The organism is Methylobacterium pseudosasicola (assembly GCF_900114535.1).
GTDB lineage: Bacteria > Pseudomonadota > Alphaproteobacteria > Rhizobiales > Beijerinckiaceae > Methylobacterium > Methylobacterium pseudosasicola.
The window spans coordinates 110,482-167,170 of sequence record NZ_FOTK01000001.1; the positions used below are offsets into that span (position 1 = coordinate 110,482).

At 69.0% G+C, this 56,689-nt stretch carries 51 protein-coding genes (2 of these 51 running past the window's edge); 29 read left to right on the top strand and 22 right to left on the bottom strand.

Features of this window, described 5'->3' with window-relative positions; genetic code table 11:
* Both BM228_RS00580 and BM228_RS00585 read left to right on the top strand, forming a co-directional pair.
* Window positions 1-886 carry the 3' portion of a TRAP transporter substrate-binding protein gene (locus BM228_RS00580; RefSeq protein WP_244536976.1) on the top strand. 242 nt of this gene lie to the left of the window's left edge, so only the last 886 of its 1,128 coding nucleotides appear in the window; the start codon falls outside the window, past its left edge; its stop codon occupies window positions 884-886.
* A gap of 169 nt (window positions 887-1,055) precedes the next feature.
* The gene (locus tag BM228_RS00585) at window positions 1,056-2,468 is read left to right on the top strand and encodes a phosphatase PAP2 family protein (RefSeq protein WP_092036193.1); all 1,413 of its coding nucleotides are present in this window, start codon (window positions 1,056-1,058) and stop codon (window positions 2,466-2,468) included.
* Window positions 2,469-2,486: 18 nt separating this feature from the next.
* On the opposite strand, the gene BM228_RS00590 is transcribed toward BM228_RS00585, so the two are convergent.
* Both BM228_RS00590 and BM228_RS00595 read right to left on the bottom strand, forming a co-directional pair.
* Entirely contained in the window at window positions 2,487-3,491 is a 1,005-nt protein-coding gene (locus tag BM228_RS00590; protein WP_092036194.1) for an NAD(P)H-binding protein, read from the bottom strand.
* Window positions 3,488-4,603 carry an NHL repeat-containing protein gene (locus BM228_RS00595; protein WP_092036197.1) on the bottom strand — a complete coding sequence of 372 codons (1,116 nt, stop codon included), beginning with the start codon at window positions 4,601-4,603 and terminating at the stop codon, window positions 3,488-3,490. Before BM228_RS00595 ends, BM228_RS00590 begins: the two co-directional genes overlap by 4 nt.
* Before the next feature lie 530 nt (window positions 4,604-5,133).
* Here BM228_RS00595 and BM228_RS00600 point away from each other — a divergent pair.
* The 6 genes from BM228_RS00600 (at window position 5,134) to BM228_RS00625 (ending at window position 9,987) form a co-directional block, all read left to right on the top strand.
* On the top strand, window positions 5,134-6,522 hold the full coding sequence (locus BM228_RS00600; RefSeq protein WP_092036199.1) for a deoxyribodipyrimidine photo-lyase: 1,389 nt from the start codon (window positions 5,134-5,136) through the stop codon (window positions 6,520-6,522).
* A 137-nt stretch (window positions 6,523-6,659) separates the two neighbouring features.
* Window positions 6,660-6,866: a hypothetical protein gene (locus BM228_RS00605; protein ID WP_092036201.1), complete on the top strand. Its 207-nt coding sequence runs from the start codon at window positions 6,660-6,662 to the stop codon at window positions 6,864-6,866.
* 54 nt (window positions 6,867-6,920) lie between these two features.
* Complete coding sequence (locus tag BM228_RS00610; protein ID WP_092036203.1) at window positions 6,921-7,364, top strand: type II toxin-antitoxin system HicB family antitoxin; 444 nt, start codon at window positions 6,921-6,923, stop codon at window positions 7,362-7,364.
* Between the two features lie 90 nt (window positions 7,365-7,454).
* Window positions 7,455-8,828 (top strand): chloride channel protein, encoded by a 1,374-nt coding sequence (locus tag BM228_RS00615; RefSeq protein WP_092036706.1) that lies wholly within the window; start codon window positions 7,455-7,457, stop codon window positions 8,826-8,828.
* Window positions 8,829-8,935: 107 nt separating this feature from the next.
* Window positions 8,936-9,115 carry a DUF1328 domain-containing protein gene (locus BM228_RS00620; RefSeq protein WP_007566531.1) on the top strand — a complete coding sequence of 60 codons (180 nt, stop codon included), beginning with the start codon at window positions 8,936-8,938 and terminating at the stop codon, window positions 9,113-9,115.
* Window positions 9,116-9,132: 17 nt separating this feature from the next.
* Window positions 9,133-9,987: an SDR family oxidoreductase gene (locus tag BM228_RS00625; RefSeq protein ID WP_092036708.1), complete on the top strand. Its 855-nt coding sequence runs from the start codon at window positions 9,133-9,135 to the stop codon at window positions 9,985-9,987.
* Window positions 9,988-10,548: 561 nt separating this feature from the next.
* Here the strand turns inward: BM228_RS00625 and BM228_RS00630 are convergent.
* Both BM228_RS00630 and BM228_RS00635 read right to left on the bottom strand, forming a co-directional pair.
* Complete coding sequence (locus BM228_RS00630; RefSeq protein WP_092036205.1) at window positions 10,549-11,478, bottom strand: alpha/beta fold hydrolase; 930 nt, start codon at window positions 11,476-11,478, stop codon at window positions 10,549-10,551.
* Complete coding sequence (locus BM228_RS00635) at window positions 11,475-11,810, bottom strand: GIY-YIG nuclease family protein (RefSeq protein WP_092036207.1); 336 nt, start codon at window positions 11,808-11,810, stop codon at window positions 11,475-11,477. The genes BM228_RS00630 and BM228_RS00635 overlap by 4 nt, the downstream gene beginning before the upstream one ends.
* An 81-nt stretch (window positions 11,811-11,891) precedes the next feature.
* Here BM228_RS00635 and BM228_RS00640 point away from each other — a divergent pair, with 81 nt between their 5' ends.
* The gene (locus BM228_RS00640) at window positions 11,892-12,497 is read left to right on the top strand and encodes a DUF2239 family protein (RefSeq protein ID WP_092036710.1); all 606 of its coding nucleotides are present in this window, start codon (window positions 11,892-11,894) and stop codon (window positions 12,495-12,497) included.
* 179 nt (window positions 12,498-12,676) lie between these two features.
* On the opposite strand, the gene BM228_RS00645 is transcribed toward BM228_RS00640, so the two are convergent.
* Complete coding sequence (locus BM228_RS00645; protein WP_092036209.1) at window positions 12,677-13,636, bottom strand: cation diffusion facilitator family transporter; 960 nt, start codon at window positions 13,634-13,636, stop codon at window positions 12,677-12,679.
* Between the two features lie 114 nt (window positions 13,637-13,750).
* Here BM228_RS00645 and BM228_RS00650 point away from each other — a divergent pair, with 114 nt between their 5' ends.
* Window positions 13,751-14,188 carry an HIT family protein gene (locus BM228_RS00650; protein WP_092036211.1) on the top strand — a complete coding sequence of 146 codons (438 nt, stop codon included), beginning with the start codon at window positions 13,751-13,753 and terminating at the stop codon, window positions 14,186-14,188.
* 68 nt (window positions 14,189-14,256) lie between these two features.
* On the opposite strand, the gene BM228_RS00655 is transcribed toward BM228_RS00650, so the two are convergent.
* The 3 genes from BM228_RS00655 to BM228_RS00665 form a co-directional block, all read right to left on the bottom strand.
* Window positions 14,257-14,616, bottom strand: a complete 360-nt coding sequence (locus BM228_RS00655) for a PilZ domain-containing protein (protein ID WP_092036213.1) — start codon at window positions 14,614-14,616, stop codon at window positions 14,257-14,259.
* A 62-nt stretch (window positions 14,617-14,678) separates the two neighbouring features.
* Window positions 14,679-14,909, bottom strand: coding sequence for a hypothetical protein (locus BM228_RS00660; RefSeq protein ID WP_092036215.1), 231 nt, complete (start codon window positions 14,907-14,909; stop codon window positions 14,679-14,681).
* 115 nt (window positions 14,910-15,024) lie between these two features.
* The gene (locus BM228_RS00665) at window positions 15,025-17,100 is read right to left on the bottom strand and encodes an NAD(+) synthase (protein WP_425284882.1); all 2,076 of its coding nucleotides are present in this window, start codon (window positions 17,098-17,100) and stop codon (window positions 15,025-15,027) included.
* Window positions 17,101-17,432: 332 nt separating this feature from the next.
* Between BM228_RS00665 and BM228_RS00670 the strand changes: the two genes are divergently transcribed.
* The 4 genes from BM228_RS00670 to BM228_RS00685 all read left to right on the top strand — a co-directional run bounded on the left by BM228_RS00670 (window position 17,433) and on the right by BM228_RS00685 (window position 24,122).
* Window positions 17,433-20,855, top strand: a complete 3,423-nt coding sequence (locus BM228_RS00670; RefSeq protein WP_092036217.1) for a DNA translocase FtsK — start codon at window positions 17,433-17,435, stop codon at window positions 20,853-20,855.
* A gap of 145 nt (window positions 20,856-21,000) precedes the next feature.
* A complete protein-coding gene (locus BM228_RS00675) occupies window positions 21,001-21,927 on the top strand; it encodes a LolA family protein (RefSeq protein WP_092036219.1) in 927 nt (308 codons plus the stop codon).
* A 241-nt stretch (window positions 21,928-22,168) separates the two neighbouring features.
* On the top strand, window positions 22,169-22,978 hold the full coding sequence (gene xth / locus BM228_RS00680; protein ID WP_092036221.1) for an exodeoxyribonuclease III: 810 nt from the start codon (window positions 22,169-22,171) through the stop codon (window positions 22,976-22,978).
* Window positions 22,979-23,243: 265 nt separating this feature from the next.
* Window positions 23,244-24,122, top strand: coding sequence for an SDR family oxidoreductase (locus BM228_RS00685; protein WP_092036223.1), 879 nt, complete (start codon window positions 23,244-23,246; stop codon window positions 24,120-24,122).
* 10 nt (window positions 24,123-24,132) lie between these two features.
* Here the strand turns inward: BM228_RS00685 and BM228_RS00690 are convergent, their stop codons facing one another.
* The 3 genes from BM228_RS00690 to BM228_RS00700 form a co-directional block, all read right to left on the bottom strand.
* Window positions 24,133-24,624 (bottom strand): cache domain-containing protein, encoded by a 492-nt coding sequence (locus BM228_RS00690; protein WP_092036224.1) that lies wholly within the window; start codon window positions 24,622-24,624, stop codon window positions 24,133-24,135.
* A gap of 48 nt (window positions 24,625-24,672) precedes the next feature.
* A complete protein-coding gene (locus BM228_RS00695) occupies window positions 24,673-24,975 on the bottom strand; it encodes a hypothetical protein (RefSeq protein WP_092036226.1) in 303 nt (100 codons plus the stop codon).
* Window positions 24,976-25,339: 364 nt separating this feature from the next.
* Window positions 25,340-27,346 carry a M23 family metallopeptidase gene (locus BM228_RS00700; protein WP_092036227.1) on the bottom strand — a complete coding sequence of 669 codons (2,007 nt, stop codon included), beginning with the start codon at window positions 27,344-27,346 and terminating at the stop codon, window positions 25,340-25,342.
* 762 nt (window positions 27,347-28,108) lie between these two features.
* Between BM228_RS00700 and BM228_RS00705 the strand changes: the two genes are divergently transcribed.
* On the top strand, window positions 28,109-28,351 hold the full coding sequence (locus tag BM228_RS00705) for a hypothetical protein (RefSeq protein ID WP_092036229.1): 243 nt from the start codon (window positions 28,109-28,111) through the stop codon (window positions 28,349-28,351).
* 429 nt (window positions 28,352-28,780) lie between these two features.
* On the opposite strand, the gene ssb is transcribed toward BM228_RS00705, so the two are convergent.
* On the bottom strand, window positions 28,781-29,350 hold the full coding sequence (gene ssb, locus BM228_RS00710; RefSeq protein WP_092036230.1) for a single-stranded DNA-binding protein: 570 nt from the start codon (window positions 29,348-29,350) through the stop codon (window positions 28,781-28,783).
* Between the two features lie 168 nt (window positions 29,351-29,518).
* On the bottom strand, window positions 29,519-30,535 hold the full coding sequence (locus tag BM228_RS00715; protein WP_092036232.1) for an NADP-dependent oxidoreductase: 1,017 nt from the start codon (window positions 30,533-30,535) through the stop codon (window positions 29,519-29,521).
* A gap of 109 nt (window positions 30,536-30,644) precedes the next feature.
* On the opposite strand from BM228_RS00715, the gene BM228_RS00720 reads away from it, so the two are divergent.
* Window positions 30,645-31,043, top strand: coding sequence for a DUF4174 domain-containing protein (locus tag BM228_RS00720; RefSeq protein WP_092036234.1), 399 nt, complete (start codon window positions 30,645-30,647; stop codon window positions 31,041-31,043).
* 135 nt (window positions 31,044-31,178) lie between these two features.
* Entirely contained in the window at window positions 31,179-31,355 is a 177-nt protein-coding gene (locus BM228_RS34440) for a hypothetical protein (RefSeq protein WP_167367624.1), read from the top strand.
* Window positions 31,356-31,366: 11 nt separating this feature from the next.
* On the opposite strand, the gene BM228_RS00725 is transcribed toward BM228_RS34440, so the two are convergent.
* From BM228_RS00725 to BM228_RS00735, 3 genes are all read right to left on the bottom strand, one after another.
* Window positions 31,367-31,729, bottom strand: coding sequence for a hypothetical protein (locus tag BM228_RS00725; protein ID WP_092036236.1), 363 nt, complete (start codon window positions 31,727-31,729; stop codon window positions 31,367-31,369).
* A 111-nt stretch (window positions 31,730-31,840) separates the two neighbouring features.
* On the bottom strand, window positions 31,841-32,215 hold the full coding sequence (locus BM228_RS00730; protein WP_092036238.1) for a hypothetical protein: 375 nt from the start codon (window positions 32,213-32,215) through the stop codon (window positions 31,841-31,843).
* A 54-nt stretch (window positions 32,216-32,269) separates the two neighbouring features.
* Complete coding sequence (locus tag BM228_RS00735; RefSeq protein ID WP_092036240.1) at window positions 32,270-33,202, bottom strand: protein-methionine-sulfoxide reductase heme-binding subunit MsrQ; 933 nt, start codon at window positions 33,200-33,202, stop codon at window positions 32,270-32,272.
* 197 nt (window positions 33,203-33,399) lie between these two features.
* Here BM228_RS00735 and BM228_RS00740 point away from each other — a divergent pair, with 197 nt between their 5' ends.
* Window positions 33,400-34,410, top strand: coding sequence for an aldo/keto reductase (locus BM228_RS00740; RefSeq protein ID WP_092036242.1), 1,011 nt, complete (start codon window positions 33,400-33,402; stop codon window positions 34,408-34,410).
* Window positions 34,411-34,902: 492 nt separating this feature from the next.
* Here the strand turns inward: BM228_RS00740 and BM228_RS00745 are convergent, their stop codons facing one another.
* Window positions 34,903-36,324, bottom strand: coding sequence for a DUF2254 family protein (locus BM228_RS00745; RefSeq protein ID WP_092036244.1), 1,422 nt, complete (start codon window positions 36,322-36,324; stop codon window positions 34,903-34,905).
* 42 nt (window positions 36,325-36,366) lie between these two features.
* Window positions 36,367-36,687, bottom strand: a complete 321-nt coding sequence (locus tag BM228_RS00750; protein ID WP_244536977.1) for a hypothetical protein — start codon at window positions 36,685-36,687, stop codon at window positions 36,367-36,369.
* Between the two features lie 550 nt (window positions 36,688-37,237).
* Between BM228_RS00750 and rimP the strand changes: the two genes are divergently transcribed.
* The 8 genes from rimP to BM228_RS00790 all read left to right on the top strand — a co-directional run bounded on the left by rimP (window position 37,238) and on the right by BM228_RS00790 (window position 49,724).
* Complete coding sequence (rimP, locus tag BM228_RS00755; RefSeq protein WP_092036245.1) at window positions 37,238-38,026, top strand: ribosome maturation factor RimP; 789 nt, start codon at window positions 37,238-37,240, stop codon at window positions 38,024-38,026.
* Window positions 38,027-38,102: 76 nt separating this feature from the next.
* Window positions 38,103-39,725, top strand: a complete 1,623-nt coding sequence (gene nusA, locus BM228_RS00760; protein WP_092036247.1) for a transcription termination factor NusA — start codon at window positions 38,103-38,105, stop codon at window positions 39,723-39,725.
* Between the two features lie 25 nt (window positions 39,726-39,750).
* Window positions 39,751-40,485 (top strand): RNA-binding protein, encoded by a 735-nt coding sequence (locus tag BM228_RS00765; protein WP_092036249.1) that lies wholly within the window; start codon window positions 39,751-39,753, stop codon window positions 40,483-40,485.
* 79 nt (window positions 40,486-40,564) lie between these two features.
* Window positions 40,565-43,519 carry a translation initiation factor IF-2 gene (infB, locus tag BM228_RS00770; RefSeq protein ID WP_092036250.1) on the top strand — a complete coding sequence of 985 codons (2,955 nt, stop codon included), beginning with the start codon at window positions 40,565-40,567 and terminating at the stop codon, window positions 43,517-43,519.
* A gap of 121 nt (window positions 43,520-43,640) precedes the next feature.
* The gene (gene rbfA / locus BM228_RS00775; RefSeq protein WP_092036252.1) at window positions 43,641-44,081 is read left to right on the top strand and encodes a 30S ribosome-binding factor RbfA; all 441 of its coding nucleotides are present in this window, start codon (window positions 43,641-43,643) and stop codon (window positions 44,079-44,081) included.
* A gap of 54 nt (window positions 44,082-44,135) precedes the next feature.
* On the top strand, window positions 44,136-45,164 hold the full coding sequence (gene truB / locus BM228_RS00780; protein ID WP_092036253.1) for a tRNA pseudouridine(55) synthase TruB: 1,029 nt from the start codon (window positions 44,136-44,138) through the stop codon (window positions 45,162-45,164).
* Window positions 45,165-45,598: 434 nt separating this feature from the next.
* On the top strand, window positions 45,599-46,999 hold the full coding sequence (locus tag BM228_RS00785; protein WP_092036255.1) for a dihydrolipoyl dehydrogenase: 1,401 nt from the start codon (window positions 45,599-45,601) through the stop codon (window positions 46,997-46,999).
* A gap of 109 nt (window positions 47,000-47,108) precedes the next feature.
* Window positions 47,109-49,724, top strand: a complete 2,616-nt coding sequence (locus BM228_RS00790; protein ID WP_092036257.1) for a histidine kinase dimerization/phosphoacceptor domain -containing protein — start codon at window positions 47,109-47,111, stop codon at window positions 49,722-49,724.
* A 107-nt stretch (window positions 49,725-49,831) separates the two neighbouring features.
* Here BM228_RS00790 and gmk read toward each other — a convergent pair whose 3' ends face one another.
* Together gmk and BM228_RS00800 are read right to left on the bottom strand one after the other, a co-directional pair.
* On the bottom strand, window positions 49,832-50,497 hold the full coding sequence (gmk, locus tag BM228_RS00795; RefSeq protein ID WP_092036259.1) for a guanylate kinase: 666 nt from the start codon (window positions 50,495-50,497) through the stop codon (window positions 49,832-49,834).
* A 49-nt stretch (window positions 50,498-50,546) separates the two neighbouring features.
* On the bottom strand, window positions 50,547-51,425 hold the full coding sequence (locus BM228_RS00800) for a YicC/YloC family endoribonuclease (protein ID WP_092036261.1): 879 nt from the start codon (window positions 51,423-51,425) through the stop codon (window positions 50,547-50,549).
* Between the two features lie 419 nt (window positions 51,426-51,844).
* Here BM228_RS00800 and BM228_RS00805 point away from each other — a divergent pair, with 419 nt between their 5' ends.
* From BM228_RS00805 to BM228_RS00815, 3 genes are read left to right on the top strand one after another with little or no spacing between them, the layout of a single operon-like run.
* Window positions 51,845-52,702, top strand: a complete 858-nt coding sequence (locus tag BM228_RS00805) for an ABC transporter substrate-binding protein (RefSeq protein ID WP_342030163.1) — start codon at window positions 51,845-51,847, stop codon at window positions 52,700-52,702.
* 14 nt (window positions 52,703-52,716) lie between these two features.
* On the top strand, window positions 52,717-53,856 hold the full coding sequence (locus tag BM228_RS00810; protein WP_092036263.1) for an LLM class flavin-dependent oxidoreductase: 1,140 nt from the start codon (window positions 52,717-52,719) through the stop codon (window positions 53,854-53,856).
* A gap of 19 nt (window positions 53,857-53,875) precedes the next feature.
* Window positions 53,876-54,829 (top strand): ABC transporter substrate-binding protein, encoded by a 954-nt coding sequence (locus BM228_RS00815; RefSeq protein ID WP_092036718.1) that lies wholly within the window; start codon window positions 53,876-53,878, stop codon window positions 54,827-54,829.
* Window positions 54,830-55,026: 197 nt separating this feature from the next.
* Here the strand turns inward: BM228_RS00815 and mltG are convergent, their stop codons facing one another.
* Complete coding sequence (mltG, locus tag BM228_RS00820) at window positions 55,027-56,463, bottom strand: endolytic transglycosylase MltG (protein ID WP_092036264.1); 1,437 nt, start codon at window positions 56,461-56,463, stop codon at window positions 55,027-55,029.
* Window positions 56,464-56,661: 198 nt separating this feature from the next.
* Window positions 56,662-56,689 carry the end of a bifunctional DNA-formamidopyrimidine glycosylase/DNA-(apurinic or apyrimidinic site) lyase gene (gene mutM / locus BM228_RS00825; RefSeq protein ID WP_092036266.1) on the bottom strand. It continues 863 nt past the right edge of the window, so the window shows 28 of its 891 coding nt (coding positions 864-891); its start codon lies beyond the right edge, outside the window — the gene reads right to left on this strand; it ends in the stop codon at window positions 56,662-56,664.

Consider the following 56,689-nt stretch of genomic DNA (forward strand, 5'->3'; position numbering starts at 1 on the left):
GGTTCTCGGCCCCGGCGAGCCGGTCCCGGCTGAGACCCTGCTCGATGCCGTGTCGGCCGGCACTGTGGAGATGGGCCACGGCCCGGCGACCCTCGGCCAGGCCAAGGATCCGACCTTCGCGCTGGCCACCGCGATCCCGTTCGGCCTCAACGCCCGGGGCGCCGCCGCCTGGTGGCAGGCGGGGGGCGCGTCGGAGCTGTTCGCCGAGGTCTTCGCCAAATCCGGGCTGGTCTGCCTGCCGGGCGGCAACACCGGCGCGCAGATGGGCGGCTGGTTCCGGCGCGAGATCAAGAGCGTCGCCGATCTCCAAGGCCTGAAGTTCCGCATCGGCGGCATGGGTGGCCAGGTGCTCGCCAAGTTCGGCGTCCAGCCGCAGGCGACCCCCGGCCCCGAGATCTACCAGGCGCTGGAATCGAAGAAGCTCGACGCGGCCGAGTGGATCGGCCCCTACGACGACGAGCGGCTCGGATTGCAGAAGGTCGCGCCGGTCTACCACTATCCCGGCTTCTGGGAGGGCGGCGCGATGCTGCACTTCTGGTTCAACGCCGAGAAGTGGAAGGCGCTGCCCAAAACCTACCAGGCGATCCTGCGCGCGGCGGCTGCCGAGGTCGGGGCCGAGGTCCAGGCCAAGTACGATGCCCGCAACCCGCAGGCCCTGCGCCGGCTGGTCGCCGGCGGCGCCCAGCTCCGGCCGTTCCCGCAGGATGTGATGGAGGGCGCGCTCAAGAACGCCAACGACGTCTACGCCGAGATCGCCGCCAAGAACGCGGATTTCCGCCGGGTCTACGAGGCGATGCGCACCTTCCGGAACGAGGAATATCTCTGGTTCCAAGTGGCCGAGTACACGTACGATAACTTCATGATTCGGGCCCGGGCGCGAGGCTAGCGAGGTCGAGAAATCCTGGTTTCAAAAGGTCTTCGACCTTTTGCGGGTCCAGGGCGGAGCCCTGGTATCTCGTGGGCTCCGCCCCCGAACCCCGCCAAAGGGCTGAGCCCTTTGGGAACCCGGTCTTTGGGGCTGCTATCCAGGCGCGCCGAACAGGGAAGGAGACGGCATGATCGGGACGCTGAGACTCGGCCTGGCGCTACTCGGGGTGGCGCTGCCGCTCCAGGCGCTGGCGCAATCGCCCGTCAACCTCACGGCCCTGCGCGGCCTGGCGCCGGTCGCCCGGCTGCAGGGGAGCCCGGAGGGCAAGGCCGCGCTCGACGCCAACCTGCGGGTGACCGGCGACATCCAGGGCGGCACCCTCAAGCAGCCGACCCTGCTGCCCTTCCCGGAGCAGCAGCAACTGGCGCTGCGGGATTGCTTCATCACCGACGGCAACGCCACCGGCCTCGCCGACGGCCTCGGCACGACGCTCGCCGCCGCCTATCAGGGCCGGGCGCGCTACAGCGACTACAAGGCCTTCACCAGCATCGCGCCGACGGTGGCCGACCTGATCGGCTACACCAACAACGTCACCAAGTCGGATTCGAATGCGGGCAAGTACTTCTTCGCCAACGGCACCACCAACGGCAAGCACCCGGTCTCGGCCGAAGCCGCTGCCCTGCTGACGGACGGCACCGTCACCGACGTGTTCGGCAAGGCCTATGGCCGGCCAGCCGGCAGCCCGGGGGCCGACCGGTTCGGCAATTCCCGGCCGTTCCAGACCCTGCCGGCGCTCCTGGCCTATCGGGGCGAGGATTATTTCGGCGAGGCGTCCCACTCCCTCGATTGGCTGCGCGGCCCGAAGCAGGATCTCGTCGACAGCCCATCCTATCCGAGCGGACACACGACCTACGGCTACACCGAGTCGCTGATCCTCGCGCTGCTGGTGCCGGAGCGCTACCAGCAGATGATCGCCCGGGCCGCCGAATACGGCAACGACCGGATCATCGTCGGGGCGCATTACGCCATGGACGTGATCGGCGGGCGGGCGACCTCGCTCCACGCGGTGGCGCATCTGCTCGCCAACGATCCGGCCTATGTCGGCCAGATCCGGAAGAACCCCGCGGTGATCGACGCGAACGCGACCGATGCGGACAAGCGCGTCGGCGTGACCGATTACCAAGCGCTCCTGAAGGAGGCCCGGGCGGCGATGACCGACGCGCTCAAGGCCGGCTGCGGCGACACGGTGGCGGCCTGCGCGGCGCGGGATACCGGCCGGTTCAAGGACGCAGCCGCCAATGCGGCCTTCTACGAGGCGACCCAGACCTACGGGTTGCCTGTCGTGCACGACGCCACCGCCAAGGCCCGGGAGGATGTCGGCAAGATCGCCCCGGAGGCGGGCCACCTGCTGACCGCGGCCTTCCCGGCGCTGACGCTGGCCGAGGCCAACGCCATCCTGACCGAGACGCAGGGCGCCGGCGGCGGCTTCCTCGACAACGGTTCGGAATTCGGGGTGTATTCCCGGATCAACCTCTACGCGGCGGCCGGCAAGGCAGCGGCGCTGGCGGCGAGCCGATCCGGGGCGAGCGCGGCGCGCTGACGGGGACCTCTCGGGGCCTCAGAACACGGCGTGGTCGCCGCGCTCAGCGACGGCCTCGCCCCGGACGACCCGGGCGTGATAGGCGAACAGCGTGTCCGACCCCGTCGAGGGCGTGGCGTTCGCATCGTAGCGGCCCGTGGCCGGATCCAGCACGAGCATCGACTCCGTGGCGTAGTAGCGCCCGATGCGGGCCAACTCGGCCTTGGCGGCCAGGGCCGGGACCCATCGCCCGAGCGTGGCCAGGACGGCAATGATCCCGTCCAGCAGCGCCACCGGCACGTGCCGGAAGCGCGGCTCGCGCCCGAGCAGCGCGAACAGGTTCTCGCCCTGCGCCTTCGGGGTGATCGCGTCACCCGGTCCACCGATCGGGAGAACGCGATTGCGCCGGTCCTCGTTGTCGATGCAGTCCGCGAGGTAGCGGCCCAGATCATCGTCGCTGATCGGCTTGCAGGCGGTCAGCATCCCGTCGCCGAAGACCAGGAACGGCTTGCCGCGCCTCACGCGGTCGATTTGCCCCGAGAGCGATTTGAAGAACGCGGTCGGCCGCACGATCGTGTAGGCGAGGCCCGAGTCCATCAGCACCCGCTCGAACGCCAGCTTGGCGTGCTGGAAGGCGAGGACCGGCTTCTGGACGCAGATCGCCGAGAGCAGGACGACCTGCGTGACGCCGGCTGCCTTTGCGGCCTCCAGTGCGTTCAGTTGCGCCTGATAGTCGATCGCCCAGGCATCGTCGGGCAACCCGGTGCGCGAGGCGAGACACGAGACCAAGACGTCGAACGGCTCGCCTCGGATGCCGTCACGGGCGAGGGAGGCCGGATCGGTCACGTCCGCGACCCGCGCGGTGACCCCCGTGGGCAACGGGACGGGATCCGCCGGCCCTGATGGGTCGCGGCGTCTGACGAGGCAGACGACCGCGTGACCGCGCGCCGCCAGCGCCCGCACCGTCGCGCGGCCGATCGTGCCGGTGCCGCCCAGGACGAGGACGCGCCGGGGGCCAGGGCTCTCCGGCCGATCCGCCCTCACGGCACCCGCTTGCGCAGCACGAAACTCCCCACCGCCAAAAACTTCTGCGCCCGCTTGCCGGTGTCGACCTCGGTGGTGAACACGTTACCCTGGGAATCGACCGCGAGGTTGTGGACCCAGTGGAACTGGCCGGCCATGCGACCGTTGCGGCCGAAGGCGCCGACTGTCGCGCCGGTGGCCCGCTCGAGGGTGCGGACTTCGTTGTTGGCTCCGTCGGCGTTGAGCAGGTAGGTCTCATCGGCGTCGGGCCACAGGGCCAGCTCCCAGACCGAGCCGTTGGCCCGGGTGTTCGGCTCGACGAAAAACTCCTTCACGAAGCTGCCGTCCTTCCGGAACACCTGGATCCGGTTGTTGGTGCGGTCGCAGACATAGACCAGCCCGTCCTGGGCGATGCGCACGCAATGGACCGGGTTGGCGAATTGCTGGCGCGGGGCGGCGGCCGGGTCGTAGGGGCCGAGCTTGTCGTCGGTGGGCGGCTTGCCGTAGGCCCCCCACATCCGCTTGAACGCCCCGGTGTCCCGGTCAAACACGATGATGCGGTGGTTGTAGTAGCCGTCCGCCACGTAGACCTCGTTGGCCGCCCCGTCGAAATCGACATTGGCGGGCTTGCCCAGGCGGCTGGTGTCGCGGCTGTCGGTCTGCGGGCCGGACTTGCCGATCTGCAGGACGAACGTGCCGTCGGCCGTGAACTTCAGGAGCTGGCCGTCCTGGTCGCCGTTGCCGGCGATCCAGACGAAGCCTTTCTCGTCGATCTGGATACCGTGCTCGTTGGTCGGCCAGTCGTAGCCCTCGCCGGGGCCGCCCCAGCTGCGCAGCAGGGTGCCGTCCTGGGCGAATTCGAGCACCGGCGGGGCGGGCTTGCAGCATTTGCTGCGCGGTGGGTCGAGGCTCGCGGCCTTCTCGTCGTCGGTGAGCGTGCGCGGCCGCTGGACCACCCAGACATGGTCCTGCGCATCCACGGCGACGCCGGAGGCCTGGCCCAGGATCCAGTCGTTCGGCAGCGGTTTCGGCCAGGACGGGTCGACCTGGAAGCGCGGCGCCTCCGCGGCGGCGGGGCCCGCGAGGGCGAGCAGGCAGGCCAAAGCCGGCAGCGAAGCGGAAAGAATCCTCATGGCGTGTCCTCCCGGCGCCTGTCCCGGCGCTCGACGCCAGCATGGCGTCCCGCGCGGTCCGCGACCAGCCGGTCGACCGCGCCCGGGTGACAGAAGGAGCCCTGAAAAGAAAAAAGGCCACTCCCGAAGGAGCGGCCCGAAGTCTAGGGAGGAAACGCCCAAGAAGGGCAGCGGGACCGCGACGCCATCGCCATCCCGCGCTGCACAATCTGCGCGCATCGCAGAAAATTGCAAGACCACCAGGACAGAAAGGCTGTCCTTTTTTGCGACGTCAGAGGGATCGGCGAGGCGTTGTGTCGAAAATGCCGCAGCGGTACCGGTGCCTCGGAGAACAGATCTCGTGCGCGATCGACCGACAAAATCGACCCTAAACCCTTGGAAATCCTGATTTCACCGTACCGCATCCGCTGCCGGCCGACGATTTCACTGCGGCATTTCATAACGGGACGATGAACGGACGAATTCGATAGCCGCTCTAGCTCTCTGGCGAAGTTACTCTTGATCCAAGTGAAGAAAGCGTGCGTGCGAATATGGCGATTCAGGGTGAGCGGATCCGGGTTCTCAACGATGTCGAGCCGCGGGCGGACGGGCGTTACGTCCTGTATCTCCTGCAGCAGGCTAACCGGGCCCGGTTCAACCCGGCCCTCGAGCTCGCCATCGAGGAGGCGAACCGCCTCGACTTGCCGGTGATCGCCTGTTTCGGCCTGCTCGACGGCAAGAGCGGATTCCCCGAGGCCAATGCCCGGCACTACGCTTTCCTGCTCCAGGGGCTCGCGGATGCGAAGGCGGGGCTGGAAAAGCGCGGAATCGGCTTCGTGATGCGCAAGTGCTCGCCCGCGAAGATCGCCATCGACCTCGCTAAGGAAGCGGCCCTGCTGGTGCTCGACCGGGGCTACCTGGCCATTCAGAAGGGCTGGTACCGGGAGATCACCAAGGCGGTGAAGACCCGGATCGTCCAGGTCGAGGGCGACGTGGTCGTGCCGGTGGAGACCGCCTCGAACAAGCACGAATTCGCCGCCCGGACGCTCCGGCCGAAGCTGAACCGGCTCTGGGATCCGTTCATCGCCGACCTGCGCCCGCCCAAGCTCAAGCATGCCGCGAAGGACGTGACGCCCAAGGGCGAGATCGACGTCTCCGATCCCGAGGCGGTGCTCGCCGGCATGAGCCTCGACCGGGTGGTCGGGCCGGTGAAGCGCTTCATCGGCGGCGAGACCGAGGCTCGCAAGCGACTGAAGGCGTTCCTGAAGGACGGGTTCGAGGGCTACGGCAACGGCCGCAACAGGCCGGAGGCGTCGGCCGCCTCGCACATGAGCCCGTTCCTGCATTTCGGCCAGATCTCGCCCGTGGAGATCGCCCTGGCGGTGCGGGAGGCCAAGGCCGGCGACGACGACGATCGCGGCGCCTATCTGGAGGAGCTGATCGTCCGGCGCGAGCTCGCCATGAACCACGTCTTCTACACGGAGGGCTACGACGATTACGACAAGGCCGTGCCGGATTGGGCGCGCAAGACGCTGGCCGAGCAGGCCGAGGACAAGCGCCCGCACGCATACTCGGAAGAGCAGCTCGCGGCCGGCGAGACCCACGACCTCTACTGGAACGCCGCGATGCGCGAGATGCGCGAGACCGGCTACATGCACAACCAGCTGCGGATGTACTGGGGCAAGAAGATCCTGGAATGGTCGCCCTCGCCCAAGGAGGGCTTCGCCCGGACGCTCCGGCTCAACAACCGCTACTTCCTGGACGGGCGCGACCCCAATTCCTTCACCAACGTCGCCTGGGTCTACGGCCTCCACGACCGCCCCTGGCAGCGCCGCCCGATCTTCGGCACGGTCCGCTACCAGAGCGAGAACTCGCTGAAGAAGTTCGATGCGAAGGGGTATGTGAAGGCGGTGGAGCGGTTGTGCGCGGCAGAGGGGTGAGGGGCTACGTCCAGGCAGGTCCTGCTCGAGGCACCGCTGGAAAACGTGTCGCCGAAAAATCGGACACGGATGTCCGCTCCGGCTTGATGTTCGGACAAGGATGTCCGATGCTGCCCCCGTCGAAACGGAGATGGGGCATGAAGCGAGAGGATCTCATCCGGGATCTGCGGCGCTTCGCCAGGAAGAACGGACTCGCCTTCGACCTGCTGAAGGATAAGGGAAAGGAGTCGCACTACACGGTCAAGGTCGGCGACAGGACCACCACTGTGCAGAGCGGCGAGCTCAAGCCTCTCTGGTTCAAGCGGATCCTGAAGCAGCTGGAGATCGACCCCGATGCCTTCTAGGCACGCGTGTCGCCCCGTCTCACTTCGGCCCCTCGCACGGACGGAGGTCCGACCATGGATTTTCATTGGACTTACGCGGTCGCGCTCAAGCGCGAGGAGGACGGCTCGGTCGGGGCCTATGCGGCGGCGATGCCCGACGCCGTCGCGTTCGGCGCCGACGAGGCCGAGGCGCTCGCCGAGATGGTGCAGGCCCTGGACGCGGCGGTGCGGGGGCGAATCCAATTCGGCATGGATCTGGAGCCGCCCCCGGCGGCTGTCGCCGCGGCCGAGGCGTTGCACCGGATCACCCTCGCTCCGGCACTCGCCGCCAAGGCGACGATCTATGTGCTGTGGCGCAACTCGGGCCTGTCCAAGGTCGCCCTGGCGAAGTTGCTCGATGTCGACGAGCGGGAGGCGCGGCGCGTCCTCGATCCCGATCACCCGACCGGCCTCGACCGGCTGGCCGCCGCCGCGGTCGTGTTCGGGCATCGGCTGACGGTCGGCGCCGTGCCGGCGTAGCGGCGTGGAGAGAGGGGCGCCCCATTCCCCGCAAGCCACGCTATACCGCATGTTCCGGCTGTGCGGACGAAGTGCTCTTTCATGACCGAGATGCGGGACGCAGCGACGACGATCGAGCCCAATGCCGCCGGCCCGAAACGGTCCCGCTACCGCCGCTCGATCACGCGGCTGCGCTCGGCCTCGCTCGAGGCCTATCCGCTCTGGCGGGGGCGGTTGCTGTTCCTGGCGGGGGGCATCTGCGTCGGGTTGGCCGCGGTGCTGATGGCCAAGGGCGCCGATCTCGCGCAGGACGGGTTCCGGCGGCTCACCGCGCCCTCGCCGCTGATCGCCCTGGTGCTCACCCCCGCGGGCTTCGCGCTCGCCGCCCTGCTCGCCCGGACGGTATTCCCGAATTCGCAAGGGTCCGGCATCCCGCAGGTGATCGCCGCCCGGCATGCCCGGGATGCGCGCTTCCGGTTCTCGCTGATCTCGCCCCGGGTCGCCTGCGGCAAGGTGCTGGTGCTGTTCCTCGGCCTGCTCTGCGGGGCCTCGGCCGGGCGCGAGGGGCCGACCGTGCAGGTCGGCGCCGCGATCATGGCCGCCTTCGGCCGCCTGACGCCGGACCGTCTGCCGGGGCTGCTGCTCGCGGGCGGCGCGGCCGGGGTCGCGGCGGCGTTCAACACCCCGCTCGCCGGGATCGTGTTCGGCATCGAGGAGCTGGGCCGGGCCTACGAGGCGCGCTCGTCGGGTCTGATCGTCGCCGGGATCGTGGCCGCGGGCCTCACCTCCCTCTGGTTGCTCGGCAACTACACCTATTTCGGCACCAGCCAGGCAGAGCTGCCGCTGGCCGCCGGCTGGATCGTGCCGCTGCTCGCCGGCTTGGGCGGCTTCGCCGGCGGGCTGTTCAGCCGCTTGGTGATCCTGTTCGCCCGGGGCCTGCCGGGGGCGGCCGGCCGGCTGATCGGGGCGCGGCCGGTGGTGTTCGCAGCCTTGTGCGGCCTATGCGTCGCCCTGTGCGGGCTCGCCTCCCATGGCACCGCCTACGGCACCGGCTACGAGGAGGCCCGGGCGATCCTGCACGGCGACACGACCGCCGGCTGGACCTACGCGCCGCTGAAATTCGCCGCCACGGTGCTCAGCTCGATCAGCGGCATCCCGGGGGGCCTGTTCGCGCCGTCGCTCGCGGTGGGCGCCGGGATCGGCGGGACGGTGCATAGCGTCCTGCCGGACATGCCGGTGGGCGCCCTCGTGCTGATCGGGATGGTCGCCTACCTCACCGGCGTGCTCCAGGCGCCGATCACCAGCTTCGTCATCGTCACCGAGATGACCCAGAACCACACGATGATGATCCCGCTGATGATCGCGGCGCTGATCGCCGACGCGGCCTCCAAGGCGGTCTGCCGCGGTGGCCTCTACCACACGCTCGCCGAGCTGATGCTGGAACGCGCCGACATTCCGGCACAGCCGGTGACCAAGACGGCGTAAGAATAAAAGGCTGTTGCAACAGGTTGGTCGCGGAACGGTCTCGCTTGCGGCCGGTTGAGGGATCGATTGTTGTTCGCCCATGCCTTGGGCGCTTCCGGAGTGACGCGATGACCTTGCTGAAATGGGCCCTCATCTGCTTCGTGATCTCGCTGATCGCGGGCGGCCTCGGCTTCACCGGCATCGCCTCGGGCGCGGGCTCGCTGGCGCGCATCCTGTTCGGCCTGTTCCTGCTGGTCGCCATCGTGATCGTGGTCATCGCCTTCGCGGTCGGGCAGGCGGTGTTCTGAGCCGCATGGCGGACGCGATGCGGAACAGGGTCTGCCTCGTCACCGGGGCGACCAACGGCATCGGCTACGAGACCGCCCTGGGGCTCGCGCGCAAGGGCGCGCGGGTCGCCATCGTCGGCCGCGATCCCGGGAAGACGCGGGCCTCGGCCGAGCGGATCCGCGCCGCCGTGCCGGGCGCCGTGGTGGATCCGCATGTCGCGGACCTGTCGGCGCAGGCCGAGATCCGCCGGCTCGCCGCGTCCCTGCGCGAGACCTATCCCCACTTCGACGTCCTGGTGAACAATGCCGGGGCGATCTTCGACCGGCGGGAGCTCACGGTCGACGGCATCGAGCGCACCTGGGCCCTCGATCATCTCGGCTACGTGCTGCTGACGCTGGAACTCCTCGACACCTTGAAAGCCTCGGCGGCGGCTGGCGCCAAGCCGCGGATCGTCAACGTCGCCTCGGCGGCGCATTACCGGGGCCATATCGACTTCGCCGACATCGAGGGCGCCCGGCGCTACGGCGCGATGCGGGCCTATGCCCAGGCCAAGCTCGGCAACGTGCTGTTCACCTATGCACTTGCCCGGCGGGTGAAGGCCGACGGCATCACGGTCAACGCCCTGCATCCGGGGGTGATCAACACGGGCTTCGCCAAGAACACCGGCGGCCTGTTCGGCACCGCCTGGTCGCTGATGCGCCCCTTCCTGACTCGGCCCGACAAGGGCGCCGAGACCTCGCTCCACGTGGCGACCGCCCCCGAGCTCGACGGTGTCACCGGCCGCTATTTTTCGCATTCCCGGCCGAAGCAATCCTCCGCCGAGAGCCGCGATGAATCCGTGCAGGAGCGGGTCTGGGCGCTGAGCCTCGCGCAGGTGGGACTGGGCGGCTAGGCGGGTTTTGGAAGGTCGTTACGCACCCCACAGGGTGTCGCGTTCTTCCTGGCTCAGCGGCGACTGCGGATTTCCTGCCGCCTTCGCGACGGCCCACCGTCGGAGGGCGGCTACGCGCTCAGCGAGGGATCCGGTGGATCTGCCTGTGACGCTGCGCATGGAGCTCTGATCCCCTATCGGTGATGGGCGCTGCTTCGTGTGCACAAGCATTTGTACAGTCAAAACTCCCATCCGCACTCTGATCCTGAGGCGATGCAGCAAAGCGGAGGCCGCGAAGGAGCCCTTCAGCCGGCCACGCGATGCGTGGGATCCGCCTTCGAAGACCGATGACGCAGACGTCTCGGAATGTTTGTCGCAGTCACGTCAAAGATCGTCATTTTGCCAGCGCAGCGAGCAGCCCAAGGCGGCGCACGATATCAAGCCCTTGGCGTGTCTCTGATGGTCAGAATCGACGTTCGGTACATATCGCGAGGGCGGGTTGCTTGCGACCCGACAACGCCATCGGAACGGCACAACCGCATCCTCGAAAGCGGTCGCTCGAACCCTTGGGATCGCGCCCTTCTACTCTCCTGATGCCGAGTTGCTTGAACGGCGCGCGTTTTGCTCGATCGCATCGGCGATGGCCCGGTACAAGGATGGCGGCAGATCATGCCCCATCCCGGGGATCATCATCATCTTCGCATCCGGGATCGAGGCCGCGGTGTCCTCGCCGCAGGCAGGCAGGAAGAGAGGATCGTCCGTTCCGTGAATGACCAGTGTCGGCGCCGTGATCGCGGCGAGCCGTGACCGGCGGTCGCCAGCCACCCCAACCGCTGCGAGCTGGCGCCCGAACCCACCCGACGCACGGCCTCGCCGAACCTCCTCCCAGAGGAGCGCACGGCAGGCCTCCTCGTCGAAGGGATGACCGGTGCCCGCGATGCGCCGCGCGAAGGCGACGCCGTGATCGAGGAAACCTGCCTCGTCCGAGACGGGATCGGGGGCGGGACGCATCATCATCGTCATGGCGTCGGGTTCGGCCGACGGCATGACCGGATTGCCCGTGGCCGACATGATCGAGGTGAGCGAGAGAACGCGGGACGGGTGCTCGCTCGCCAGGATCTGGGCGATCATGCCGCCCATCGAGCGGCCGACGATGTGGGCTCGGCGGATGGACAGGGCATCGAGCAGGCCGAGCGCGTCCGAGGCCATGTCGTCGAGCGTATAGGCGAGTTCCGGCCGCCGTCCTTCGGCGAGCGCCGAGACCAAGGTCGCAAAGTCCATTGCGCCGTGCTCAGTGAAGTGGGTCGAGCGTCCTGTATCCCGGTTATCGAACCGCACGACACGATAGCCGCGCGTCACCAGTTCACGGCAGAAGGGAGCGGTCCAGCGGATCATCTGCGTACCGAGCCCAGCGATCAGGAGGATCGTCTCAGCCGCCTCGTCACCGAAGCTATCATAGGCCAGGGTGATGCCGTTGGCCGCCAGATGGGCAGACCTGAGCTCCGGGCTCATATCCGGACGGCCCGGAGCTGCTCCGCCCACTGGATGAGGCGCTCCCTCATCACCCGGTCGCGGACGTACCCGATCTCTTCAGCGTCCAACCGCTCGACGATCTCGAAGCTGAACGCCTCCGCTCCATGCGCATTCCACGTGCTCTGGAGCGACCGGTGCGTGTTCGTGCCCTGCCGGAGGGTGAACCAGAGGCGGTTCTGGATCTTGGAGAGGTCGGGCGCGCCGCCGACCCAAACCTCACCGGACGCCACGCAGCGGACGGCGTAGATGCCACCTTCGACCGTCCGCTCCTTGTAGGCGTTCAAGGCCGCCTTTCGGTCTTCCGTTCTCATCGCGTGCCCTCGCAGATTGACCGCGACGCTATCGAAGGCATCATGCTGACGCAATATCACCCGGGTAAAATTGACGGTGCCATGCCAGAAGACCCTATGAGGACGGTCACCGCGTTTGTGGGCGTGCGGCGGCTCGCCAGCGGTCCCTTGAACGACGTGGCCCTCGCCGCGAAAGAGCGGGCGGCGGAAGAAGGCGATCCGATCTTGATCTTCGACGATAGGTCGGGTGCCGTCATCGACCTCGATCTGCGTGGAACCGAGGCGGATATCACCGCACGGTTCGCCGAACTCGCGACTGCAGGAGACGCCACCAGCACCGTCGAGAGCCGACCGGATCCCGATGGTGCTCCAAGGAGCCGGGGTCGCCCGAAGCTCGGGGTCATCGCTCGCGAGGTGACGCTGCTTCCCCGTCAGTGGGAGTGGCTTGCATCCCAGCCAGGAGGGGCATCGCAAGCGTTGCGGCGCCTCGTTGACGAAGCGCGGCGGGCAGATGGCGGGCAGACCCGGATGAAGGCAGCGAGAGAGGCCTCCTACCGCTTCCTTTCGGCGTTGGCTGGGGATCTACCTGGGTTTGAGGACGTGATCCGAGCGCTCTTCGCCGGGGATGCCGACAGCTTTGCAGACCGCATGGCAGAATGGCCACCGGACATCCGAGACCATGCGCTGAAGCTCGCAGCTCTCACCTGAGCCAACGACGTGCCGCGGATAGCTGAGGTCCGCCCCGAGCAACGTCAGCTTTTCAGGATCCCCATCAGAAAGCCGACATTCCGAAAACCTACCCTAAGCAGACGGAACCAAGCGGCCTGTTTCGATCACGTTGTTGCTTCGCTGCGCTCGCAATGACGATGGGCGCGAGCAACCCCTCCTCACGCCGCCGCCCGCACCGCGTGGTCGGCCTGGGTCTGGATCTCGATGAACACCCGCGTCACCTCCGGGTTGCGCTGCTTCAGCGCCCGGTCGAGCCGCGTCACCAGGCTCTCGACCTCGCCGGCGCTGAGGTCGTCGGCCATGTCGATGCTGAGATTCACCAGGATGTCGGTGGGGCCGAGATGCTGGGTCAGGACCTCGTTGAGGTGGAGCACGCCGGGCTCGGCGCGCACCAGCTCGGAGATCGCCGCCACCACGGCCGGGTCGGCCGCCTCGCCGATCAGCAGGCCGTGGGTCTCGATCATCAGGAACACCGCCATGCCGACCAGCACGAAGCCGATGCCCACCGAGGCCCAGCCGTCGAGGCTCGGCTTATCCAGCCAGTAGGCCAGGACGACGCCCGCAAACGCGATCAGCAGGCCGATCAGCGCCGCGGTGTCCTCGGCCAGGATCGTGAACAGGGTCGGATCCTTGCTGCGCCGGATCGCCCGCATCGCCGAGCTCTTGCCCTTCTCGGCCCAGAACTGGCGCATCGCCACGATCCAGGACACGCCCTCGGCCGCGATGGCGAAGCCCAGGATCGCGACGTTCACCCAGATCCCCGGCACCGTGTAGCCGAACAGGTGGGCGTCCGCGTCCGGCGAGGGGTGGCGGACCCGCTCGATGCCCTCGTAGACCGCGAACAGGCCGCCGCCTAAAAAGATCATCAGCGCGACCACGAAGGCGTAGAAGTAGATCTCGCGCCCGTAGCCGAACGGGTGGCGGGTATCGGCCGGCTTCTTCGCCCGCTTCATCCCCAGCAGCAGCAGCACCTGGTTGGCGGTGTCCACCACCGAGTGCACGCCCTCGGCGAGCATCGCGGTCGAGCCGGTCAGCGCCCCGCCGACGAACTTCGCCGCCGCGATGGCGAGGTTCGCCCCCGCCGCCGCGTAGATCGCCCCCGTGCTCTCGTGCGCCATCCCGGCCTCCCTGCTTGCCGCGACCCAAGCGCTCCTGTGCGGCGCCGGTTCCCGTGTGGACGCGCGCATGTGCCCTGTGCAAGCTGAGATCAGTCCGGAAGGCTCGGAGGAAACATGGCCGACGCGCAGTACGACCCCGACAACATCTTCGCCAAGATCCTGCGGGGGGAGATCCCGTGCCACCGGGTCTACGAGGACGCCGATACCCTGGCCTTCATGGACGTGATGCCCCAGGGCGATGGGCATACCCTGGTGATCCCGAAGGCGCCCTCGCGCGGCCTGCTCGATGCCGACCCGGCCGCCCTGTCGGCCCTGATCGTGAGCGTCCAAAAGGTCGCCCGGGCCGTGAAGGCGGCGTTCCAGGCCGAGGGGCTGACCCTGTTCCAGTTCAACGAGCCGGCGGGCGGGCAGACCGTGTTCCACCTGCACGTCCACATCATCCCCCGGCGCGAGGGCGTGCCGCTCAAGCGCCACGAGGGCGGGATGGCCGACAACGCCGTGCTGGCCGAGCACGCGGCGCGGATCCGGGCGGCTCTGGAGGCTGAGCCATAGCCTAAGACGGCTTCATCGGGGCTCCGCCCCTGAACCCCGCCAAAGGGCTTGCCCTTTGGGAACCCAATTCAGGCCGCGCTGGCGATGAGGCGGCGCAGGGCGGCGTTCTCGGCCTCGAGTTCGCCGATCCGCTGGCGCAGGGCGGCCTCGGTGTCGAGGGCGGCCGGGGCCGCGCGGGCCGGCTCCTCGAACACGACGCCGATTCCGTCCTCCCGGCGCCAGCACAGGCTGGCCCGGTAGGTCCGGTCCTTCTGCGGGATGTACAGGTCGAACACCTGCGGCAGGGTCGTGGCGTCGCTCATGATCAGCCGGGCGCCCAGGCTCGACAGGTCGCGGACCAGGCAGTCGAAGCTCGACGAGCCGTTGTTGAAGACGATGCGCCCCTTGAGGAATACCCTCTGGCGCGTTTCTCTGCGTTGATCCGTCATGCGGACCAGTCTGCCGGGCAGCTCTTAAGAAATCCTGGCGGCGATACCGTACTGGGGGCTATTCAGCCGATAAAGCGCCGGTCCATCGTCTGGAACAGGTAGAAGCCGTTGAAGCGCACGGCGGTGTCGGCGGCCCGGTCGTCGAAATCCAGCGGTGGTTGGCTGGCGCCGTCGAGCTTGCCCCCGAAGGTCCAGCGGCCTGCACCGATGAAGGGCGGGACGGTGCTGGCTTCCGGCACCGCGCAGCAGAGGCCTTCGACACCCTTGAGCTGGAACAGGTTGTAGCTTCGCATCGGAGTCCCTCCGCTTGGCCGCCCCGACCGTCGAACCTGTCCAATACCAGATTGGCAGCAGACAGATTCGGCTTGACCGTGCTCATAATGGCACAATCGGTCGAGTTTGTGACGGTCAAGTTTCAGGGACGTTTCGCGTCAGCTCCGCGACCCAGATCCGCGCCGAGCCGTCCGACGGCGCCCGCCAGTCCCCCCGGGGCGAGAGCGAGCCCCCGGCCGAGACTTTCGGGCCGTTGGGCAGGGCCGAGCGCTTGAACTGGCTGAAGCCGAAGAACCGGTTGAGGAACACCCCCAGCCAGCCCCGGATCTCGGGCAGGTCGTAGGCGATGCGCTTGGCCTCGGGGAAGTCCGGCGCCCAGTGCCCGCGGTCGATGTCGCCCCAGGCGTGGAGCGCCAGGAACGCGATCTTCGACGGTCGGAACCCGTAGCGCAGCGTGTAGAACAGGTTGAAATCTTGGAGCGCGTAGGGGCCGATCGTAGCCTCGGTGCTCTGTGGGCTGTCGTCCGGGTCCACCGGCACCAGCTCGGGAGAGATCTCGGTGTCGAGGATCGCCTGGAGAATGTGGTTCGCGTCCGCGCCGACCTCCCGGTGGCTGATCACCCAGCGGATCAGGTGCTGGATCAGCGTCTTGGGCACGCCGGTATTGACCGCGTAGTGGCTCATCTGGTCGCCGACGCCGTAGGTGCACCAGCCGAGCGCCAGCTCCGAGAGGTCGCCGGTGCCGATCACCAGCCCACCTGCCTGGTTGGCCAGGCGGAACAGATAATCGGTGCGCAGGCCCGCCTGCACGTTCTCGAAGGTCACGTCGTAGACCGGCTCTCCCTTCGCGAACGGGTGGCCCATATCGGCGAGCATCTGCCGGGCCGCCGGGCGGATGTCGATCTCGGCGGCGGTACAGCCGAGCGCCGTCATCAGCGCGTGGGCGTTGGCCTTGGTGGCGTCCGAGGTGGCGAAGCCGGGCAGCGTGTAGGCCAGGATGTCCGAGCGCGGGTAGCCCAGACGGTCGAACGCCTTGGCGATCACGATCAGCGCGTGGGTCGAATCGAGGCCGCCGGAGACGCCGATCACCGCCTTGCGGGTGCCGGTGGCCTCCAGCCGCTGGGCGAGCCCGGCCACCTGGATGTTGTAGGCCTCGTAGCAATCCTGCGCGAGCCGGGACGGGTCGGCCGGCACGAACGGGAAGCGCTCGATCCGCCGGATCAGCCCCAGATCGTCCGCCGGCGGGTCGAGCCGGAAGCCGATCCGCCGATAGGGGAGGGGGGCACCCGGCACGTTGTCATCGAAGCTGCCGGCCTGGAGCCGGTCCTGGGCGATCAGGTCGAGGTCGATATCGGCGAGCGTCGCCACTGGGCCGGTGGGGAAGCGCTCGCCCTCGGCCAGCCGCACGCCCAGCTCGTCGATGCTGGTCTGCCCGTCCCAGGACAGGTCGGTGGTCGATTCGCCCTGGCCGGCGGCGGCGTAGACATAGGCGCAGGCCCCCCGCATCGAGGCCGCCCGGGAGAGCAGCGCCCGCGATTCGGCCCGGCCCACGGTAATCGGGCTGCCCGAGAGATTGGCGAGCACCGTGGCGCCGGCGAGCGCGGCCCGCATGCCGGGGGATTCCGGCACCCACAGGTCCTCGCAGATCTCGACCCCGACCACGAGGCCGGGCAGGTCCTCGGCGGGGAACAGCAGGTCGATGCCGAACGGCGCTTCATGGCCTGCGACTCGGATGGTCTCGCCCGCGATCCCGGCCCCGGAAGCGAAGTGGCGCTTCTCGTAGAACTCCCGGTAGTTCGGCAGGAAGACCTTGGGGATCACCCCGAGCAGCCGGCCGCCCTGGATGGCCAGGGCACAATTGTAGATCCGGTGGCGCCAGCGCAGGGGCGCGCCGACCAGCAGCAGCGGCCGCAGGGCGGCCGATTCGGCGACCACCCGGGCGGCGGCAGCCTCGACCGCGTCGAGCAGGGTCTGCTGAAGCAGCAGGTCCTCGATCGCGTAGGCCGAGAGCCCGAGCTCGGTGAAGACCGCGAGCGCCGCTCCCGATTCGTGGCAGGTCCGGGCGAGGGCGAGCACCGAATCGGCGTTGCGGTCGGGATCCCCGGGATGGCTGCGCCCGGTGCAGGCCGCCACCCGGGCGAAGCCGTGGCGGTACAGGGACCGGAAGCGCGCCTTAGGGTCGGCAGAAGGCTCGGGGATGGGCTGGGTCACGGGCGCCTGTCCGGGTGAGGGGTGGCTGCCGGTATCATATGGTGCGCCGCACCGCGCTGGCGACGCATACGCTTCCACCGTCATTGCGAGCGCAGCGAAGCAACCCAGGGATCCGCCACCTGCGGGACACGCGCGCTGCTCTGGGTTGCTTCGCTCTGCTCGCAATGACGGTGTTGGATTGGCCCCCACGTACCCCGGGAACAGGCCGAAAATCCCAACGTGGTTTCCGGCCCGAGGCCCCCTGAAAAGCCTCCGTTAACGACAAACGGCCTAACTCGGAGCAGCCCGCCGGCCACCGGCGGATCCCTGTTTCGAGTATCGTTCGAGAACCCATGCGCGCATCGGGACGGCCTCCGTACTCTCATCGTGACCCTGCCCGCCCGGTCCGCGGCGGCGACCGTTCGGGCCTGTCCCTCGGCGCCCTGGCGCACCGGCTGATGGCCTTGCGGGCGAGTCTGACCCGCCGCCTGTCCGGCTCCCCGGCCGGGCTGCCCGCCCGTCCGGCTTACGGCGTTCCCGGCCGCCGGGCCGAGCCGAGCTGGCTGACCGCCCCGGCCGCCATGGTCGGACGCGAGGGCTTCGAGCGCGGCCCGCGCGCCAGCGCCTCGGCGCCCCCCGAGCATGTCTGGCCGACCCAGGTGTTCGACGACCGGGCGAGCCTCGACGCCCTCGACGAGCCGCGCTTCGAGAGCCGGATCGACCGCGGCGCCTCGACCCCGGGCGTGCTGGTGCGCCAGCCGCGCCGGCCGGCCTCGATCGCCCCCGAGGAGGCGATGCCCGCTTCCCCCGTCCAGGCGGCCGCCGCCCCGGCGGCGCGCTGGACCCGCACCCCGGATTCGGTCCTGCAGGAACGCCGCCAGCGCGCCCTGGAGGCCGAGCGCGTCGCCCTGGAGCGCGCCCGCGCCGAGGCCCAGGCGGCGGCGCTGGCCGTCGAGACCGAGCGGGCCGCCCGCGAGCAGGAAGCCCGGGAGCGGGCCGAGCGCGAGCAGGCCGAGCAGGCCCGGCTCGAAGCCGCCGCGTCTGCCGCGCCCGAAGCCCTGATGGCGGAGGCCATCGAGGCGGGGGACGTGGTGCCGCTGTGGCGCCAGCCGTTCGTGGCGCCCCCGGGCGTCCGCTACTTCCGCACCCCGGACCGCCGCCCGGTGCGGCCGAGCGTCGAGCTGGCCGCCTCCACGGCGGCGATCGCCCCGGTCTCGGTGCCGGAGCCTGTCGTGGCTGAAGCTGCGGCCGAGGCGTCGCCCGAGGTTCCTGCCGAGGCGCCCGCCCGCGACTGGTCCGACCTGCCGGATTGGTCCGAGGTCCAGCCCTGGTTCGACGGCAGCGACTGGAATGTCGGCGACGGGTCGTCCGTGGAGGCTTGGGCCGCACTGGCGACCCAGCCAGCCCATGCCGGTCTCGAGGCGGCGCTGGCCGCGGCGCCGGTGATCGCGGACGCCGCTCTGCCGGTGGCCGAGCCGGCCCCGGTCATGCCGCAGGAGGCCCCGCAGCCGCCGCGCCCGGTCTACGTCCTCGACCGGCTCGTGCGGTTCGATCAGCCGCCGCGTCCCGCCGACGGCCAGGATAACGGCCAGCAGGCCGAGCTCCAGGCCGAAGAGACCGCCGCGATCCGCGACGCGTTCCTGCCGGCCAAGCCCGCCCTGGCCCTGGTCTTCGGCCCCGGCAGCGCCGCGACCGAGCCCGCTGCCCCCGCGGCGCCGGCCGCCGAGGCGCCCCGCCGCGCCCCCGCGCTCTGCGCCATGGCGGCCCGGGCGGCGATCCGCGCCGCCGGCCAGCCGACCCTGCCCGCGCCGGTGCCCCCGGCCGCGTCCGAGCCCGTCCCCGCGTTCATGCCGGAGACGGCCGCCCCGATGGGGGCTGAGCCGGTCCGGTTCGCCCCGGAGGCCGAGCGGGTGGTGGTCCCGATGACCCCGCGCACGGTCCTGCTGCGCGGCAAGCTGGCGCCGCAGCCCGAGCCCGCCCCGGTGGAGCCCGAGCCGGACGCGCCGGCTTTCGAGGCGCCCGTCTTCGAGGCAGCCCCCGAGCCGGAGCCGGTCGAGGCGCCCGCCGCCCCGGCTGCCCCCGCCCTGCCGATGGTCGCCCCCCGGGCGCACCTGATCCCGGCCGGCCGCCATCTGGAGATCGCCAGCGTCGAGAACGCGGATTACGAGCTGCCCTCCCTCGGCCTGCTCGCCCTGCCGGACGAGAACGGCACCGAGGAAGTCGACGCCGACGTGCTGGAGCAGAACGCTCTCAACCTCCAGCAGACGGTGCAGGATTTCGGCGTGCGCGGCGACATCCTGGCCGTGCGCCCCGGCCCGGTCGTGACCCTCTACGAGCTGGAGCCGGCCCCCGGCACTAAGTCCAGCCGCGTCATCGGCCTGTCGGACGACATCGCCCGCTCGATGTCGGCGGTCTCGGCCCGCGTCGCCGTCGTCCCCGGCCGCAACGTCATCGGCATCGAGTTGCCGAACGAGACCCGCGAGACGGTCTATCTCCGGGAGCTGCTCTCGGCGCCCGACTTCTACGAGAGCAAGCACAAGCTCGCTCTGTGCCTGGGCAAGAACATCGGCGGTGAGCCGATCATCGCCGATCTCGCCCGCATGCCGCACCTCTTGGTCGCCGGCACCACCGGCTCGGGCAAGTCGGTGGCGATCAACACCATGATCCTCAGCCTGCTCTACCGCCTGAAGCCGGAAGAATGCCGCCTGATCATGGTCGATCCCAAGATGCTGGAGCTGTCGGTCTATGACGGCATCCCGCATCTGCTCTCCCCGGTCGTGACCGACCCCAAGAAGGCGGTGATCGCCCTCAAATGGGCCGTGCGCGAGATGGAGGAGCGCTACAAGAAGATGGCCAAGATCGCCGTCCGGAATATCGACGGCTACAACGGCCGGATGAAGGAGGCCCGCGAGCGCGGCGAGGTCATCACCCGCACGGTCCAGACCGGGTTCAACCGCGAGACCGGCGAGGCGGTGTTCGAGCAGGAGGCGATGGACCTCTCGGCGCTGCCCTACATCGTGATCGTGGTCGACGAGATGGCCGACCTGATGATGGTGGCCGGCAAGGACATCGAGGGCGCGATCCAGCGTCTGGCCCAGATGGCGCGCGCGGCCGGCATCCACCTGATCATGGCGACCCAACGCCCGTCGGTGGATGTGATCACCGGCACGATCAAGGCGAACTTCCCGACCCGCATCTCCTTCCAGGTCACCAGCAAGATCGACTCGCGGACCATTCTCGGCGAGATGGGCGCGGAGCAGCTTCTGGGTCAGGGCGACATGCTGTTCATGGCGGGCGGCGGGCGCACCACGCGCGTGCACGGGCCGTTCTGCTCGGACAGCGAGGTCGAGAGCGTGGTCGCCCACCTCAAGCGCCAGGGCCGGCCGAGCTACCTCGACGCCGTCACCACCGACGACACCCCCGAGGAGCCCGTCAAGGAGGGCAAGGCCGGGCGTGGTTCCAGGGCTGAGAAGGTCGAGCGCTCGGAGGAGCCCGACGAGGAGGCTCCGGTCTTCGACATCGGCGCCTTCGCGGCGGCGACCGGGGGCGAGTCCGACGACCTGTACAAGCAGGCGATCGAGGTGGTGCTGCGGGATCAGAAGGCGTCCACCAGCTACATCCAGCGCCGGCTCCAGATCGGCTATAACCGCGCCGCCTCGATCATGGAGCGGATGGAGATCGAGGGCATCGTCGGCCCGGCCAACCATGCCGGCAAGCGCGACATCCTGGTCGCCGGGGCGCCGCACGCCTCGAGCGGGATGTACGACGACGAGTGAGCCGCTTCCGGGCCGCGATCCGAGGGGTCGCGGCCCGGCGCGTCGCATCTTCGCCACAGGGCGGGGCTCTAAAGCGCTCGACGCTCAGCCCCGTCCATCCCGTTTCTGCCGGAGCGCCCGCCCGGGCGCCCAGGAGGTTTTGCCGATGATCGGCCGCCGCACCCGCACAGCCGGCTCCCTGATCGCCGCCGGGCTGTGGCTCGCCCCCGCCGCCCCGGCGCAGGCGCAGGTCGGCGCGTTCATCGACAGCCTGTTCGGCCGCAAGGAGGAGCCGGCCCCGGAGCCGGAGGCCGCCCCGGCGGCGCCCGCGCCGGCCGTCAAGAAGCCGGCGGCCAAGCCCGCCGCGAAGGATTCGGCTGCCAAGGACGCTTCCAAGGATGCGCCGAAGACCGGCAGCCTCAAGCCCGGCAAGGGTCCCGATAAGTCCGATCACAAGGCCACCGAGCCCAAGGTCGCCGCCGTGGGCGCGCCCTCGGCGTTGGCCCCGTCCGAGCCGGCCGACGCCGCGACGGTGCTCGCCCAGGCCAACGCCTATTTCAACGCGATGAACACCCTGACGGGCAACTTCATGCAGATCGGCGCGGACGGCCGCCGGATCGGCGGCAAGCTGACGCTCGCCAAGCCCGGCCGCCTGCGCTTCGACTACGACCAGCCCTCGCCCCTGGAGGTGGTGGCCGACGGCACCTCCGTGGCGGTGCGCGACCGCAAGCTCGCCACCCAGGACCTCTACTTCATCGCCCAGACGCCGCTGAAATTTCTGCTCCGCGAAAAAATCGACCTCGCCCGCGATCTGTCGGTGACCGATGTCGCCAACGATCCGGGCGGCGTGCGCATCAGCCTGGAGGACCGGGCGACGCTGGGCGGCACCTCGAAGATCCAGCTGTTCTTCGATGCCGAGATGAAGACCCTGTCGCAGTGGCGGATCACCGACCCGCAGGGCTACATCACCACGGTGCAGCTCTCGAACCTGCAGAAGCCCAAGACCGTCGACGGCAGCCTGTTCTTCATCAATTACGGGCGCGCCGAGGACAAGGCGATGCAGCAGCAGATCCAGCAAACGCAGCCCAACTGAGCGATCGGCGGGGGCGTGTCTCGACCAACCAGCATGTTGGTCAGGAAGCGCGACGCGCTCTCCTCCCCCTTGTGGGGAGGAGTTGGAGGTGGGGGTGGTTCCGAAAGAGGCTCGGCGGTCCCTCCTGCACCACCCCCACCCCTGACCCCTCCCCACAGAGGGGAGGGGGAAAGCGCGGCGCTTGCCGCCGAGCCCGCTCTGTCCATTCGCCAGCCGTCAGCCCCAACCTGAGACCCCGCCCGTGCGCCTGTCCGTCACCACCTGGAACATCAACTCGGTGCGGCTGCGCATCGATCTGGTCCTGCGCTTCCTGGCCGAGCACAAGCCGGACGTGCTCTGCCTCCAGGAGACCAAGTGCCCGGACGACGCCTTCCCGCTGAAAGCCCTGCGCGGCTCGGGCTACGAGAACGTCATGTTCGCCGGCCAGAAGGGCTATAACGGCGTCGCGATCCTGTCGCGCTTTCCCCTGCATACCCGCGGCGTGATGGGCTTCTGCGAGAAGCAGGATGCCCGGCACATCTCCGCGGTCCTCGGGCCGGAGGCGGGGGCGGCCTCGGGGATCGTGCTGCACGATTTCTACGTCCCGGCCGGCGGCGACGTGCCGGACCGGGAGCTCAACCCCAAGTTCGCCCACAAGCTCGACTTCCTGGCGGAGCTGCGCGCCTGGGGCGGCAAGCGCGTCTCCGGCCCGGCGATCCTGGTGGGGGACCTCAACGTCGCGCCGCTGGAGCACGATGTCTGGTCGCACAAGCAGCTCCTCGACGTGGTGAGCCACACCCCCGTCGAGACCGAGGCCCTGGAGCTGCTGCGCGGGGAGGCCGGCTGGATCGACACGGCTCGCCACCTCACCCCGGAGCCGGAGAAGATCTACACCTGGTGGAGCTACCGCTCGCCGGACTGGTCGGCGGCCAACAAGGGCCGGCGGCTGGACCATGCCTGGGTCTCGCCCGATCTCGCCGGCACGGTCCGCTCGGTGGAGGTCCTGCGCGACGCCCGCGCCTGGGAGCGGCCCTCCGACCACGCCCCCGTGACCCTGACCCTGGAGCTGTGATTCGGCCGCACGGAACCGCCATCACGTCTGAGCATTGGCGGTTCACGAACCCGCGATGCGAGCCGGCCCGATGCGCAAGATCCTGATCGCCCTCCTGCTTCCCAAGGTCGTCTCCTTCCTGCGCCGCCGCTACGGCGGTCCGCACGCCGCCCGCGACCGCGCCTTCTGAGGCGCCGCGGCGCGTCTGTGACAGCCGGGCGCAGCGAGAGGCCCAGCCCGCGGCCCTAGATCCTGAGGGATCCCCATTCTTCAGGAAGCCGCTTCGATGACCGACGATCCCCGCGAGGCCGGGCCCCGGCCGCCGTTTCCCGGCGACCAGCAGCAGGAGCGGCCGGGCCTCACCTCCAAGATGACGCCGCGGCCCGACCACGGCGAAGAGAGCTATGTCGGCAAGGGTTTGCTCACGGACCAAGTCGCGCTGATCACCGGCGGCGATTCCGGCATCGGCCGGGCGGTGGCGATCGCCTATGCCCGGGAAGGCGCCGACGTGGCGATCTCCTATCTCGACGTCGAGCAGGAAGACGCTGAGGACACCAAGGCCTGGGTCGAGAAAGCCGGCCGCCGCTGCCTGCTCCTGCCCGGCGACATCCGCGACGAGGCCCAGTGCCGGACGCTGGTGGAGCGCACCTTAGCGGCGTTCGGGCGGCTCGACATCCTGGTCAACAACGCCGCCGCCCAGGTGGTCAACGAGGGCCTCGAGGACCTCACCGCCGCCGATATCGAGGGCTCGTTCCGGGCCAACGTCTTCGCCATGTACTACCTCGCCCAGGCCGCCGTGCCGCACATGAAGCCGGGCGGGGCGATCGTGAACTCGACCAGCGTCCAGGCCAAGGTCGCGGGCCCGAACATGCTGATCTATGCCGCCACCAAGGGCGCCATCGCGAGCCTCACCATCGGGCTGTCGAACCTGCTCGCCCCCCAGGGCATCCGGGTGAATTGCGTGGCACCCGGCCCGGTCTGGACCCCGATCCAGCCGATCGTGAAGAGCCCCGAGCAGATGGAGGAGCTCGGCAGCCAGACCCCGCTGGGCCGCGCTGGCCAGCCCGCGGAGCTCGCCCCCGCCTACGTGCTCCTCGCCTCGCGCGAGGGCAGCTTCATGTCCGGCGCCCTGGTGCCGGTCACCGGCGGCATGCCGATGCTGTGAGGCGCACGCCTCACTCCACGTAGACCCCCGCGCCCACCAGCGCGGGGGTGCCGTCGACACTGGTCCCGCAGACGTAGCTCCACTTCACCTCCGGCGTGCTGCGCCGGGGCCGCGGGAACATGTAATCGACCCAGCCGGAGCCGGATTCCCGCACCACGCCGATGAAGTCCTTGTGGAACTGCTTGCCGGCCGCGTCGTGCTCCTGGAGCAGATCCCGGCCCTCGCGGTTGGGATGGGCGGCGTTGAACAGCACGATCCCCTGCATGTCGACCACGAACAGGTAGACGTCGCCGTAGCGCCAACGGCTGTCCTTGCGCCGGAACGCCGCGAACGCCGCCCGGCCCTGGCTCTCGATCGTCTCGGCGGCCTCGTTGACCAGGGTCTCGATCTCGACCGCCTGATGGACCGAGACGCGCTCGTCCCGCCCGACCACCGGCCGCGTCGGCAGGATCACGATCAGCGCCAGGATCGGAAGGCAGAGAAACAGCACTCGCTTGGGCATGGTCGCGCCCCTGACGGTCCATCCCGATCCGGCCGGAGCCCCGGAGCCCTAACCGGTGCGGCGCCGGAAGAGCGCGGTCTCGATCGCCAACTTCGGGACCGGCCACCAGCGGAGCCGGGGCGGGGCGGACAGGGTCGCCGCCGGCCGCGGGGCCTCGTCGATCGCGTCCACGGGTTGCTGGGTCTCGATCATACGCTTCAGCCGCTTCATCGCGGCGATATACATGCAGGCCCGCAGGCGCCGGGCCTCGCAGGACTGGGCGTCTTCGAGATCCTTCAGAAGGGCTTCCGCCTGTCGGATGTGGTGTTCGGCCTCGGTGATGTAATCGACGATCACACAGAGATCTGACATCTTCCGGCTCCCGGACGCGATGGAGAGAGCGACGCCGGCACGCTCCGATCGTGCCCGCCGCGGACCTGTTCCCGAGATCAAGAACCCGTGCAGACCCCGGTTTCGTCCGGGTGTTGTCAGTCTCGTGATCGCACGGCGGAGCCGCTGATCAATGTTAAAGCACGCCGGATCTTGCGATCACCGGCGAACCACGCCCGACCGGGCGGATGTACGGTATGGATGACAGTAGATCCACATCGGATGCTGCGGTCAACAAAAAATTCTTACTATTCGTAAAGACCGACAGGTCGGTTACGGGTGCGGGACGGCTTGAATGCTGCGGGTCACCGGCTCCGCGGCACGCTGTCGCCGAGGCGCTGCCGACTCAGCGCTCGGAGCCTCGCTGGGCCAGGAGCGTGGCGCTCTTCGATGTCTGCATGGTCGCGTCGGCCTGCTCGCGCTGGCGGTTGAACTCGGCGAGCAGCCGGCCGTCCAGCTCGCGGCCGCGGGGGAGGCGGATCTTCATCGGGTCGACGAAGTGGCCGTTGATGATCACCTCGTAATGGAGGTGCGCCCCGGTGGAGAGGCCGGTGGAGCCGACATAGCCGACCACCTGCCCCTGCCGGATCCGGGCGCCTTCCCGCACGCCGGCTCCGATCCGCGACATGTGGTTGTAGGCGGTCACGTAGCCGTTGACGTGCTGAATCTCGACGTGGTTGCCGTAGCTCGATGAGTTCTTCACCCGGGCCACGATGCCGTTGCCCGCGGCCAGGACCGGCGTGCCGACCGGGCTCGCCCAATCGACGCCGGTATGCAGCTTGGCGTAGCCGAGGATCGGGTGGCGCCGATAGCCGAAGCTGGAACTCATGACGGCGGTGGCCACGGGCTTGCGCAGTAGGAACTTCTTGAGGGAGCGTCCCTGGTCGTCGAGATAATCGATCGTGCCGTCGTCCGGGGACTGGAAGCGGTAGACCTTGTGGGTTTCGCCGCCCAGCGTCAGCGCCGCGTAGAGCAGGTCCGGCCGCTCGGCGCCGGTCTCGTCGTCGTAGGTGTAGAACACGTCCAGGCCATCGCCGCTGGCGATCCGGCGCTGGAAATCCAGGTCGTAGCTGAACACCCGGACGATATCCTCGACGGTGGCCCGCGGCAGGTCGTAGCGTGCCGCGGTCTCGTAGAGGCTCTGGTACAGGCGCGGCCCGGAGCCCGAATCCTCGTTCTCATCCTCGCCAACCTCGGCTTGCGGGTGCGGCTGGGGGGAGGGAGCCTCCTCGGTCGGCGGGGCCACCGAGACGAAGGCGCCGCGATCATTGAGCGCCGCGATTCCCTCGATGCCGCTCTCGCCGTACAGGATGACCCGGGTGACCTGTCGGGGATCGCCGGGATACGGCCCGGGGGCGACCTGCACCTGCATCGGCTGGCCTTCCGCGAGGGCGGCGATGCGGGCCTTGCCCCCCAGTGCCGCGACGATGCCGCGGATCTGCTCGTCCCCCGCCAGGCCGGCGGCCTTCAGGGCAACCTCCAGGGTCTCGCCCCGTCTGAGCGCGAGCTTGCGCTCCTCCACGAGGGGCGGCTCGTTCGGCTTCAGCTCGACCTTGGGGATCTTGGTGACGTTCTCGGGGACGACCAGCACCTCGATCGCCTTGAACGGGTTCACGTCCTTGCTGGCAGACCCTGCCGTCGCGCCCTGTTGAAGGGCGCGCGACAGCAGGATCTGCGGGGCGAGCGGGATGGCGGCGCGGCGCCCGGCCTCGGCAGTGATGCGGCGCTCCTCTTCCACCTGGGCGGTCACGTCGTCGTCGGTGAGCGCGGGCGCATTCGGGGGCACGGCGGCGTCGGCGAGGTCGCGCTTGATCACCGTCACCTCGGCCCCGGGCGCGTCGACGGCCGTATCGGGCGCCCGCTCCAAAGGCTCGTCGGAGACGAACTTCATCGGGTCGAACCGGGGCGGCTCGCCGGCATAGACGCCCGTCGTCAGCGACAGGGGCGTCGTGCTTCGCACGAAGGCCTTGGCCTTGATGATCTCGTGATCCCCCAGCCGGACGGTGACCGACGCGCGAAAGCTCTGCTTGGCCGAGGCGATCATCAGGTTGCGCACCAGCCGGTCGCCCTTGCGCGCACCGTTCGAGCCGGTCTCGCCCGACCGCGATCGGTTGCCCCCGAACTCGGGACGGATCGGAACGAACCCATCCTCTTGCAGGGAGACACGGAGGGCTGCGGCGAGCAGGCCGGCGCCGATCAGGCCGGCGAGGGTGCTGGCACAGAGCCAGTGCAGGTTGACGGCGCGCCGATCGATCCGGTCCGCATGCGCGCCGAGAGCTTGCAGGGGCGCATGGACCCCACCCTCATGGGCGGCCGTGGCGACCTTCCCGATCTTGAGTCGCCCGATGCGCACCCAGAATCTCTCACGAAACTCCCATCGCACAGTCTCGTGCGGTGAAACGTTGCTATCGAACGGTATTTTTATTCGATATTCAAATTAAAACACGGTTGTCTTTTGAAAAATTGCAGACCAATGTTTTGAATAACGATGATAACATGTTGGGTTTTTGCGATCAATGGAAAGATCGGTCTCGTAGGTATGGCGCAATCTGCAAGAAAATGACCAAAAAAAACGATGACAGAGATTGTTTGACTGCGCGATTACAGTCGCGTGTTAGTTTTGATCGACGTGTATCCTAATCTCCCCCTCATCCTGAGGTGCTGCACAGCAGCCTCGAAGGAGCCCTCCAGGGATCGCGCGGCTGGCTGGAGGGCTCTTTCCAGGGCTTCGTTCCGCTACGCCGCCTCAGGATCACGTCGAGACGGGAACAGACCGGTCAAACAGGCTCTCGGCAGGTCTTCCTAGGTGTTTGAGTCCCGCCACAAGCGACAGGTTCTGCCAATCTCATCCATGGCTTCGATCATACGGACAGGGTCGCTGGACCGAACTATTCGCTCACCAGCAGGAGAGCGGTCCGCTACGAGGAGGGAGCTACGGGGCATGCGGACAGCCTGTCTTCCCAGGGGTTTGAGACCGGCTCTGTCGTTCCAGCACCCACCCCGTCATTCCGGGCTCGCCTGCGGCGCCCCGGAATGACGGGGGGCTTGATGGGCCTGCCTCTGCAAAGTCAGAACGCGACGTATACGGTAAGCGGGACAGTCCGGATCCAACACCTTGAAGGGGCCGGGGTACGAGCCGGATGGGCAGGCCTTCCGGATGGGCATGGCCTGGGTAGAGAATGTGGGCCACCCCAATGCCGGCCAACGCCCGGTCTTGCTGAAGGTCGGCGGCACCGACGGCTTCAACAGCGTGCTATTCCTCAACCCGGGCAAGAACCTCGTGGTCTTCGTGGCGGCCAGCAAGCCGCGCCTCCCCATCGAGCGGATCGGTGTGGCGCCGTCGCGGCATCTCCCGTGAGGTCGGGGGCCGGTCATGTGCAGGCAGCCGATACCTTGAGCGGCACAGAGCGAGCCCATTTTGGCCGCCACCGTCATTGCGAGCGCAGCGAAGCAACCCAGGGCGGCGCGCGAACTCCGGACGTGGCGTGTCCCTAGGTTGCTTCGCTGCGCTCGCAATGACCAGAGGGGCTGCGTTCAGCGCTCGAAGCCTCGCTGGGCTACGAGCGTTGCGCCCCTCGGTTTCTGCAGAGTCGCGTCGATCTGCTCGCGCTTGCGGATTAACTCGGCCAGCAGACGGCCGCCCAGGTCGCGGCCGGCGGCGAACGCTTGGCTGCACGCGGGAGAGCGCGAAAACAAAAAGGACCAAGGCCGAGGCCTTGGTCCTGAACACGCATCATCGGGTCGAGATGCTGTTGCCGCCCCGGGATCCGGGCACAGCCCTGCGGGACTAGAACGGGATATCGTCGTCCAGATCGTACCCACCGCGGGCGCCACCGCCGCCGCCGGAGGAAGCCGGGGCCGGACGTCCGCCGCCACCGCCGCCCTGGGCGCGGCCGCCGCCGAAATCACCGCCGCGGTCGCCGCCCCGGCCACCGCCCGAGTCGCCGCCGCGGCTGATCTGGCCGCCGCCCTCGTCCTCGCCGGCGAAGTCGCCGCCGCCACCGCCGCGGCCGTCGAGGATCGTCATCTCGCCGCGGAAGCGCTGGAGCACCACCTCGGTGGTGTACTTCTCGACGCCGGAATTGTCGGTCCACTTCCGGGTCTGGAGCTGGCCCTCGATATAGACCTTCGAGCCCTTGCGCAGGTACTGCTCGGCCACCCGGGCGAGGTTGTCGTTGTAGATCACGACCGAGTGCCACTCGGTCTTCTCCTTGCGCTCGCCGGAGGCCTTGTCCTTCCAGGACTCGGAGGTCGCCAGCCGCAGGTTGCAGACCGGGTCGCCCGAGCCGAGGCGGCGCATCTCCGGGTCGCGCCCGAGATTGCCCACCAGAATCACCTTGTTGACGCTGCCCGCCATCGCTCTCTCCTCACCGTACGGATCTCACTGGGCTCATCACCCGGCGGCCGGGGACTCATGCGCCCGGGCCGTCGGGGCAGCAACCTGCGGTGCGAGATTGTGCCCGCTATCCGCATGCCGCCAAACATGCATGTTCTACCTCTGTTCCATCGAGTCGGCAAGATCGGCTCACGGGATGTGCACAACCAGCTTGCCGAAATTCCGGCCCTTCAGCAGGCCGATGAACGCTTCGGGCGCGTTCTCCAGGCCCTCGACCACGTCTTCCCGGTAGCGGACCTTGCCCTCCCGGATCCAGGCCCCGACCTCCTGCCGGAAGGTCTCGGCCTGGTCGGCGAAATCCCAGACGATGAAGCCCTGGATGTGCAGGCGGTTGGTCAGCACCGAACGCATCAGGCCGGGCAGCCGGTCCGGGCCGGCGGGCGCCTCGGTGGCGTTGTAGGCCGAGACCAGGCCGCAGACCGGGATCCGGGCGAACGGGTTCAGCAGCGGCAGCACGGCGGAGAACACGGCGCCGCCGACATTCTCGAAATACACGTCGATGCCCTTGGGGCAGGCCTCGGCCAGCGCCCCCGGCAGGTCGGCCCCGCGATGGTCGACCGCCGCGTCGAAGCCGAGCTCCTCGGTGAGGTAGCGGCACTTGTCCGGCCCACCCGCGATCCCCACCGCCCGGGCGCCCTTCAGCTTGGCGATCTGCCCGACCAGGGACCCCACCGGCCCGGCGGCGGCGGCCACCACCACGGTCTCCCCGGGTTTCGGCCGGCCGATATTCAATAGGCCGGTATAGGCGGTCATGCCCGGCATCCCGAGCACGCCGACCGCAGTCGAGGGCGGGGCCGCGTCCGGATCGACCGGGCGGGTGCCCTTTCCGTCGGTGGCGAAGTACTCCTGCCAGCCCGCGAAGGCCGTTCGAAGAGTTCCGACTGGTATATCGGGATTCTTCGAAGCGACGACCTCGCCGACCACCTCGGCGGTGATCGGTTCGCCGATCTGGACCGGGGTCGCGTAGGATTTCGCGTCGCTCATCCGGCCGCGCATATACGGGTCGAGGGACAACCAGCGCGTGCGGATGAGGATCTGGCCCGGGCCGATCTCCGGCACCGGCACTTCCTCCAGGCGGAAGTTTTCGGGCTTCGGTTCCCCGTGCGGGCGCGATGCCAGGACGATGCGGCGGTTCACGGCGTTCATGGACAACTCCCCGAGTGCTCTGCCTGCGCCCCCGATCTGGGGCGTCGCACCCCGGCGGCCAATGGGGCGCCTCGTGCGTTGACCGGGATCGGCGTCGGACGGAGGCGACATGCGCACCACCCTGATCGGCCTCGGATTGGCCGCCCTCACCACAGGCGCCGCGATGGCCGGACCGCTCGATGCCTATCGCTGGCGGTCCCGGGTGCTCGTGCTCTCGGCCCCCGACGCCGCCGACGCCGACCTGCGGGCCCAGCGCGCCGCGCTTGGGCCGATGCGGAACGGTGTATCCGAGCGCGACCTCGTGGTGCTGGAGGCGGTCGGGACCGGCGCCGAGGCACGGCGTTTGCGCGCGCAACTGTCTCTGCCGGAAGGCGAATTCCGGGCGGTGCTTATCGGTAAGGATGGCGGCGCCAAGCTCGAGGCCGATGCGCCGATCCCGCCTCAGACGCTGTTCGCCACGATCGACGCGATGCCCATGCGCCGGGGCGAGATCCAGGGGCGCCGATAGCCCGGTTTCCGGGGATGGCGAGGCCTGCGGACACCAACGGTTAAGCCTACCGGCCTATCACCGAGCGGTGTCGGCGGCCGTGGTTTGGCCGTCCGTTGAGGCCCGCCAGGACGCTCGAACGAGACGCTCGCATCGATGACCCGAGAACAAGTCGCCACCGCCATCCGCCGCCTCGTAAGCCTCCAGGTCGAGGATATCGAGCGCGCGGTCCGCGACGGCCACAAGACCATCGCGCTGAACGAGCTGGCGGATCTGAACCGCCAGCTCAAGGCCTTCGCGGCCGCCCTCAAGAAGGCCCCGGCCCGGATCTGATCCGGGCTGTTCTACCAGCGCGGCCCGCCCCAGCGGCGCGGCGGAAAATCCTCGGGCGGCGGCGGGGGCGGCCCGCGCTCGAAGGCGGGCTCGTCGCAGACCCGCACCCGTCGGACCATCGGTGCGCCGTCCGGATCGAACCGGCGCCGGACGAAGTCTCGGCACGCCTCGGGCGGCGCAGCGGTGAAGCGGGGCCTCCGGAATTCCGGCTCAGGCGGCGGCGGGGGCGGAGGGCGCCGCTCATAGCCATCGCCGGGACCGCCATAGCCGTGGGGCGGCGGAGGGGGCCCGTCGAAATCGGCGGCCAGCACCGGGGCGGCGGCGAAGAGCAGGGCGCAGAACCCGGCGCGCTCGATGAGATGACGGAGGGGCACTGGTAGGCCTCGGCAGGGCGTGGCGGCGGGGATCGCGGCCATCGATGCTAGAGGCTGCGCCGCATCGACTGAACCCACGCCATGTCCCCTGTTGGCCGCCGTTCAGCCGGCTCAGTTCTGCATCGCGTTGATCTCGCACTGGGCGTATTCCCCACTCGCCTTCACGTAGGCGTTGAGCTTCTGCACGTAGGCCTCGGCGATCGGCCGGAACGCCTGCGCCTGCAGGTTGTAGGCCTTGATCGCATCATTGTAACTGTAGGCCTCCCAGCCCGGGCAGCCGCCCTTGGCGTCGAGGCAGGCCGGCTTTTCGGGCAGGGCCGGCTTCACCGGCCGCGCCGAGGCCGGCGGCGCCTGGGCCGGCTTGCAGGCCGTAGCCGCCGGGGCGGCGGCCGGAGGCGGGGCGCCCTTGTCCGGGGCGGCTTTGGGCGCCGCCAGGGCCAGAGTCGGCGCGAGCATGCCCGCGATGAGGAGAAGCCTGCCGCGCATTGCCGATGTCACTCCGCTGCGGCCCAAAAACCGCCGGTGGCGGGTTCTGCGGCATCAGACGGACGGCGACAAGGGTTCCGACAGGGCGGTCTTGGCGGGCGTCCTGCGCGGCGCGCCGGCGGCCGGCCGCGGCGTCCGGTCGGGTGCCCGGGAACCGCGCACGAGCGCGATAGCCGGCATCAGCAGCCCGGTCGCCAGGACCCACCAGGCCGGGCGGATCGGGCCGGAAAAGTCGAGATTGGCCGCGAGCACGAGGCTGGCCGGGACGCCGCTGGCGAGCCCGTACCAGGCCGCCTCGAGCCCCGCGGTGGCGAGGGCGCCGAGGATCGCGAGGAGCAGCAGCGACCACGGCCGCTCCGGCAGCTTGAAGCGCCGCATCGCCCGCCAGCCCATCAGCAACAGGAACAGCCCGGCGGAGAAGACCGGATCGCTGACGTCGATCTTCGATTGCAGGAAGTAGTGGACCAGAGCCAGCACCGCGATCGTGTAGACGAGCCGGTGCAGCCGGTGCCAGTTCGGCCCCAGGTTGCGGATCGCCGCATCCGTCGAGGTCAGTCCCAGGGCGATCAGCCCGATCAGCGCCACGAAGCCGATGGTCAGGTAGAGCCGCAGGGCGATCTCGGTGACGACCTTGGTCAGGACCAGGTTCTGGTCGACCGCGTAGAGCGCGAGATGCGCCACCGCGTAGGCCATCACGGTGATGCCGAGCATCCGCCGGACCACCAGGACCTTCCCCCAGTCGGCGATGCGGCGCAGCGGCGAGATCGCCAGCGAGAACAGCAGGAAGCGCACCGCCCATTCGCCGGTGGCGTGGATCAGCGCGGTGATCGGCTTGGCTCCCAGCGCGTCGAGCCGGAACGCGGCCGCGAGGTACAGAGCCGGCGCGATGCAGGCCAGGAACACCGCGAGCTTCAGCCACGAGAGACGCCCGGCCCGGTCGAGCCAGGGGAGGGGGATGCCGAGGGGAACAGCCAGGCGGTCGATCATGGTTTTTCGGACTTGGCTTTCTGACATCGGAACCGGTGGGGCACTCGGGTCAGGATACTGGAGAGCGAAACCGGCGCTTCTGCGGATCGCTCCCGGTGCGGGTCGGTTCGCCGCGGACGTGCCCGGGTTACGTCGGGACAGTTGACCTGGCCGCGCAAGCGCCGAGATTGCGGGCGGACGGACATCGGATGGATCCCATGCAGTACCGCAATCTCGGCCGCTCCGGCCTCAAGGTCTCGCCGATCTGCCTCGGCACGATGATGTTCGGCGGCCCCACCGACGAGGCCACCGCCGGCCGTATCGTCGGGAGCGCCCGGGAGGCGGGCGTCAACTTCATCGACACGGCCAATGTCTACACCGAGGGCCGCTCGGAGGAGATCACCGGCCGGGCGATCAAGGGCGACCGCGCCGCCTGGATCCTCGCCACCAAGGTCGCCAACCCGACGGGCCAGGGCGTCAACGACCGCGGCCTCTCGCGCGTCCACGTGCTGAAGGCCGCCGAGGACAGCCTGCGCCGCCTCGGCACGGAATTCATCGACATCTACTACCTTCACAAGGAGGACCACGACACGCCGCTGGCCGAGACCGTGCGGGCGATGGCCGACCTCGTGCGGGCGGGCAAGATCCGCCATTTCGGCGTCTCGAACCACCGGTCCTGGCGGGTCGCCGAGATCTGCCGGCTCTGCGACGAGGCCGGAATCGACCGGCCGGTGGTGAGCCAGCCCTATTACAACGCCTTCAACCGCATGCCCGAGACCGAGCACCTGCCGGCCTGCGCCCATTACGGGCTCGGTGTCGTGCCGTACTCGCCCCTCGCCCGCGGCGTGCTCACCGGGAAGTACGACCCGGACGCCCCGCCGCCCGCCGAATCCCGCGCCGGCCGCCAGGATACCCGGATGATGCAGACCGAGTGGCGCCCGGAATCCCTGCGCATCGCCCGCACCCTGAAGGAGCATGCCGAGGCCCGCGGCATCACGGCGGGGCAGTTCGCCACCGCCTGGGTTCTGAACAACCGCCTGATCACCGGCGTCATCGCCGGGCCGCGCACCGAGGCGCAGTGGCAGGAATATCTCGGCGCCCTCGACTATGCCTTCACCCCCGAGGACGAGGCCCTGGTGGACGGCTTCGTGGCGGCCGGGCACCCGACCACGCCGGGTTATAATGATCCGGCTTACCCGCTGGAGGGGCGGATCCCGCGGGGCGTTTGATCGGAGTCGGCCACGGTCCCCGACGGGCGCTCACCCGGTCGAATCATGATCGGTGCTTCTCCCATCCACCCCCCTCATCCTGAGGCGCGAGCGCAGCGAGCCTCGAAGGAGCCCTCCAGGGATCGCGCGGCCGGCTGGAGGCCTCCTTCGACCCGCCTCGTGAGCCGAACACCGGAGCGGTCCCGGACGGGCCTGTGCCCCAGGATCAGGCGCGGGTCTCCTCTCCCGTGCGGGAGAGGGACAGGGTGAGGGATACGAGCTGTCCGGAAAAACCTGATCCCTCACCCCAGCCCTCTCCCGCACGGGAGAGGGGGCGTGTCGCGCTCGATCATCGACCCCGGCCCAAAACCTGCGGGAGCCGTCCCGCCTCGGCTCGAGTGCCAGGCTGGACCTGTTCGAGAAGCGCCACGTCGTCTTTCGCAAGCGCAGAACCGAAAGACCCACCCCCTCTCAGGATGAGGGCGAGAGTGGGAAAACCAGTCGCGTTGGTTCTTAAGAAGTCGTCCCCGGCACGCGGGTCGAGCGTGAGTTCAGCTTGCCCAGGCTGGCGGCCAACTCGGCCGACGCCTCGGAGACGGCCCTTGCGACGGCGACGAAGCCGCGCTCGTTCAGCGCCTTCGCCAAGTCGGTGAGTTCAGCCTCGAGCTGGCGGGTGAGCACGTGCTCGCCGAGGCTCGACAGGGTGCGATTGGCGACATCGGCGAGCCTGTCCGCGGTCGGCTGTCCGACGTGACGGAGCAGGATCGCCAGGGTCCTCACCGCCTCCGTGAGAGTCTGGGACTGGATCGACTCGGAGGCCACCACGATCACGGCTTCGAGGGCGTCGGTCGCGATGATCGGCGCGGCATCCGCGTAGACGATGCAGGAGGTCGGGTCTTCGAGCGGCCGGTTCTCGTCCTCGCTCCAGTGCGCGATGATGTCCCGCAGGGCCTGGATGACCGAGAGGCCGGGGCTGGGGTTGGATTTCGACGTCGAGACCGAGGTCCAGGCGATGGTCGAGAGCTGGTGCAGGCCGTAGGCGGCGTCGTGCTGCAGGTCGCGCCCGTCGTCGTAGGTGAGCGCGGCCAGCGTCTCGCCGACGAGGCTCTCGCGTGCTCCCGCGTCGAGCGTCGTGCCGGGCCTGCATCGCAAACGGAACAGGGGATCGTTGACGGCGCGATACGTCCCGACCGTGATGTCGAATGCGATCTCGACACCGTCCCGAGCATGCCGCTTCACGGCCTGTTCGATGCGCGGGAGGTTGAGGCGGACGACATACCCGCTTTCCCGCGAGCGCACCGACGCGGCGATGGGCCAGTCCTGCCGCGACGTCCTCCGGGTCGCCGCAAGCAACCGGAGATCGTCATCGCGGGCTTCCAGAACCCGGTCGTGGATGAACTGGATGATCTGCGCCGGCCGCATCTGATCGATCGTGTTGTAGATCATCACGATGACGAGGCAGAGGGCCGAGGTGGTCAGCAGCAGGGCTATCGTGGTCCCGAAGACGGGCCTGTGAAAGCCCGTGTTGGTGACGAGCGTCATCAGGACGAAGACCGACAGGCCGACGAAATACCCGAAGTAGAACTGATTCGTGCGCCGGGCCATGAATTGGTCGGTGACCTGCGCGGTCAGCGCGGCGGCCCCCTGCTGCACGGCGAGGAGCAGGAGTGAGAAGGTAATCGAGGTGACAGTGATAATGCTCGATGCCACCGTCGTCAGGAGGCTTCCCAAGGCCGCACTGTCGCCCAGCAGCTCCCCGAGCCACCGGAAGCCGGCCGGTGCACCGCCCCCGGACCAGGATCGATCCGCCAGATAGACCAGGGCGTTCAGGCCCACGAAGCCGATGACGGTCGCGAGCGGCAGAGCGAGGAACTGCCGGAACGACCGCCGGACTGCGCTGACGAAGCGGCCTGGGACAGACTTGATCGTCTTCATGTTGCGCTATCGCTCGGTATCGACCCGGGAGGGGGGCCGAACCTAGCGCATGGTCTCGGGCAGATGCTGGATCGGGTTCGTGCGCGCGGGCGCGCCCTGGCCCTGCACCGTTCCGTCCGATTGCATCACGTCGGTCGAGGACTGGATCGCGCTGGGTGGGGAGACCTGGCCGCTCCCGCGGGCCGAGCTGTCACGCTCCGATGCCGGCGGCAGGGTTCCCGGTGTCGGTTGGTCGATCCGGCTGGCAGCCGACTGAGACAGGGCCGGAACGGTCAAGCCGAAGCTGCCGGACACGGCACCCAGGACGAGGGCTCGCCCGATCCAACGCAAGTACAGTCCGGATGAAGGGGGTTGGGTCGTCATCGCTCGATCCTACCGTTCGATGCAGCGCGCCGGCGCTTTACGTTCGGTCGGCAATGCACCCGCGCCACGGGCGTTCCCCGCCTCGCCGCAGCCCCGTAAGGCTGGCAGAGCCTGGAACAGTGACCGGGATCGTTCCGGCGTCTGCGTTCCGTGTGTCCGCATTGCGGGGACTCGTCACCTCCCCCTGCCGGACATTCGCACGATCGAGCCAGGTGCGTTTGGGCCTCGCACCAGCTGCCCCGCTGAGGGGAACCCAAGGGTCGCGCGTCCCTGCTCGTCGTGAGCAGTCGAGCGAGAGTCGGCATTCCGCGATGGCCGCCGAACGCAGCCACGTTCCCGCGCCGACACGACAAACACCGATCCACCTTGCGCTCCGGACCGACCGCGGCTATCTATCGCTCAACAGTTCTGATGGCAGTCGAGAGGCTGCGGTTCGGGAGTGGGCCCCACCGGGTCCGCTCTTTTTTTTCGCCGCGTCAGGTTTGGCCGCGCGAGACCGCACGCTCGGACGTGCCGCCCAGGACGCCGCAAGGGTTGCGCGCTGATATCCATGTCGTCCGAGATCGAAGCGGATCTGTCCGAGAAGCGCCTCGTCCGCGAGAGCGGCGTCGCCGCTCGCGTGGTGCAGGTGATCGAGGGGCCGGTCCAGGGCCTCGGCTTCCGGCTGGTCCGGGTGAAGGTGACCAACACCAATGGCTGCACCGTCCAGATCATGGCGGAGCGGCCGGACGGCACGTTCTCGATCGACGATTGCGAGGCGGTGAGCCGGGCGATCTCGCCGGTGCTGGACGTCGATGATCCGGTCGGTACCGCCTACAATCTTGAGATCTCATCTCCGGGGATCGACCGGCCGCTGGTTCGGGTCTCGGACTTCGCCCGCTGGGCGGGCTACGAGGCCAAGATCGAGCTGAGCCCGCCGCTCGACGGCCGCAAGCGCTTTCGCGGCATTCTGGGCGTTCCGGATCCGGAGACGCTGACCGTCCCGATCGACCTGCCGGACGTGAAGGAAGGGCTGCCGAGCCGGGTCGCGCTGCCGTTGCGGGATCTCGCCGAGGCGCATCTCGTCCTCACCGACGAGCTGATCCGCGAGTCCCTGCGCCGCGGCGGCCCGCCGGCCGACGATGCGGACGAACTGGACGAAGACGACGAGGCCGAGGACGACGCACCGGCACCAGCCCGGCCCGCGCCGAAGCCGCAGGGTCCGAAGGCCAAGGCTGCCAAGGCCGGTGCCAAAGCCGACCCGAAGGCCCCGAAAGAGAAGAAGCCCCCGCGCACCGACCCCAAGAAGCCGGTCGTGTCTAAGGCGTCCCGGCTCAAGAGCCGCGGCGACCTGCATTGAAATGACTTGAGATTCGGGCTCGGCCGCCTTCGGGCGCCTGGCACGAAGACTTGACGGAAGAGAAGGACCGACACCGATGGCCGTCGTCAGCGCCAACAGGCTCGAACTCCTCCAGATCGCCGACGCGGTCGCCCGCGAGAAGGTGATCGACCGCTCCATCGTGATCGACGCGATGGAGGAGGCGATCGCCAAGGCGGCGCGCTCCCGCTACGGCGCGGAGACCGACGTTCACGCCGAGATCGACAACAAGACCGGGGCTCTGCGCCTGTCGCGCCACCTGCTGGTGGTCGATCAGGTGGAGAACGACGCCCGCGAGATCACCCTGGAGCAGGCCCGCCGCTACAACCCGGGCGCGCTGGTCGGCGACGTGATCTCCGACACCCTGCCGCCCTTCGATTTCGGCCGCGTCGCCGCGCAATCGGCCAAGCAGGTCATCGTTCAGAAGGTGCGCGACGCCGAGCGCGCCCGCCAGTTCGACGAATACAAGGACCGTATCGGCGAGATCCTCAACGGCATCGTGAAGCGGGTCGAGTACGGCAACGTCATCGTCGATCTGGGCCGGGGCGAGGGCATCGTCCGCCGGGACGAGATGATCCCGCGCGAGACCTTCCGGCCGGGCGACCGGATCCGCTCCTACCTGTTCGACGTGCGCTCGGAAGTGCGCGGGCCGCAGATCTTCCTGTCGCGCTCGCACCCGCAATTCATGGCCAAGCTGTTCGGCCAGGAAGTGCCCGAGATCTACGACGGCATCGTCGAGGTGAAGGCGGTGGCCCGCGATCCGGGCTCCCGTGCCAAGATCGCCGTGATCTCCCGCGACGGCAGCATCGATCCGGTCGGCGCGTGCGTGGGCATGCGCGGATCCCGGGTGCAGGCTGTCGTGGGTGAGCTGCAGGGAGAAAAAATCGACATCATCCCGTGGTCGGAGGACGAGGCGACCTTCATCGTCAACGCCCTCCAGCCCGCCGAGGTGGTGAAGGTTGTGCTCGACGAGGAGGCCGACCGCATCGAGGTGGTGGTGCCGGACGACCAGCTGTCGCTGGCCATCGGCCGCCGCGGCCAGAACGTGCGTCTGGCCTCGCAGCTCACCGGCTGGGATATCGACATCCTGACCGAGGCCGAGGAATCCGAGCGGCGCCAGAAGGAGTTCGCCGAGCGGACCCAGGTGTTCATGGAGGCGCTGGACGTCGACGAGACCGTGGGCCAGCTGCTGGCGGCGGAAGGTTTCCGCAATGTCGAGGAGATCGCCTACGTCGACATCCAGGAGCTGTCCGGCATCCAGGGTCTCGACGAGGAGACCGGCGCCGAGATCCAGGCCCGCGCCCAGGACCACCTCGCCCGGATCGAGCAGGAGCACGATGCCCGACGCACCGAGCTCGGCGTGGCCGACGAGCTGCGCGAGATCGAGGGCATCACCACGCCCATGATGGTCGCGCTCGGCGAGAACGACGTGAAGACCGTCGAGGACCTGGCGGGCTGCGCCACCGACGACCTCGTGGGCTACACCGAGGGCCGCGGCCCCGACGCCGTGCGCCATGCCGGCTATCTCGATGGGTTCGAGCTGTCGCGGGCCGAGGCCGAGGGCCTGATCATGGCCGCCCGCCTCAAGGCCGGCTGGATCGAGGCGCTGCCCGAGCCGGAGGCCGGGGAGGGTGCCGAGGGCGAGGAGACCGAGACGGCCGCCACCCCGGCCGAGGCCTGAGCGGGAGGCTGCGGCGGACACGCTGATGGTCGAGGTCGACACGACCCCGCCCGAGGACGGGCAGGATGCCGGGCTCGATCCCGGGGGGCTCGATAGCGGCCCCGGCCGGCGCGTGCCGCAGCGCACCTGCATCGTCACGCGCGTCGTCCAGCCGCCCGAGGCGATGATCCGGTTCGTGCGCGGCCCGGACGGCGCCGTGGTGCCGGACCTGCGGGCCAAGCTCCCCGGGCGCGGCGCCTGGATCAGCGCCAAGCGCGATGCCGTCGCTACAGCAGTCCGAAAAAACCTGTTCCCGCGGGCGTTCAAGGGACCAGCCCAGGCCGGCCCCGACCTGCCGGACCGGATCGTCACCGGTCTGCGCGAGGATCTGCGGCAGGCGATCGCCATGGCCAACAAGGCGGGATGCGTGGTCGCAGGGTTCTCGAAGGTCGAGGCGGCGATCGGCGGCCAGCCCGGCGCGGTGGCGCTGATCCACGCCGCCGAAGCCAGTCCGGACGGTCGCCGGAAGATCGCTTCGGCCTTGTACCGGCGCCACGGTGAAGCCATGTCAAGGATACCGATCATCGACGACCTGTCCGAAGATGAATTGGACATGGCCTTAGGTCGGGATCATGTGGTACACGCTGCGCTCGTCGCAGGAGCCGGAGCTGCCGGCTGCCTGTCGCGTTGGCGTCGGCTACGCTCCTTCGAGGGCGCCGCCGCGGCGACCGAGGAGCCCGATCCAGCCCGAATCGGCGGGATCGACGAAGCCTCACGTTGACGACGCACCAGGACGAATTTGGCTGGCGCCACCGGGCGTCGGTTCACGGGACGATGGAAACCCTCAGGGTTCAGGCTGAATGAGCGACACGAACAACCCGGGCGACAAGACTCTGAACAGGACTTCTCCGAAGCCGCTCTCCCTCAAGCGGCCGATCGAGGCGGGCACCGTGCGTCAGAGCTTCTCCCATGGCCGCTCCAAGCAGGTCGTGGTCGAGACGGTCAAGCGCCGTGGCGTCATTGGCGCGGCGCCGGCCGCCCCTGCCCGTGAGCCTGCGCCCGCCCCGCGGCCGGCCCCGGCCGCGACCACCACGCCGCCGCCGCGCCCGGCCCAGCGCTCGGCTTCGGGCGTCGTGCTGCGCACGCTGAGCGAGCAGGAGAGCGCGGCCCGCGCCGCCGCCCTTGCCGACGCGAAGCGCCGCGAGGCCGAGGCCCGTCAGAAGGCCGAGGCTGAAGCTGAGGCACGCCGCAAGGAGGCCGAGGAGCAGGCCCGCCGCGAGCGCGAGGCCGCCGAGGAGCGCCGTCGTGAGGAGGAGGCCCGCAAGGCCGCCGCCGCCGAGGCCGCTCGCGCTGCCGAGGAGGCCGCCAAGGCTGCCGCTGCGGAAGCCGCCGCTGCCGCCCAGGCTCCGGCCGCCCCCGTGGCTGCTGCGCCCGCCGCGTCCGCCCCCGCAGCTCCGGCAGCTGCCCCGGCCCGCCCGGCCTCGACGACGCGTCCGATGCCGGCCCGTCCGACCGCCATTCCGGCCCGCCAGCCCGAGGGCGCACGCCCGGCTGCGGCGGCCCCTGCGCGTCCGGCTGCCCCAGCTGCTCCGGCCGCTGCCGCGCCTGCGGCCCGTCCGCCGCTGACCGCCCGTCCCGCCACCGGCGAGCCGCGCAAGACCATCACGGCGGATACGCGCAAACCCCGCGATCTCAACTTCATGGCGCGCCCCGCCCCGGCGCCCGAGCCCGAGAAGAGCGCCACGCCGGCCACCGCCGCGCGTCCCGCCGCCGGCGCCACCGCTGCCGCGCGTCCCGCCGGTCGCGGCGCCCAGACCAACGACGACGAGTCCGAGACCAAGCGGGTGATCCGGCGGCCCGGTATGCCGCTCAAGATCATCGCGCCGCCCAAGACGCCGAAGTCCCCGGGCGGCGACCGCAACCGCGGCCGCCTGACCATCGCGACGGCGACGTCCGGTGAGGACGAGCGCACCCGCTCGGTCGCCTCGTTCCGCCGCCGCCAGCAGCGCATGAGCGGCCGCGGCCAGGTCGAGCAGAAGGAAAAGCTGTCCCGCGAGGTGACGATCCCCGAGACGATCACCATCCAGGAACTCGCCAACCGCATGTCGGAGCGGGCCGTGGACGTGATCCGTCTGCTGATGAAGCAGGGCGAGATCCATAAGATCACCGACGTGATCGACTCGGACACCGCCCAGCTCATCGCCGAGGAACTCGGCCACACCGTGCGCCGCGTCGCCGAGTCCGACGTGGAAGAGGGTCTGTCGTCCGACGAGCCGGATCTGGAGGAGGATCTCGATCCCCGTCCGCCGGTGGTCACCATCATGGGCCACGTCGACCACGGCAAGACCTCGCTGCTCGACGCGATCCGCAAGGCGAACGTGGTGGAGGGCGAGGCCGGCGGCATCACCCAGCATATCGGCGCCTATCAGGTCGCGTCGCCCTCCGGCGACATGATCACCTTCATCGACACTCCGGGCCACGCGGCGTTCACGTCGATGCGCGCCCGCGGCGCCAAGGTCACCGACATCGTGGTGATCGTGGTGGCGGCCGATGACGGCGTCATGCCGCAGACCATCGAGGCGATCCAGCACGCCAAGGCGGCCGGCGTCCCGATGATCATCGCGGTCAACAAGATCGACAAGCCGGATGCGAACCCGCAGCGGGTCCGCACGGAGCTGCTTCAGCACGACATCCAGGTCGAGTCGATGGGCGGCGAGACCCTGGAATTCGAGGTTTCGGCCAAGACCGGCGACGGTCTGCCGGAGCTGTTGGAGGGCATCCAGATCCAGGCCGAGATCATGAACCTGCGCGCCAACGAGAAGCGCGACGGCGAGGGTACGGTCATCGAGGCCCAGCTCGACCGCGGCCGCGGCCCGGTGGCGACGGTTCTGGTCCAGCGCGGCACCCTGTTCACCGGCGACATCGTCGTGGCCGGCGCCGAGTGGGGCCGCGTGCGCGCCCTGATCGACGACCTCGGCGAGAACGTCCAGTACGCCGGCCCGTCGGTGCCGGTGGAGGTGCTCGGCTTCAACGGCACGCCCGATGCTGGCGACCGCGTGACCGTGGTGCCGAACGAGGCCCGCGCCCGCGAGGTCACCGAGTACCGCGCCCGCCAGAAGCGCGAGCGTCAGAATGCCCGGACCGGCGGTGCCAACCGCTCGCTGGTCGACATGATGCGCGACCTCAAGGAAGGCGCTGGCCGCAAGGAGCTGCCGGTCGTCATCAAGGGCGACGTGCAGGGTTCGGTCGAGGCGATCTCGGGCGCTCTGGAGAAGCTCGGCAACGACGAGGTCGCGGCCCGCATCCTCCTGTCGGGCGTCGGCGGCATCACCGAGTCGGACATCACCCTGGCTCAGGCCTCGAAGGCGGTGGTGATCGGCTTCAACGTCCGCGCCCTCAAGGAGGCCCGCGAGGCCGCCGAGCGGGCCGGGATCGATATCCGCTACTACAACATCATCTACGACCTCGTGGACGACATCAAAGCCACGCTGTCGGGGATGCTGCCGCCGACGCTCCGCGAGGAGCGCCTGGGCGAGGCCACGATCCAGGAGGTCTTCGAGGTCTCGAAGGTTGGCAAGGTCGCGGGTTGCCGGGTCACCGACGGTATCGTGGAGCGCGGCGCGCATGTCCGCCTCATCCGCGACAGCGTCGTGATCCACGAGGGCAAGCTGAAGACCCTCAAGCGGTTCAAGGACGACGCGAAGGAAGTCACCTCCGGCCAGGAGTGCGGCATGGCCTTCGAGAACTTCGAGAACATGCGCGCGGGCGATGTGATCGAGTGCTACCGGGTCGAGGAGATCCGTCGCACCCTCTGAGATCCCGGACCCCGTCCGGACAGGGCGGTCGCGGCCTCAGCCGCGGCCGTCTTTTCTTTTTCGCGCATCTCTCTTTTGTTGGACGTGAACCGGCCGCCCCGCGGCGTCGGCCCGAGATAGAATGGCCCAGAAACCCACATCCACCGGCCCCTCGCAGCGCCAGCAGCGCGTGGCCGAACTCGTGCGCCACGCCCTTGCGGAGGTGCTCCAGCGCGGGGACATCCAGGATCCGGTGCTCGGCACGCATGTCGTGACCGTGCCGGAGGTGCGGATGTCGCCGGACCTGAAGCTCGCCACCGCCTACGTGATGCCCCTCGGCGGCGTCGACGAGGCGCCGGTGATCGCCGCCCTGGAGCGCCATCGGAAGGTGCTGCGCCAGGAGGTGGCCCGGCGGGTGAACCTGAAATTCGCGCCCGAGCTGCGCTTCCGCCGCGACGAAACTTTCGACGAGGCGGCGCGCATCGACAAGCTGCTCCGGGACGAGCGCGTGCAGCGCGACCTCGTCGCCGAGCGGGACGAGGCGCAGGCCGACGACGAACCGGAGACCGGGCCGGGGCATTGATCCCCGACGCCATATGGACAGGAGCGGGGCAACGACCCCGGGGGACACGAGGACATGACGGTTTCCATCGAAGATCTTCCGCCGGCCGAGCGCACGGTGTCCGCCCCCGGCGGCGAGCGCCGGGGTCCGGAGGATCGCCGCCCGCAGCGCGGACCCCGCCCCGATCGGCCCAAGCGCCGGGACGTGTCGGGCTGGGTCATCCTCGACAAGCCGATCGGCATGACCTCGACCCATGCCGTCGCGGTGGTGAAGCGCGCCTTCAACGCCAAGAAAGCCGGGCATGCCGGCACCCTCGACCCGCTAGCCTCCGGCATCCTGCCGATCGCGCTCGGTGAGGCGACCAAGACCGTCCCGTTCGTCATGGACGGCCGCAAGGCCTACCGGTTCACCGTGCAATGGGGCGTCGAGACCGACACCGACGACGCCGAGGGCCGCGCCGTCGCCACCAGCGATGCGCGTCCGGAACGGGCGGCCGTCGAGGCGGCCCTGCCGGCCTTCGTTGGTGCCATCGAGCAGGTGCCGCCGCGCTATTCCGCGATCAAAATCCAGGGCGAGCGCGCCTACGATCTGGCCCGTGAGGGCGAGGTCGTGGAGCTGGTCGCCCGGCCGGTGCAGATCGACCGCCTCACGGTGGTCGAGCATGACGGCGAGCGCACGGTGATCGAGGCCGAGTGCGGCAAGGGTACCTATGTCCGGGCGCTGGCTCGCGACCTCGGCCGCGTGCTCGGCTGCTACGGCCACGTCTCAGCCCTGCGCCGCACCCGGGTCGGCCCGTTCTCGGAAGCCGAATCCTGTGCCGCCGCCGGCCTGACTGAGGGCGGCCCGGAAGCCGCGCTGGCGCATCTGCGGCCGGTGGAAACCGCGCTCGACGCGATCCCCGAGGTGACGGTCTCCCGGGATCTGGGCTTACGCCTGATGCGCGGCCAGTCGGTGATCCTGCGCGGCCGGGACGCCCCCGTAGAGGGCAAGGCCTTCGCCACCTGCGGCGGCATCTTGGTGGCAGTCGGCGATGTGGAGCGCGGCGAGCTGGTGCCGCACCGGGTGTTCCATCTCGGCGGCACTGCGCCGGTTCGCAACGCCTGAGCGGCGGGTTCCCCCTATGACGCGGGGGCACCGTTCGTTTTAGGCAAGGCAGCGGCTGAACGCGAGCCTCTCCCTCCCCCCCCCCCCCCCCCCCCCCCCCCCCCTCTGCGGGGGAGGGTGGCCCCCGAAGGGGGTCGGGAGAGGGGAGCAACGGTGCAGAAGCGGGCGTTGCCCGTCATGCCGGTCGCGTCCTTTGCTGAACCCGGGCTCCCCTCTCCCGACCCGGCCTGACGGCCGGCCCACCCTCCCCCGCAGAGGGGGAGGGAGAAGCGCTTGGGGTTAGGCTCGGCCCTCATCCGGGATCGAAATTCCTCCCCGTTTCATCTCAACCAACCCCGTATGAGCTTGCCGCCCCTCAACCTGAGGCGCGTGGGCGCAGGCGGAACGAACCTCAGCGATCGAACTTTGGCCCCGGCAACCGACCCGGGGATACGATGGACGAGCAGACCTGCGATGTGGCGGTGATCGGGGCCGGGACCGCCGGCATCGCCGCCTACCGGGCCGCCACCGAGGCCGGCGCCAAAGCCGTCCTGGTCGAGCGTGGCCCGGGGGGTACGACCTGCGCCCGGGTGGGCTGCATGCCCTCGAAACTGCTGATCGCGGCGGCCAAGGCCGCCCATGGCGCGCGCAGCGCCGACCTGTTCGGCATCCGGGTCTCCGGCGTCTCGGTGGACGGGCGCGCGGTTCTCGAACGCGTCCGGGCCGAGCGGGACCGGTTCGTCGGCAGCGTCTTCGACGGCCTCGATAAGCTGCCCGAGGGTGCACGCATCGCCGGCACCGCGCGGTTTCGCGATGGCAGCAGCCTTACGATCGGGGACCAGACCCGCATCACCTTCCGGGCCGCCGTGATCGCCACCGGATCAAGCCCGACCGTCCCAAAACCCCTGCGCGGGCTCGGCGACCGCCTCCTGACCACCGACACCCTGTTCGAGATCCCCGATCTTCCCGCCTCGCTCGCCGTCCTCGGCGCCGGCGCGGTTGGGATCGAGATCGCCCAGGCGATGACGCGCCTGGGCGTCCGCGTCACCGTGCTCGATTCGGGCGATACCGCCGCCGGGCTGTCCGATCTGGATCTCGCCGCCCAGGCCGCCGAGATCTTCGGAGCGGAACTGGAGCTGCATCTCGACGCGACGCTGGAAGCCGCAACCGTTGATGGCGATGGCGTCTGCCTCACCTGGACCGACCGGGACGGGCGCGCCCGGGAGACCCGCGCCGAGCGGGTGCTGGCCGCCACCGGACGCTCACCGAACCTCGACGATCTCAGGCTGGAGGCCGCGGGTCTGCGCCTCGACGAGGATGGCGTGCCCGACTTCGACCGGCGCAGCCTCGTCTGCGCGGGGGCCCCGATCCTGATCGCCGGCGATGCCGATGCCTGGCGGCCGGTGCTGCACGAGGCGGGCCGTCAGGGTCGCATCGCCGGGGCGAATGCGGCTGCCCTCGCAGCCAGGGGCGCCGTCGCCACGCCGGAGCCCTCGACCAGTCTCGCCCTGGTGTTCACCGATCCGCAGATCGCGGTGATCGGCGCGCCCTACGATCCCGATCCCGATGCCGACGGCCGCGTGACCGGTGCCGTCGATTTCTCCGACCAGGGCCGCGCCCGGGTCGATGGCGCGAATCGCGGCGGCCTGCGGATCTGGGCCGACCGGGACGGCACGCTCCTCGGCGCCGAGATGCTCGGGCCCGCCGTCGAGCATCTGGCACATCTCCTGACCCACGCGATCGGCGATGGGAAGACCGCCCAGGCTGTCCTGGACCAGCCCATATACCACCCTACAGTTGAGGAGGGCTTTTCAACCGCATTGTCTGAAATCACACATAAGATTTGTCAGTCTTAATCTGTGCCAAACGGCATCGTGATATCGAGCTGATCTTGCCGCAAGCGGAAGCATTGCACTTCGCCACGCCCCCGGTCATATCAGACCGGATGAGCGGGGTTCTTTTCTGATGCCGCCGAACCAGGCCCCCGACCGCGGCCTCGATCTCGACGTGCTCGCGCCCGAGGCGCTGGATCGCCTGGACAAGGGCGTGATCGGCCTCGATTCGGCCGGCACCGTCGTGGTGTTCAGCGAGGGCGCGAGCGCGCTCTCGGGGCTGTCGCGCGAGTCGGTGCTGGGCCGCAATTATTTCCGCGAGGTGATGCCGGGCACCAACGTGCCGAGCTTCCGCGGCCGCTTCCTCGCCGGGAGCCGCCGGGGCGCCCTCGACGAGAGCTTCGATTACGTGTTCGGCCGGCTGCCCCAGCCCCTGCGGGCGCGGGTGCACATGCGCCACGGCACGGCGTCCGAGACCGGACCGGTCACTTGGCTGACCATCGACCCGATCGAGAGCCTCGGCGCCGGCCTCTCCCGCGAGGCGGTGATGGCGGCGATCGGCCGGCGCGCGCGCGCCGAGCCGGTGGATGCCAGCCATTGCGAGCGTGAGCCGATCCACATCCCGGGCTCGATCCAGCCCAACGCCGTGATGTTCGCGGCCGATGCCGAGACCCTGCAGGTCCTGGCCTACTCGGCCAATGTCGGGGAGATCGTCGACCCGTCCGATCCGCCTCTCGCCGGAAGGCCCCTCGGTGAGGTGCTGCCCGGGGATTTCGTCGACGCCATCCGGGCGCGCCTCGCTGCCGGCACCCTGGGGGACGGCCATTCCGTCCGCCGCCGGCTGACGCTCACCGGCCGCAGCGCCTCCTACTACGCCGTAGCCCATGCCCATGCCGGGCGGGTGATCGTCGAGCTGGAGCTCGAGCCCGATTCCGACGACGACTTCCCCACCGCCAGCCAGGTCGACACCGAGCTCGCCGTCGGCCGCCTGCGCGAGGCCGGAACCCTGGTGGAGGCCGCCCGGATCGCCGCCCTGGAGATCCGCGCGCTCACCGGCTTCGAGGCCGTGCTGGTCTACCGGTTCGACACCGACTGGAACGGCGAGGCGGTGGCCGAGGACAAGGTCCCCGGCTGGTCCCGCAGCCTGCTCGGCCTGCGCTTTCCCGCCTCCGACATCCCGGCCCAGGCGCGCGCCCTCTACACCCGGGCCAAGAATCGCTTCGTAATCGACCGCGACAGCGTGCCCGTGGGGCTGGTGGCGGCCCCGGGCGCGGGCAACGGCCCGATCGACCTGACCTTCGCCCAGCATCGCACGCTCTCGCCGATCCACCTGGAGTATCAGCGCAACCTCGGCGTGAACGGCTCGATGTCGATCTCGATCATGGTCGAAGACCGGCTCTGGGGCCTGATGATCGGCCATCACCGCCGCCCCCACTACGTCACGCCGGAGACGCGCTCGGCCGCCACGGTGCTCACCGACGCCTTCGCCATGCGGGTGCAGGAGATCGAGTCCCGCCGGCTCTGGGCCGAGCGGCAGGCCCATCTCGACGTCGAGGGCCGTCTGGTCCGCGGGCTGACCCGCTCCGACGATTTCGTCGCCGCCCTGACCGCCGGCAATGCCACCCTGCTCGACCTGTTCAGCGCCACCGGGGCCGGCATCGTGGCGGGTGAGCGGGTCACGCTGATCGGCCGGGCGCCGCCCGCCGACATGGTCGCCCGGATCGGGGGCTGGCTGCGCGAAAAACTGCCCGCCGGCGAGACCCAGTACAGCAGCAACAGCTTCACCGCCGAGTATCTGGAGGCGGCCCCGTACCGGGAGATCGCCAGCGGCCTGCTCGCCGCCTTCGTGGACGAGTCCCGCGAGAACCTGCTGCTCTGGTTCCGGCCGGAAGTGCCCAGCACGGTGACTTGGGGCGGCGACCCGCGCAAACCGGTGCTCGCCGGCAGCGGCCCGGTGGCGCTGCTGCCGCGTCGCTCGTTCGAGCGTTGGGTCGAGGAGCGCACCGGCTTCGCCGCCGCCTGGGCCGAATGGCAGGTCCAGCTCGCCGGCTCGCTCGCCGAGGCGGTGGAGGGCGTGGTGCTGCGCCAGCGCCGCAAGATCGACGAGCTGACCAGCCTGCTCGCCGAGAAGGAGCGCCTGCTCGAGCAGAAGGACCTGCTGACCCGGGAGATCGACCACCGGGTCAAGAATTCCCTGCAGATCGTCTCGGCCTTCCTGCAGATGCAGCGCCGGCAGATCGCCGATGCCGAGGCCCGGCAGGCCTTCGCCGACACCTCCGCCCGGGTCATGAGCGTCGCGCGGGTGCACGACAGCCTCTACCAGGCCGAGCGCTTCGACGAGGTCGATCTCGGCCAGACCATCGAGAACCTGTGCAACGACCTCGCGGGCCTTGCCGGCGAGGGTCACGCCGTGGACCTCTCGGCCGAACCCGGCCTGATGGTGCCCTACCGGAAGGCGGTGGCGCTCTCGCTGATCGCCACGGAGCTCGTGACCAACGCGTTCAAATACGCCGCCAACCCCACCGGCGGCGGTCGCGTCGAGGTCAGCGTCTCGGCCTCCGGCCCCGGCGAGGTTCAGCTCCGGGTCTGCGACGACGGCGCTGGCCTGCCCGACGACTGGGCCGAGCCCAAGACGCGCGGCAAGGGCACGGGCCTCGGCATGAAGCTGATCCGGGCGATGCTCGACCAGATCAACGCCCGGCTCGACGTGGCCAACAATCCGGGTGCCTGTTTCACCATCACGGCGTGATCGCCACCGTCATTGCGAGCGCAGCGAAGCAACCCAGTGCAGCGCGCGCTTAGATCGTAGCGTGTCCCTCGGTTGCTTCGCTGCGCCCGCGATGACGGGGTGGAAGCTCAGGCCCCCGCCTCGGCCAGCAGCCCGTCGACGAACTGCGACAGGCCTGTCCGGCGCGCCCGCTTCAACCGCTCGGCCGACAGGATCCCCTGGAGCGCCCGGAAGGCGTCCTGCAAATCCTCGTTGATGATGACGTAGTCGTACTCGCTCCAACGCTGAATCTCGGTGCGGGCGTTGGCGAGCCGCTTTTCGATCGTCTCGGCGGAATCCTCGGCCCGGCGCTCCAGGCGCTGGCGCAGCTCGGCCATGCTGGGCGGCAGGATGAACACCGTCACCACGTCCTGGGCGAGCTTGGCCCGCACCTGGCGGGTGCCCTGGTAGTCGATGTCGAAGATCATGTCCCGGCCCGAGCCCAGGACCTTCTCCACCGGGCGGCGGGGCGTGCCGTAGTAATTGCCGTGGACCTCAGCCCATTCGAGCAGGTCGTCGCGGCTGCGCAGATCCTCGAACGCCTCCCGGTCGATGAAGTGGTAGTGCCGCCCATCGATCTCGGAGGGCCGGCGCGACCGGGTGGTGACCGAGATCGACAGGTCCAGCGCCCAGGCCGGATCCTGCGCGATCGCCCGGGTCAGCGTGGTCTTGCCCGCCCCCGAGGGCGAGGACAGGATCAGAATCAACCCACGCCGCGCGATCGTGTCGGAGACGCTTTTGGCCGGTTCGATCATCCGCGCGGCTCCGCCGTGTTTCTCATCCACATGTTGAGGTCCTGGAGCGTCATTCGATGTTCTGGACCTGCTCGCGGAACTGCTCGACCACAGCCTTGAGGTCGAGCCCGATCCGCGACAGGCTGATGTCGTTGGCCTTGGCGCACAGGGTGTTGGCCTCGCGGCCGAATTCCTGGGCCAGGAAATCGAGGCGCCGGCCGATGGCGCCGCCTGCGGCGAGCAACTCGCGGGCGCTGGCGACATGGGCCTGCAGCCGGTCCAGCTCCTCGCGCACATCCGCCTTGCCGGCGAGCAGCATCGCCTCCTGGTGCAGGCGATCCGGATCGAGATTGGTCCCGCCCAGGGCCTCGATGGCGGCCACCAGCCGGGCGCGCACCGCCTCGGGCTTGCGCGCCGGGTTGTCCTCGGCGGCCCGGGTCAGCTCGGCGATCCGCTCGACCTGCGCGGTGACCACCTCGGCGAGCTGACGCCCTTCGGCCCGGCGGGCCTCGACCAGATCGGCCACCACCCGGACTACACCCTCGGCGAGATCCCGGGCGAAGGTCTCGGTCTCGGCGGATGCCTCGTCCTCGACCTCGATCACCCCGCGCACACCGAGCAGCCCGTCCATTGTGGCCGGGGCGACGCCCTCGGGCACCGGCACCCGGGCGACCGCCTGCGCGAGGCTCGCCAGCAGGCCCTCGTTGATCCGTACCCGGGCGGCCTGCTCCGGCTTGGTCAGGGTCAGGGTGAGCTGGCACTGGCCCCGCGACAGGGTTTTCTGCAGGGCGGTGCGCGCGGTCTCGCCGAGCCCATCATAGCCCGCCGGGACGCGGATGCGCACGTCGAGGCCGCGCCCGTTGACGCTCCGGACCTCCCAGGCCCATTGCACCGCCCCGGTGGTGCCCGCCGCCCGGGCGAACCCGGTCATGCTCGCGATCTGGGCCATGTCGACCCCCCGTCCTCAAGAAGATCGGGGCCTGTAGCACGGATCCGTTTGGGGGGAAGAGGTGGTGGGGAGAGGCGCGGCAAAACCGTCGAACATGCTACGGTTCTAGACGCCGTCCCGCCCCCGGGTTTCGCCGATATCCGCCATGGGCGCTGGTGCTCCGGACAAACAAGGTCCGCTGTTAATTGGATACATTGATTTCGCAGGTGTCGCTCACATCATAATCGGATGTATGTTTTTATTTATATAATAAATATCATTCATAGATTTCGACCGACTGTGTTTCCAAGCTGGACAGCACGAATATATCTGTACGACTTTTAAAATGAAAGTTTCTGCTCTTGATCTCGTAAGAGATTTTGACAATAATAAATAAAAGATCTTCTTGTCCGTAAATAATTTGTCGATAAGAGGCCCATTTGTCCCTGCGAATCGGTGTTCATCCGAATAATATTCATTTGACCTTGGCTGAAAGATGGCCCAACGCGCTCGATAATCTTGATCGTATGTTCGTTAACTATCTTGAGGGACGCGACAGCGCCAAACTGTTGGCGGCCGGGACGATCGATCTGTGTGGAACTGGATCGACGCCGCCTCTCCTGGCCGAAGCGGCAGGCCTTGATGTCGTGTACGTGGCGGCTTCCGCACCCCGTCCAGCGAACGGCGGCATCGTGGTGGCGATCGATGCACCGTTCCGCACCATCGCGGATCTTCGCGGGGCTCGGATCGCGTTGCTCGATGGCTCGTTCCATACCTACCTTCTCGCGAAGGTGATTGAGGGCGTCGGCCTGTCGCTACGCGATGTCATCCGCGTGGAGCTTTCGCCGGGCGCTTCACTCCAGGCGCTTGGTTCAGGCGCGGTGGAGGCCTGGGTGGCTATGGCGCCCCTCCTCGACCAATCGCTCGCCGCCGGTCGCACGCGTCTTCTAGCGCCCTGTGGTGCCAAGATTCCGAATCGGTCGATCTTCTGGTCCCTCGACCGGCGGGGTCTCGTCGCTGGCATGATCGACAATATCGTCAGCGCGCTCGCAGAGTTCGGGGATGAGATCGCCTCCGCTCCAGATCGTGCCGCCGATCTGTTGGCAGAGGCCGATCTTGCCGATGTCGATCGAGGGACGTGGCGTAAGATCATCTGCGCGCGCGACTGGCGGATCGTGCCGATGACCGACGCCATCATCGCCGAGCAACAGGCAGAGGCAGACACGCTCGCCCGCCACGGCGATCTAGTGCGCCCGATCCGCCTTGCGGGCAGGTCGTCTTCATCTTCCGCCGCCTGATCGAGAGAACCGGTATGAACGTCCTGTGGTACATGTGCGCCCCGGACGGACCGTATCCTTGGCGACCGGATGGTTCGCGTCAGGTGAACCATGGCTATTTGCGTCAGCTCGCGCTCGCCTACGATCAGCTCGGCTATACGGGGGCTTTGTTCGCCACGGGCGCGCATGATGTCTGGGTGCTAGCCAGCGCGCTCCTGCCCTATACCGAACGCCTCAAGCTGCTGGTTGCCATTCATCCGGGCCTCATACCGGTGACGTTGCTCGCCAAGATGGCAGCCACCCTCCAGGATTTCTCCGGCGGCCGGCTGATGATCAACGTCGTCTCCGGCGACGCGAAGATGCTCGGTGCGTATGGATTGGATCTCCCGCACGACGAACGCTACGTCATGGCGGACGAGTATCTGCAGATCTGGCACCGGCTGATGGCCGGGGAGAGCGTCACCCATCACGGTCAATACGTGCAGGTGACGGGCGCAAAACTTGCCCTGCCGGTCGGTCAGGATATCGTGCCGCCGTCGCTCTGGTTCGGCGGATCGTCCGACGCGGCGATCGAGGTCGCGGCAAAGCATGTGGACGTCTACCTCTCCTGGGGTGAGACGCCCGATGAGATGTCGCGCAAGGTCGAGGCGGTGCGCCGCAAGGCGGACGCGCTGGGACGAGAGCTCAGCTACGGCATCCGTCTCTATGTGATCGTGCGCGAAACCGACGCGTTGGCGTGGGAAGCTGCCGCCGCGCTCTTCGACAAGATGGACGCGGCGGCAATCGCCGCGAACCAGCGTTTCGTCGGGGGTACGGACTCGGTCGGGCAGCAGCGGATGTCGGCCCTGCATGGCGGCCGCAAACCGGAGAACTTCCGCGCGCTTGAGGTCGCGCCGAACCTCTGGTCGGGGATCGGCCTAGTGCGCCCTGGACCCGGCACCGCGATCGTCGGCTCGCCCGATACGGTCATCCGCACGATCGAGACTTACCGGAAGGCCGGGATCGAGACGTTCATCCTGTCAGGCATGCCCCTCTTGGAGGAAGCATACCGATTCGGTGAAAGCGTGCTGCCCCGCCTCCCGGTCGCGCGGGCGGCGCAACCGACCAAGCACTTTACGTGGTCCACGCTCTTCGATCGCGACCTCGGGCAACCGGCACCCTCGACCGATGCCTGACGCAGGGAAAGATCTCAGGATGCATCGCCGCGCCTTCACGCAATACGGTGCCGCTTTTTTCGCCAGCGTCCTCGGTCAACGAGTCCGAGCGGCAGAGGATGTTACCGTGCGCATCGGCTGGCTACGCAGTCCAAACGATATCACGACTGGAAAGGCGCGCGGCACGATCGAGAAGGCACTCGCGGAGCGGCGTGCAAGCGTCCAGTGGGTCGGTCCCTTTGCGGCCGCCGCACCCGCTCTCGAAGCCTTAAATGCGGGCGCGATCGACGTCACCGCGGGATCGTCCACCGCGTCTGTGACCGCACTGTCCGCCGGGGTCCCCGTCCTGATCTACGCTTACCAACGGATCGCGGCTGGCGGTGAAGCCATTGTGGTCCGGAAGAATTCCTCAATTCGGACGCTGGCCGACCTCGCGAATAAAAACGTCGCGGTCAACCGCGGCGGCACGGGCGAATATCTGCTGATGCGGGCACTTGCGCGCAACGGTATCAATCCGGCGAACGTGAGGCGCGTGTATCTTTCCCCCGCTGATAGCGGAGCCAGCTTCACGCAGGGGCACGTCGACGCCTGGGCGACCTGGGACCCTTTTGTCACCATTGCGCTCCAGACCTACGATGCCCGCGTTCTGGTGGATGGCGCCGGGATCGGATCCGAGAATGCCGTGACGCTCATGACCAGCCGAGATTTCGCGGCTCGACGGCGCGATCTCTTACAAGTCCTGTTCGATACGAATATCTCGGATAATAAATGGGCGCAGAGCAATGCAGCCGAAGCTGGCGTAACCTGGGTTCAAGCCATGAATCTCCCAATCTCTCTCGCATCGGCAATCGGTCGTAACAACGCCGTGCCAACAAGTGCTGTCACGGAACGAAGTGTAGCAGAGATAAAGGGTGTGGCTGAATGGTATGCCGCTAGCAAAATAATTCCTCACCTGCCGAATATAGATTTTGGCGTGATTAAATTGGCGTCGTAAGCATTTAATAGTTATACTTGAATGGGAGCTCGGCTGTAGCTTTTTTATAAAAACATTGCATTATCTGCATTTTTTGCGATTAAGTATTAAAAATATCTATTAAAATACCACCTCGGCCCGGATGTCGAGTTCGAGATGATGCTCTTAGATTTTGACGATGCATCATCTCGATGGGCGGCAACCGCTGCTTCTGCCCCCTATCGCCGCCCGCGCGGGGCCGGCGTCGGGTCGGCGAGCGCCGGGACGGTTTTGGGCGAACCGAGGTCGTAACTGCGGTTCTTCAGCGGATCGAGGCGCGTGCCCTCGGAGGCGTCGAAGGCGCGGGAGCTGCTCGGCGCGCCGGTGTCGAGGGCGAAGGCCGCGTTGGTGTTCGGGGTGTTGGCCCCCGGGGCGCCGCCCGGCGCGAAGGCCGAGGCCCGGCCGGGGACGCTCGGATCGGGGCCCGGCTCGACCTTGTCGACCGAATCCGCCGGCGGCGCCTGGCGGCTCTTCTCGACGGCGCGCCAGCGGGCGACGTTGCGCTGGTGGCCTTCCAGCGAGTCGGCGAAGGCGTGGCCGCCGCTGCCGTCGGCGACGAAATACAGGTCCTTGGTGCGGGACGGGTTGGCCACCGCCTCCAGCGCGGCCTTGCCGGGATTGGCGATCGGGCCCGGGGGCAGGCCCTCGATGGCGTAGGTGTTGTACGGGGTCGGCCGGTCGATCTCGGAGCGCAGGATGCCGCGGCCGAGGGTGCCGCGGCCGCCCACCAGCCCGTACACGATGGTCGGGTCGGATTGCAGCTTCATCCGCTTGTTCAGGCGGTTGATGAACACGCCCGCCACCCGGGGGCGCTCGTCAGCCCGGCCGGTCTCCTTCTCGACGATCGAGGCGAGGGTGACCATCTCGGCCGGGGTCCGCACCGGCACGTCGGCGCTGCGCCGCAGCCAGATCTGGTTCAGCACCTCGCGCTGCTTGGCCCGCATCAAATTGACGATCTGCTGGCGGGTGGCGCCGCGCTCGAACTTGTAGGTGTCGGGCAGGAGCGAGCCCTCGGGCGGGATCTCGTTGATCTCGCCGGCGAGGATGTCGTTGTCGTTGAGCCGGGTAACGATCTGCTCGGAGGTCAGGCCCTCCGGGAAGGTGATGGCGTGCTGCACCTGCCGGCCGGCGGTGACCGTGTCGAGGGCGTCCGCGATGCTCGCATGCGCCTTGAACATGTACTCGCCGGCCCGGAGCGCCGGACGGCCGCCGAAGCGGGCGGCGAACTCGAACAGGCCGGTATGGTCGATCACCCCCTCGCGCTTCAGCGCCTCGGCGATCTCGCCGGTGCCGCTGTGAGACGGGATCACCACGACCTTGTCGGCTGCGAGAGGCCCCGGCTCGCGCACCTGCCGCTGGAACAGGGTGATGCCGATCATCGCCGCGATGGCGATCACCACCGCGAAGGTGAGGGCGCCGCTGATGATGCCGACGAGACCGCTGCGCTCGCGCACCGGCTTCTCCGGCGGGGGCGGCGCGGCGGTGGGCTTGATCGCCTCGCCCGGCGAGCGCGGCGAGAGGCGCTGCGGCAGGGCCGGTTCGTCGGCCGAATCCTGCGCCATCGAATCCTGTGGGATCGTCTTGGGCGCGGACGACTTTGAGCGGCGGAAGAACATCGAGATCCTGTCGAGATCGTCGTCCCGAAAACCGGCGACCGGCTTTCGGGACGACGATGATACACCACCAGGCCCGCGCGCACCGCTTCGCGCCGCGGGCCGGGACCGGCGGCCCGCAACCGGGTGCGCGCGTCGAGACCTCCGACCCTAGCCGGGTTTGTGGCGAAATTGCCGTTCTGCGCTGCGAGAGCGGCCCGATCAGGTCGCCGGCTGGCAGGTCGCGCAG

Coding starts and splice junctions, on each gene's coding strand:
- BM228_RS00585 (WP_092036193.1), top strand. CDS start 1,056: ATGATCGGGACGCTGAGACTCGGCCTGGCGCTACTCGGGGTGGCGCTG.
- BM228_RS00595 (WP_092036197.1), bottom strand. CDS start 4,603: ATGAGGATTCTTTCCGCTTCGCTGCCGGCTTTGGCCTGCCTGCTCGCC.
- BM228_RS00600 (WP_092036199.1), top strand. CDS start 5,134: ATGGCGATTCAGGGTGAGCGGATCCGGGTTCTCAACGATGTCGAGCCG.
- BM228_RS00605 (WP_092036201.1), top strand. CDS start 6,660: ATGAAGCGAGAGGATCTCATCCGGGATCTGCGGCGCTTCGCCAGGAAG.
- BM228_RS00610 (WP_092036203.1), top strand. CDS start 6,921: ATGGATTTTCATTGGACTTACGCGGTCGCGCTCAAGCGCGAGGAGGAC.
- BM228_RS00615 (WP_092036706.1), top strand. CDS start 7,455: ATGCGGGACGCAGCGACGACGATCGAGCCCAATGCCGCCGGCCCGAAA.
- BM228_RS00620 (WP_007566531.1), top strand. CDS start 8,936: ATGACCTTGCTGAAATGGGCCCTCATCTGCTTCGTGATCTCGCTGATC.
- BM228_RS00625 (WP_092036708.1), top strand. CDS start 9,133: ATGCGGAACAGGGTCTGCCTCGTCACCGGGGCGACCAACGGCATCGGC.
- BM228_RS00630 (WP_092036205.1), bottom strand. CDS start 11,478: ATGAGCCCGGAGCTCAGGTCTGCCCATCTGGCGGCCAACGGCATCACC.
- BM228_RS00635 (WP_092036207.1), bottom strand. CDS start 11,810: ATGAGAACGGAAGACCGAAAGGCGGCCTTGAACGCCTACAAGGAGCGG.
- BM228_RS00640 (WP_092036710.1), top strand. CDS start 11,892: ATGCCAGAAGACCCTATGAGGACGGTCACCGCGTTTGTGGGCGTGCGG.
- BM228_RS00645 (WP_092036209.1), bottom strand. CDS start 13,636: ATGGCGCACGAGAGCACGGGGGCGATCTACGCGGCGGCGGGGGCGAAC.
- BM228_RS00650 (WP_092036211.1), top strand. CDS start 13,751: ATGGCCGACGCGCAGTACGACCCCGACAACATCTTCGCCAAGATCCTG.
- BM228_RS00655 (WP_092036213.1), bottom strand. CDS start 14,616: ATGACGGATCAACGCAGAGAAACGCGCCAGAGGGTATTCCTCAAGGGG.
- BM228_RS00660 (WP_092036215.1), bottom strand. CDS start 14,909: ATGCGAAGCTACAACCTGTTCCAGCTCAAGGGTGTCGAAGGCCTCTGC.
- BM228_RS00670 (WP_092036217.1), top strand. CDS start 17,433: ATGCGCGCATCGGGACGGCCTCCGTACTCTCATCGTGACCCTGCCCGC.
- BM228_RS00675 (WP_092036219.1), top strand. CDS start 21,001: ATGATCGGCCGCCGCACCCGCACAGCCGGCTCCCTGATCGCCGCCGGG.
- BM228_RS00685 (WP_092036223.1), top strand. CDS start 23,244: ATGACCGACGATCCCCGCGAGGCCGGGCCCCGGCCGCCGTTTCCCGGC.
- BM228_RS00690 (WP_092036224.1), bottom strand. CDS start 24,624: ATGCCCAAGCGAGTGCTGTTTCTCTGCCTTCCGATCCTGGCGCTGATC.
- BM228_RS00695 (WP_092036226.1), bottom strand. CDS start 24,975: ATGTCAGATCTCTGTGTGATCGTCGATTACATCACCGAGGCCGAACAC.
- ssb (WP_092036230.1), bottom strand. CDS start 29,350: ATGGCGGGCAGCGTCAACAAGGTGATTCTGGTGGGCAATCTCGGGCGC.
- BM228_RS00715 (WP_092036232.1), bottom strand. CDS start 30,535: ATGAACGCCGTGAACCGCCGCATCGTCCTGGCATCGCGCCCGCACGGG.
- BM228_RS00720 (WP_092036234.1), top strand. CDS start 30,645: ATGCGCACCACCCTGATCGGCCTCGGATTGGCCGCCCTCACCACAGGC.
- BM228_RS34440 (WP_167367624.1), top strand. CDS start 31,179: ATGACCCGAGAACAAGTCGCCACCGCCATCCGCCGCCTCGTAAGCCTC.
- BM228_RS00730 (WP_092036238.1), bottom strand. CDS start 32,215: ATGCGCGGCAGGCTTCTCCTCATCGCGGGCATGCTCGCGCCGACTCTG.
- BM228_RS00735 (WP_092036240.1), bottom strand. CDS start 33,202: ATGATCGACCGCCTGGCTGTTCCCCTCGGCATCCCCCTCCCCTGGCTC.
- BM228_RS00740 (WP_092036242.1), top strand. CDS start 33,400: ATGCAGTACCGCAATCTCGGCCGCTCCGGCCTCAAGGTCTCGCCGATC.
- BM228_RS00745 (WP_092036244.1), bottom strand. CDS start 36,324: ATGAAGACGATCAAGTCTGTCCCAGGCCGCTTCGTCAGCGCAGTCCGG.
- BM228_RS00750 (WP_244536977.1), bottom strand. CDS start 36,687: ATGACGACCCAACCCCCTTCATCCGGACTGTACTTGCGTTGGATCGGG.
- rimP (WP_092036245.1), top strand. CDS start 37,238: ATGTCGTCCGAGATCGAAGCGGATCTGTCCGAGAAGCGCCTCGTCCGC.
- nusA (WP_092036247.1), top strand. CDS start 38,103: ATGGCCGTCGTCAGCGCCAACAGGCTCGAACTCCTCCAGATCGCCGAC.
- BM228_RS00765 (WP_092036249.1), top strand. CDS start 39,751: ATGGTCGAGGTCGACACGACCCCGCCCGAGGACGGGCAGGATGCCGGG.
- infB (WP_092036250.1), top strand. CDS start 40,565: ATGAGCGACACGAACAACCCGGGCGACAAGACTCTGAACAGGACTTCT.
- rbfA (WP_092036252.1), top strand. CDS start 43,641: ATGGCCCAGAAACCCACATCCACCGGCCCCTCGCAGCGCCAGCAGCGC.
- truB (WP_092036253.1), top strand. CDS start 44,136: ATGACGGTTTCCATCGAAGATCTTCCGCCGGCCGAGCGCACGGTGTCC.
- BM228_RS00785 (WP_092036255.1), top strand. CDS start 45,599: ATGGACGAGCAGACCTGCGATGTGGCGGTGATCGGGGCCGGGACCGCC.
- BM228_RS00790 (WP_092036257.1), top strand. CDS start 47,109: ATGCCGCCGAACCAGGCCCCCGACCGCGGCCTCGATCTCGACGTGCTC.
- gmk (WP_092036259.1), bottom strand. CDS start 50,497: ATGATCGAACCGGCCAAAAGCGTCTCCGACACGATCGCGCGGCGTGGG.
- BM228_RS00800 (WP_092036261.1), bottom strand. CDS start 51,425: ATGGCCCAGATCGCGAGCATGACCGGGTTCGCCCGGGCGGCGGGCACC.
- BM228_RS00810 (WP_092036263.1), top strand. CDS start 52,717: ATGAACGTCCTGTGGTACATGTGCGCCCCGGACGGACCGTATCCTTGG.
- BM228_RS00815 (WP_092036718.1), top strand. CDS start 53,876: ATGCATCGCCGCGCCTTCACGCAATACGGTGCCGCTTTTTTCGCCAGC.
- mltG (WP_092036264.1), bottom strand. CDS start 56,463: ATGTTCTTCCGCCGCTCAAAGTCGTCCGCGCCCAAGACGATCCCACAG.